At 55.2% G+C, this 57671-nt stretch carries 49 protein-coding genes and 1 tRNA gene (2 of these 50 running past the window's edge); 30 read left to right on the top strand and 20 right to left on the bottom strand.

The window, feature by feature from the left end:
• Positions 1 to 322: the 3' end of an ATP-binding protein gene (locus RA27_RS05465; RefSeq protein WP_039535646.1), read on the top strand. Its footprint begins 1970 nt before the window's first position; 322 of the gene's 2292 nt are visible here — the last part of the coding sequence; the start codon falls outside the window, past its left edge; the stop codon is at positions 320 to 322.
• 5 nt (positions 323 to 327) lie between these two features.
• Here the strand turns inward: RA27_RS05465 and RA27_RS05460 are convergent, their stop codons facing one another.
• Entirely contained in the window at positions 328 to 921 is a 594-nt protein-coding gene (locus RA27_RS05460; RefSeq protein WP_039535644.1) for a sulfotransferase family 2 domain-containing protein, read from the bottom strand.
• 190 nt (positions 922 to 1111) lie between these two features.
• On the opposite strand from RA27_RS05460, the gene recA reads away from it, so the two are divergent.
• From recA to RA27_RS05435, 4 genes are all read left to right on the top strand, one after another.
• On the top strand, positions 1112 to 2176 hold the full coding sequence (gene recA / locus RA27_RS05455) for a recombinase RecA (protein ID WP_010440218.1): 1065 nt from the start codon (positions 1112 to 1114) through the stop codon (positions 2174 to 2176).
• 221 nt (positions 2177 to 2397) lie between these two features.
• The gene (gene alaS, locus RA27_RS05450) at positions 2398 to 5070 is read left to right on the top strand and encodes an alanine--tRNA ligase (RefSeq protein WP_039535642.1); all 2673 of its coding nucleotides are present in this window, start codon (positions 2398 to 2400) and stop codon (positions 5068 to 5070) included.
• A gap of 1 nt (position 5071) precedes the next feature.
• A complete protein-coding gene (locus RA27_RS05445) occupies positions 5072 to 5359 on the top strand; it encodes a DUF1330 domain-containing protein (RefSeq protein ID WP_039535640.1) in 288 nt (95 codons plus the stop codon).
• Between the two features lie 364 nt (positions 5360 to 5723).
• On the top strand, positions 5724 to 6344 hold the full coding sequence (locus RA27_RS05435) for a transglutaminase-like cysteine peptidase (RefSeq protein ID WP_039535636.1): 621 nt from the start codon (positions 5724 to 5726) through the stop codon (positions 6342 to 6344).
• Between the two features lie 60 nt (positions 6345 to 6404).
• Here the strand turns inward: RA27_RS05435 and RA27_RS24350 are convergent, their stop codons facing one another.
• The 5 genes from RA27_RS24350 to RA27_RS05410 all read right to left on the bottom strand — a co-directional run bounded on the left by RA27_RS24350 (position 6405) and on the right by RA27_RS05410 (position 10864).
• The gene (locus RA27_RS24350; protein WP_193746469.1) at positions 6405 to 7064 is read right to left on the bottom strand and encodes a hypothetical protein; all 660 of its coding nucleotides are present in this window, start codon (positions 7062 to 7064) and stop codon (positions 6405 to 6407) included.
• A 276-nt stretch (positions 7065 to 7340) separates the two neighbouring features.
• A complete protein-coding gene (gene typA, locus RA27_RS05425) occupies positions 7341 to 9158 on the bottom strand; it encodes a translational GTPase TypA (protein ID WP_039535633.1) in 1818 nt (605 codons plus the stop codon).
• Positions 9159 to 9235: 77 nt separating this feature from the next.
• On the bottom strand, positions 9236 to 9571 hold the full coding sequence (locus RA27_RS05420) for an SMR family transporter (protein WP_039535631.1): 336 nt from the start codon (positions 9569 to 9571) through the stop codon (positions 9236 to 9238).
• A gap of 391 nt (positions 9572 to 9962) precedes the next feature.
• A complete protein-coding gene (locus RA27_RS05415; RefSeq protein ID WP_039535629.1) occupies positions 9963 to 10211 on the bottom strand; it encodes a hypothetical protein in 249 nt (82 codons plus the stop codon).
• Positions 10211 to 10864: an alpha/beta hydrolase gene (locus RA27_RS05410; RefSeq protein ID WP_039535626.1), complete on the bottom strand. Its 654-nt coding sequence runs from the start codon at positions 10862 to 10864 to the stop codon at positions 10211 to 10213. The genes RA27_RS05415 and RA27_RS05410 overlap by 1 nt, the downstream gene beginning before the upstream one ends.
• Positions 10865 to 11042: 178 nt before the next feature.
• Here RA27_RS05410 and RA27_RS05405 point away from each other — a divergent pair, with 178 nt between their 5' ends.
• The 11 genes from RA27_RS05405 to RA27_RS05355 all read left to right on the top strand — a co-directional run bounded on the left by RA27_RS05405 (position 11043) and on the right by RA27_RS05355 (position 20365).
• Positions 11043 to 11501 carry an Rrf2 family transcriptional regulator gene (locus RA27_RS05405; RefSeq protein WP_039535625.1) on the top strand — a complete coding sequence of 153 codons (459 nt, stop codon included), beginning with the start codon at positions 11043 to 11045 and terminating at the stop codon, positions 11499 to 11501.
• A 54-nt stretch (positions 11502 to 11555) separates the two neighbouring features.
• Positions 11556 to 12599, top strand: a complete 1044-nt coding sequence (locus RA27_RS05400; protein ID WP_039535624.1) for an aminotransferase class V-fold PLP-dependent enzyme — start codon at positions 11556 to 11558, stop codon at positions 12597 to 12599.
• A gap of 18 nt (positions 12600 to 12617) precedes the next feature.
• On the top strand, positions 12618 to 14138 hold the full coding sequence (gene sufB, locus RA27_RS05395; RefSeq protein WP_039535623.1) for a Fe-S cluster assembly protein SufB: 1521 nt from the start codon (positions 12618 to 12620) through the stop codon (positions 14136 to 14138).
• On the top strand, positions 14138 to 14344 hold the full coding sequence (locus tag RA27_RS05390) for a hypothetical protein (protein ID WP_039535621.1): 207 nt from the start codon (positions 14138 to 14140) through the stop codon (positions 14342 to 14344). Before sufB ends, RA27_RS05390 begins: the two co-directional genes overlap by 1 nt.
• Positions 14345 to 14395: 51 nt before the next feature.
• Complete coding sequence (sufC, locus tag RA27_RS05385; protein WP_039535618.1) at positions 14396 to 15151, top strand: Fe-S cluster assembly ATPase SufC; 756 nt, start codon at positions 14396 to 14398, stop codon at positions 15149 to 15151.
• Positions 15151 to 16431, top strand: coding sequence for a Fe-S cluster assembly protein SufD (sufD, locus tag RA27_RS05380; protein ID WP_039535616.1), 1281 nt, complete (start codon positions 15151 to 15153; stop codon positions 16429 to 16431). Before sufC ends, sufD begins: the two co-directional genes overlap by 1 nt.
• Positions 16431 to 16916 (top strand): YIP1 family protein, encoded by a 486-nt coding sequence (locus RA27_RS05375; RefSeq protein WP_039535614.1) that lies wholly within the window; start codon positions 16431 to 16433, stop codon positions 16914 to 16916. The genes sufD and RA27_RS05375 overlap by 1 nt, the downstream gene beginning before the upstream one ends.
• The gene (locus tag RA27_RS05370) at positions 16913 to 17506 is read left to right on the top strand and encodes a Yip1 family protein (RefSeq protein ID WP_039535612.1); all 594 of its coding nucleotides are present in this window, start codon (positions 16913 to 16915) and stop codon (positions 17504 to 17506) included. The genes RA27_RS05375 and RA27_RS05370 overlap by 4 nt, the downstream gene beginning before the upstream one ends.
• Positions 17499 to 18719, top strand: a complete 1221-nt coding sequence (locus tag RA27_RS05365; RefSeq protein ID WP_039535611.1) for a cysteine desulfurase — start codon at positions 17499 to 17501, stop codon at positions 18717 to 18719. The genes RA27_RS05370 and RA27_RS05365 overlap by 8 nt, the downstream gene beginning before the upstream one ends.
• A gap of 55 nt (positions 18720 to 18774) precedes the next feature.
• Positions 18775 to 18851: transfer RNA gene (locus RA27_RS05360), tRNA-Arg, on the top strand.
• A gap of 626 nt (positions 18852 to 19477) precedes the next feature.
• Complete coding sequence (locus tag RA27_RS05355; RefSeq protein ID WP_052265179.1) at positions 19478 to 20365, top strand: tyrosine-type recombinase/integrase; 888 nt, start codon at positions 19478 to 19480, stop codon at positions 20363 to 20365.
• 554 nt (positions 20366 to 20919) lie between these two features.
• Here the strand turns inward: RA27_RS05355 and RA27_RS05350 are convergent.
• The 4 genes from RA27_RS05350 to RA27_RS05335 all read right to left on the bottom strand — a co-directional run bounded on the left by RA27_RS05350 (position 20920) and on the right by RA27_RS05335 (position 32551).
• The gene (locus RA27_RS05350) at positions 20920 to 21219 is read right to left on the bottom strand and encodes a hypothetical protein (RefSeq protein WP_152610645.1); all 300 of its coding nucleotides are present in this window, start codon (positions 21217 to 21219) and stop codon (positions 20920 to 20922) included.
• Positions 21220 to 21502: 283 nt separating this feature from the next.
• Positions 21503 to 29098, bottom strand: a complete 7596-nt coding sequence (locus RA27_RS05345; protein WP_241484006.1) for an FG-GAP-like repeat-containing protein — start codon at positions 29096 to 29098, stop codon at positions 21503 to 21505.
• A gap of 1612 nt (positions 29099 to 30710) precedes the next feature.
• Complete coding sequence (locus tag RA27_RS05340) at positions 30711 to 31139, bottom strand: hypothetical protein (protein WP_152610644.1); 429 nt, start codon at positions 31137 to 31139, stop codon at positions 30711 to 30713.
• A 668-nt stretch (positions 31140 to 31807) separates the two neighbouring features.
• On the bottom strand, positions 31808 to 32551 hold the full coding sequence (locus RA27_RS05335; RefSeq protein WP_082025031.1) for a helix-turn-helix transcriptional regulator: 744 nt from the start codon (positions 32549 to 32551) through the stop codon (positions 31808 to 31810).
• A gap of 146 nt (positions 32552 to 32697) precedes the next feature.
• On the opposite strand from RA27_RS05335, the gene RA27_RS05330 reads away from it, so the two are divergent.
• The 7 genes from RA27_RS05330 (at position 32698) to RA27_RS23515 (ending at position 40003) form a co-directional block, all read left to right on the top strand.
• On the top strand, positions 32698 to 32901 hold the full coding sequence (locus tag RA27_RS05330; protein WP_241484005.1) for a helix-turn-helix domain-containing protein: 204 nt from the start codon (positions 32698 to 32700) through the stop codon (positions 32899 to 32901).
• A 160-nt stretch (positions 32902 to 33061) separates the two neighbouring features.
• Positions 33062 to 34651 (top strand): IS21 family transposase, encoded by a 1590-nt coding sequence (gene istA, locus RA27_RS23090; RefSeq protein ID WP_052265178.1) that lies wholly within the window; start codon positions 33062 to 33064, stop codon positions 34649 to 34651.
• Positions 34644 to 35360 carry an IS21-like element helper ATPase IstB gene (istB, locus tag RA27_RS05320; protein WP_039537013.1) on the top strand — a complete coding sequence of 239 codons (717 nt, stop codon included), beginning with the start codon at positions 34644 to 34646 and terminating at the stop codon, positions 35358 to 35360. Before istA ends, istB begins: the two co-directional genes overlap by 8 nt.
• 961 nt (positions 35361 to 36321) lie before the next feature.
• Positions 36322 to 36648: a hypothetical protein gene (locus RA27_RS05310; RefSeq protein WP_039535599.1), complete on the top strand. Its 327-nt coding sequence runs from the start codon at positions 36322 to 36324 to the stop codon at positions 36646 to 36648.
• 1376 nt (positions 36649 to 38024) lie between these two features.
• Positions 38025 to 38255, top strand: a complete 231-nt coding sequence (locus tag RA27_RS05305) for a helix-turn-helix domain-containing protein (protein ID WP_052265177.1) — start codon at positions 38025 to 38027, stop codon at positions 38253 to 38255.
• Between the two features lie 197 nt (positions 38256 to 38452).
• Positions 38453 to 39181, top strand: a complete 729-nt coding sequence (locus tag RA27_RS23085) for an IS66 family transposase zinc-finger binding domain-containing protein (protein ID WP_052265176.1) — start codon at positions 38453 to 38455, stop codon at positions 39179 to 39181.
• Between the two features lie 90 nt (positions 39182 to 39271).
• Positions 39272 to 40003 (top strand): IS66 family transposase, encoded by a 732-nt coding sequence (locus RA27_RS23515; protein ID WP_082025028.1) that lies wholly within the window; start codon positions 39272 to 39274, stop codon positions 40001 to 40003.
• 94 nt (positions 40004 to 40097) lie between these two features.
• Here the strand turns inward: RA27_RS23515 and RA27_RS05295 are convergent, their stop codons facing one another.
• Positions 40098 to 40667: a DUF882 domain-containing protein gene (locus tag RA27_RS05295; RefSeq protein WP_039535597.1), complete on the bottom strand. Its 570-nt coding sequence runs from the start codon at positions 40665 to 40667 to the stop codon at positions 40098 to 40100.
• 345 nt (positions 40668 to 41012) lie between these two features.
• Between RA27_RS05295 and RA27_RS05290 the strand changes: the two genes are divergently transcribed.
• From RA27_RS05290 to RA27_RS05275, 4 genes are read left to right on the top strand one after another with little or no spacing between them, the layout of a single operon-like run.
• On the top strand, positions 41013 to 42614 hold the full coding sequence (locus RA27_RS05290) for a L,D-transpeptidase family protein (protein WP_039535595.1): 1602 nt from the start codon (positions 41013 to 41015) through the stop codon (positions 42612 to 42614).
• A 34-nt stretch (positions 42615 to 42648) separates the two neighbouring features.
• Positions 42649 to 43740 (top strand): UDP-3-O-(3-hydroxymyristoyl)glucosamine N-acyltransferase, encoded by a 1092-nt coding sequence (gene lpxD, locus RA27_RS05285; RefSeq protein ID WP_039535593.1) that lies wholly within the window; start codon positions 42649 to 42651, stop codon positions 43738 to 43740.
• A 32-nt stretch (positions 43741 to 43772) separates the two neighbouring features.
• Positions 43773 to 44030, top strand: coding sequence for an acyl carrier protein (locus RA27_RS05280; RefSeq protein WP_039535591.1), 258 nt, complete (start codon positions 43773 to 43775; stop codon positions 44028 to 44030).
• A gap of 8 nt (positions 44031 to 44038) precedes the next feature.
• A complete protein-coding gene (locus RA27_RS05275) occupies positions 44039 to 45247 on the top strand; it encodes a beta-ketoacyl-[acyl-carrier-protein] synthase family protein (protein ID WP_039535588.1) in 1209 nt (402 codons plus the stop codon).
• Between the two features lie 55 nt (positions 45248 to 45302).
• On the opposite strand, the gene RA27_RS05270 is transcribed toward RA27_RS05275, so the two are convergent.
• Positions 45303 to 45902 carry an invasion associated locus B family protein gene (locus RA27_RS05270; protein ID WP_039535586.1) on the bottom strand — a complete coding sequence of 200 codons (600 nt, stop codon included), beginning with the start codon at positions 45900 to 45902 and terminating at the stop codon, positions 45303 to 45305.
• 441 nt (positions 45903 to 46343) lie between these two features.
• Here RA27_RS05270 and RA27_RS05265 point away from each other — a divergent pair, with 441 nt between their 5' ends.
• Positions 46344 to 47891, top strand: a complete 1548-nt coding sequence (locus RA27_RS05265; protein ID WP_039535584.1) for a helicase HerA-like domain-containing protein — start codon at positions 46344 to 46346, stop codon at positions 47889 to 47891.
• A 41-nt stretch (positions 47892 to 47932) separates the two neighbouring features.
• Here the strand turns inward: RA27_RS05265 and RA27_RS05260 are convergent, their stop codons facing one another.
• The 7 genes from RA27_RS05260 to RA27_RS05230 form a co-directional block, all read right to left on the bottom strand.
• Positions 47933 to 48145 carry a hypothetical protein gene (locus RA27_RS05260; RefSeq protein ID WP_241484004.1) on the bottom strand — a complete coding sequence of 71 codons (213 nt, stop codon included), beginning with the start codon at positions 48143 to 48145 and terminating at the stop codon, positions 47933 to 47935.
• A gap of 229 nt (positions 48146 to 48374) precedes the next feature.
• Entirely contained in the window at positions 48375 to 49688 is a 1314-nt protein-coding gene (locus RA27_RS05255) for a branched-chain amino acid ABC transporter permease (RefSeq protein WP_039535581.1), read from the bottom strand.
• Complete coding sequence (locus RA27_RS05250; protein ID WP_039535579.1) at positions 49685 to 50695, bottom strand: branched-chain amino acid ABC transporter permease; 1011 nt, start codon at positions 50693 to 50695, stop codon at positions 49685 to 49687. The genes RA27_RS05255 and RA27_RS05250 overlap by 4 nt, the downstream gene beginning before the upstream one ends.
• Positions 50695 to 51129, bottom strand: coding sequence for a hypothetical protein (locus RA27_RS05245; protein ID WP_039535577.1), 435 nt, complete (start codon positions 51127 to 51129; stop codon positions 50695 to 50697). Before RA27_RS05245 ends, RA27_RS05250 begins: the two co-directional genes overlap by 1 nt.
• Before the next feature lies 1 nt (position 51130).
• Complete coding sequence (locus RA27_RS05240; RefSeq protein WP_082025027.1) at positions 51131 to 51961, bottom strand: ABC transporter ATP-binding protein; 831 nt, start codon at positions 51959 to 51961, stop codon at positions 51131 to 51133.
• Positions 51958 to 52746: an ABC transporter ATP-binding protein gene (locus RA27_RS05235; protein ID WP_039535575.1), complete on the bottom strand. Its 789-nt coding sequence runs from the start codon at positions 52744 to 52746 to the stop codon at positions 51958 to 51960. Before RA27_RS05235 ends, RA27_RS05240 begins: the two co-directional genes overlap by 4 nt.
• Before the next feature lie 129 nt (positions 52747 to 52875).
• Entirely contained in the window at positions 52876 to 54057 is a 1182-nt protein-coding gene (locus tag RA27_RS05230) for an ABC transporter substrate-binding protein (RefSeq protein WP_039535573.1), read from the bottom strand.
• Between the two features lie 170 nt (positions 54058 to 54227).
• Between RA27_RS05230 and RA27_RS05225 the strand changes: the two genes are divergently transcribed.
• Positions 54228 to 55325: a PQQ-dependent sugar dehydrogenase gene (locus tag RA27_RS05225; protein WP_039537006.1), complete on the top strand. Its 1098-nt coding sequence runs from the start codon at positions 54228 to 54230 to the stop codon at positions 55323 to 55325.
• A 130-nt stretch (positions 55326 to 55455) separates the two neighbouring features.
• Here the strand turns inward: RA27_RS05225 and RA27_RS05220 are convergent, their stop codons facing one another.
• Entirely contained in the window at positions 55456 to 56460 is a 1005-nt protein-coding gene (locus tag RA27_RS05220; protein WP_039535571.1) for a GlxA family transcriptional regulator, read from the bottom strand.
• A 169-nt stretch (positions 56461 to 56629) separates the two neighbouring features.
• Between RA27_RS05220 and RA27_RS05215 the strand changes: the two genes are divergently transcribed.
• On the top strand, positions 56630 to 57671 hold the 5' portion of the coding sequence (locus tag RA27_RS05215; RefSeq protein ID WP_039535569.1) for a 3-deoxy-7-phosphoheptulonate synthase class II. Its footprint extends 329 nt past the window's final position; only the first 1042 of its 1371 coding nucleotides appear in the window; the start codon lies at positions 56630 to 56632; its stop codon lies beyond the right edge, outside the window.

Here is a 57671-nt window from a genome sequence, read left to right as displayed (position 1 = left end):
CGCATTTGCGACGCGGGCATTGCGGCTCAAGGGGTATACCGTGCTCGAGGCGGAATCGGCCGAGGATGCGCTGAAACTGCTGGATGATCCGAATCTGTCGGTGGATGTTTTCGTAACCGACGTGGTCATGCCAGGGATGGATGGCCCAACCTGGGTGCGACAGGCCATGAAAGAACGCTCCGACGTGCGGGTGGTGTTCATGTCAGGATATACAGAAGGTGCATTTGGCGAGGCAGGTCCAGAGATTGAAAACTCCACCTTCCTGCCTAAACCCTTCTCGCTGACCCAATTGACCGAAGCAGTGTTTCAACAACTCAACTGAGAAAGCTATTCCGCGGACTGATGCAGGGCAAATTCGGCGGCGTGCAGCGAATGAAACCTTTGCTGGGTTTCCGTCGAGAGATCCATTGGACCGTCAGGGGAGACGTTTTCACGCGGAAGATCGATGCTGCACTCCAGTCGTTTCTGAAGGAATTCCAATATCTTATTCTGGTTCTCGTATTTGAAGATATGGGTCACACCGGCGCTGTTGCTGCGCGGGAGAAGGAACTCGGTCTGGCATCCGACATCTGCGAAAGCCGGACGTGGGTCCTGCATATAGGCGTTCAGAAATGCTTCGAAACTCAGGTTTCGTGTGGAATGCGGATGATTGGCCAATTCGGGACGTGAACGATAACGATACCAGCTTCCCAGCCAGTCGACAGGTTCGCGGACGATTGCCATCACGTCCATCTCCGTATCGAACATTTTACGAAACATGGTCTGAAAGAAGCGATCATACCGCCGCATGTTCGCGTGTTTCAGGTCCGTAGGCCCCGACACAACGATATCTGCCCGATCACGCAAGGCCGTCTGATAGGCGGTGCTGCCGGTTTTGGGAACGGACAAAAGCGCCAGCCGCTTTTCATAAAAAACAAGCATTTATCTTTTCTCTTCAACGCTTTTCGTGTCGCAGATTGTCGTAAACGACTCTTTAACACAATTGCTGAACAGTGAATTGCATAAGTTTTAGTTGAAATGTTCTCTTTTTGGTCCCATAAGGAACAAGAGGCGAACAAAGCAGTGATTGCCGCCCGATCAAGGGTGTGACAAAAGAGAAGGCGACAGGACAATGGCGGATCTTCTGACGATGAGCGATAAGAAAAACGCAGACAAGCAAAAGGCGCTCGACAGCGCATTGGCACAGATCGAACGGCAGTTTGGCAAAGGCTCGATCATGAAGCTGGGCGAGGATTCCAAGCAGGATATCGAGGCCAGCTCGACCGGATCTTTGGGGCTGGACATTGCGCTAGGGATCGGCGGTCTGCCGATGGGCCGGATCGTTGAGATTTATGGACCGGAAAGCTCGGGCAAAACCACGCTGACGCTGCATTGCATTGCAGAACAGCAGAAACGCGGCGGTGTCTGCGCGTTTGTTGATGCGGAACATGCCCTGGACCCGCAATATGCGCGCAAACTGGGTGTGGATCTGGATGAGTTGCTGATCTCGCAGCCCGATACCGGAGAGCAGGCGCTTGAGATCACCGATACGCTGGTACGCTCGGGTGCGGTGAACATGGTCGTTGTCGACTCGGTTGCGGCTTTGACACCCAAGTCCGAGCTGGAAGGAGACATGGGTGACAGCAGCGTAGGCGTACAGGCCCGATTGATGAGCCAGGCCATGCGGAAACTGACCGGTTCGATCAATCGCTCGAACTGCATGGTGATCTTCATCAACCAGATCCGGATGAAAATCGGGGTCATGTTTGGCAGCCCGGAAACCACCACTGGCGGTAACGCATTGAAATTCTATAGCTCGGTTCGTCTGGATATCCGCCGTATCGGTGCGATCAAGGACCGGGATGAAGTGGTTGGCAACCAGACCCGCGTCAAGGTCGTCAAGAACAAGGTGGCACCACCGTTCAAGCAGGTGGAATTCGACATCATGTATGGCGAAGGTATCTCAAAAATGGGTGAGTTGCTGGATCTTGGTGTAAAGGCCGGCGTGGTCGAGAAATCAGGGTCGTGGTTCAGTTATGGCGACGAACGGATTGGTCAGGGGCGCGAGAATGCCAAGCAGTATTTGCGCGACAACAGCCGGGCGGCGCTTGAGATCGAGGACAAGATTCGCGCCGCACACGGTCTGGATTTCGAGATGCCACCCGAAGCGGAAGAGGATGATATCCTCGAGGCTTAAGACCCGCTGACGGGAACAGCCGAAATTCCCGGCACCCCGATGGTGTCAGGAATACTAGCACAGGGCGGTCCATTGTGGCCGCCTTTTTTCGTTTCACACGCCCTCAACACGGCTGAGATAGCTGCTTATCCTTGGGGCTATCGGTCTATCCTGTGGACTATCGTTGGGGACGGGGATAAACCCATGAACGAATAAGATGATTGCGCGCTGAGAGAGCCCAAATGCCCACGCTGAACGAAATCCGATCGACCTTTTTGAACTACTTTGCCAAGCAGGGCCATGAAGTGGTTGCATCCAGCCCGCTTGTTCCCCGCAATGATCCGACATTGATGTTCGTGAACTCGGGCATGGTGCAGTTCAAGAATTTATTCACCGGCGTGGAAACCCGCGACTATCAGCGCGCCACAACAGCGCAAAAATGTGTGCGCGCCGGGGGCAAACACAACGATCTGGACAATGTCGGTTACACTGCGCGCCATCATACTTTCTTTGAAATGCTGGGGAATTTCTCGTTCGGAGATTACTTCAAGCCCGACGCGATCCCGTTTGCCTGGGAGTTGATCACCAAAGAATTCGGGATCGACAAAAACCGGCTGCTCACCACCGTTTATCATACAGATGACGAAGCATTCGAGATCTGGAAAAAGGTCGGCGTTCCCGAGGACCGGATTATCCGCATCGCCACCAATGATAACTTCTGGCAGATGGGGCCGACCGGTCCATGCGGTCCGTGCACCGAGATTTTCTATGATCACGGCGATCACATCTGGGGTGGCCCTCCGGGATCGCCCGAGGAAGACGGTGATCGTTTCATCGAAATCTGGAACATCGTTTTCATGCAGAACGAGCAGTTCGAGGACGGCTCGATGGTCGAGCTGGATATGCAGTCGATCGACACCGGCATGGGGCTTGAACGGATCGGGGCATTGCTGCAGGGCAGCCATGACAACTATGACACCGACCTGTTCAAAACGCTGATCGAGGCGTCTGCGGAGGCAACCGGTGTCGATCCTTATGGGGATCAGAACGTGCATCATCGGGTGATCGCGGATCACCTGCGTTCGACGTCGTTTCTGATTGCGGATGGGGTGATGCCGTCGAACGACGGCCGTGGATACGTTCTTCGCCGTATCATGCGCCGTGCGATGCGTCATGCGCATTTGTTGGGGGCCAAAGATCCGGTAATGTATCGTTTGGTGCCAACGCTGGTTCAGCTGATGGGGGCGCAATACACCGAACTCGGTCAGGCGCAGCCGCTGATTGAAGAGACCTTGTTGCTGGAGGAAACCCGGTTCAAACAGACATTGGATCGTGGTCTGAAACTGCTGGATGACGAAGTCTCTGCTCTGCCCGAAGGCGAACCGCTGCCCGGAAATGCGGCGTTCAAGCTCTATGATACGTACGGTTTCCCACTTGATCTGACGCAGGATGCACTGCGCGAGAAAGGCCGTACGGTAGACACCGATGGATTTGACGCGGCCATGGCCGAGCAGAAGGCCAAGGCGCGTGCCGCATGGGCCGGGTCCGGAGAGTCCGCAGATCAGGTTGTCTGGTTCGATGTCCTGGATACGGCAGGAGCCACCGATTTCCTGGGCTACGACACCGAAAAAGCGGAGGGGCAGGTTGCAGCTTTGGTGGTCGACGGTGCTTTGGTCGACAAGATCGAACAGGGTGGCAGCGGTTGGCTCGTGGTCAATCAGACACCGTTCTACGGCGAGGCGGGTGGTCAGGTTGGCGATACCGGCGAAATCCGCAGACTGGACGAGCGTGATGATGTTGCCCGCGTCGAGGACACAAGAAAATTTGCCGACGGCAAAGTTTATGCCCACAAGGTCACAGTTGATCATGGGGTGATTTCGAAAGGAGACGCGGTTGAGCTGGACGTTGATCACGCCCGCCGCACGGCCATTCGCGCGAACCACTCCGCGACGCACCTTCTGCACGAAGCTCTGCGTGAGACGCTGGGAGACCACGTGGCGCAGCGCGGTTCGTTAAACGCGTCGGATCGTTTGCGGTTTGATTTCAGCCACTCCAAAGCTCTGTCTCTGGAAGAAGTGCAGAAGGTCGAGCGTGAGGTGAACGCGTTCATCCGTCAGAATTCAACGGTCGAGACCCGCATCATGACTCCGGATGATGCACGCGAACTGGGCGCGCAAGCCCTGTTCGGTGAGAAATACGGGGATGAAGTGCGCGTGGTTTCGATGGGCAAGGCGCCCACTGGTAAAGGTCAGGATGGGGAGACCTGGTCGATCGAACTATGTGGCGGCACCCATGTGCGTCAGACCGGCGATATCGGAACTTTTGTCGTGCTTGGCGATAGCGCCAGCAGCGCAGGTGTGCGGCGGATCGAGGCTTTGACCGGCGAGGAAGCGTTCAGATACCTGTCAGCGCAGGATCACCGCCTTGGTGCTCTTGCATCCGAACTGAAGGCGCAGCCGGACGATGTCGTCGCGCGTGTGAGGTCGCTGTTGGATGAACGCAAGGCTCTGCAGAACGAAGTCGCTCAATTGCGCCGTGATCTGGCCATGGCCGGAGGTGCAGGGCAGGGCGGCGGATCTGAGGCGCGTAACGTGAATGGCGTAGCGTTTCTGGCTCAGTCGCTGACGGGTGTATCCGGAAAGGATTTGCCCACCCTGATTGATGAACACAAAAACCGTTTGGGATCGGGCGCTGTGTTGTTGATCGCGGATACGGGCGGCAAAGCGGCGGTGGCGGCGGGCGTCACCACGGACCTGACGGATAAGGTATCTGCCGTGGATCTGGTTCGTGCCGCTGTAGTGGAGCTTGGCGGCAAAGGCGGTGGCGGACGGCCCGACATGGCGCAAGGCGGGGGCAAAGATGCCTCGAACGCAGAAGCGGCGATAAAGGCCGCCGAACAGGTATTGGGAGGATAAGATGCCGGCACTTTGGATCGCACATGTAACGGTGACGGATGCTGAGGCCTACGGAAAGTACGCCGAACTTGCAGGGCCAGCGATTGCTGCACACGGGGGCGAATTCATCGCTCGGGCAGCGCGGTATGTGCAACTGGAGGGCAAGGAGCGTCCACGCAATGTGGTGGCACGCTTTCCATCCGTAGACGCCGCAGTCGAGTGCTACAACTCGCCCGCATACCAACAGGCGCTCGACCATGCCCGCGGGGCCAGTGAACGCGAGTTGGTTGTCGTCGAGATCACGGACTGAGAATCGGGTCGATTCGAATTTTCTGTGAGCGACGCAACATCGGTCCGCTAACAAGCCAATTGAGAACGCCATGACAATGAGCATGGCGTTTTTTTAGACGTTCTATCTGTATTAATATATTTGTTACAGCAAGTTATTGGGCATTTAGGCCGATGGCCGACGATACGCTAGGCCTCAATTATGGCTGCTTTCGCCACTTTCTTGCGCGGAAATGGTCATGAAAAGTGACGAATTTCCGCCGCTTTTGCCGCTCAGATTTGTAAGCGATTGCGTGCGACCCATGGTTTGAGGATATGTTCCGTTGAGCAGATAGGGTTCTGAACCACGCAAATCGCATGGGAAAAGCAGGACTCGAGGGATCGGCATGACAACTTTTGGCACTACCCTGGACGCCATCTATAAGCGCGCCGCCAAACTGGGCGGCCTGTTGAGTATGGCAGCGCTGGTCTCTGGATCACTTCTGATCGGAACAGAAGCGTCGGCCCGAGATGCCGCGTTCATTCAGACGGTCGCATCCTCCCCGCCGCCTTCGGGTGCGCGGCAACTTTGCCGGCAGTACTCGTGGGCCTGTGCGCAGAACGGTGCGGTTTCGCTCTCTAGCGCACAGGAACTGCAGTTGGTCAAACAGATCAATCGCCGTGTGAATGCCTCGACACGGAAAGTCACGGATCAATCCCAATACAAAACCCGTGAGCTTTGGGCCCTGCCCACATCACTGGGTGGTGACTGTGAAGATTTTGCCCTGTTGAAAAAACGCGACCTGATCAGGGCTGGGATCGACCCGCGGAAACTGTTGATAGCGACCGTTCTGGACACCCGCAGAAACGCTCATGCCGTGCTGGTTTACAGATCGAACCAAGGTGATCTGGTTCTGGACAATCTGACGAACCGAATAAAACCATGGTCCGACACGCGCTATCTGTTCCTGCGGATGCAAGACCCGAAACAGCCGCGAAATTGGGTCGGAGTTTACGGCAAAAGCTAAAAGCCTAACAATCAGAAAAAGGGCGTAGGTCGTAAGCAACGCCCTTTTTCAAGTTTCCTATCAATCAGGCTTTACCCTGTTCTTCGGCGCGCCTTTATCTTTAGATTTCTTGTTTTTTGAATTCTTATTCTTGGACTTTTTGTCTTTGGATTTTTTGTTCTTCGATTTCTTATTCTTTGACTTTTTATCTTTGGATTTCTTGTTTTTCGCCTTCTTGTCCTTGGACTTTTTGTCCTTCGACTTCTTATCTTTCGACTTTTTATCTTTCGACTTCTTATCTTTCGACTTTTTATCCTTGGATGTCTTGTCGTCGCCCTTGTCTTCACCACCAGGCGTAGAATCGCCGGGGTCACTGTCATTGCTGGCATTACGGGATGGGCCAGAGCTAGGCCGGTCCGGCCGCTCCTCCTGCGCAGGGCCATCACCGCGCCGCCGTTCGGCAAAGCCGAGCGATGCAGTTGGGAGGTCGGTGAGCACAGCTGCGAAGGCCGGGCAATCATTCGACGTCCTCTCAAGGATTTCTTCAAAGTCAGCGCGTCTCTGAATGTATTTCAGCATGAGCGAACTGACCGTGCCGCAGCCACACAATACGCTGGATGACACGGATTCCTTGGCTGTTTTCACCGTGCACATATCGGATGCCTGAGCAGGATTCGCAGAGATGAAGGGTAATATTGCGATCGCAAATGAGACAGATAACAGTTTGGATTTAATGCGCATAGCGCCACTCCTTAGGTACTCGTTAACTACATCGCCGTATACAAAACCGACGTCACACTTTGAACATAAAGTCCTCTTTATTCCGCCTATTTTCAAGCAAACATTTTGGCATAAATCTGTGATCTATCTCACTCATAGTACGATTTGTGCATAAAAAACAAAAAGAAGACCTGACGTTACGGCAGGTCTTCTCTTTTTTACGCTGTTTCTCGGTTGACGTAAAAATGTCACAAATGTGGCATTGTTTCCATCACGTGAACAAGTTCACAGGTCCGGTCAGGATGCCTTGGACATCCGTTTACGCTCGTGCGGATCCAGGTAGCGTTTGCGAAGGCGGATTGCGTTTGGTGTGACCTCGACCAGTTCGTCGTCATCGATGTATGCTATCGCCTCTTCCAGCGAGAACTGAACATGAGGAGTGAGCCGAACCGCATCGTCTGAGCCGCTGGCGCGTACGTTGGTCAGCTTCTTACCTTTGAGCGGGTTTACTTCCAGATCATTGTCCCGGGAATGCTCGCCGATCACCATGCCCTGATAGACATCTGTTTGCGGTCCGACGAACATGCGACCCCGCTCTTCCAGATTCCAAAGTGCATAGGCAACCGCTTGACCATTCTCCATCGAGATCAGAACGCCCGCGCGCCGGCCGGGAATTTGCCCTTTGTGGGAGGCCCAGCCGTGGAAAACGCGGTTTAGAACGCCAGTACCACGAGTGTCGGTCAGGAACTCGCCGTGATATCCGATCAAACCGCGCGATGGCACATGAGCGATGATCCGGGTCTTGCCTGCGCCGGCCGGGCGCATCTCGGCCAGTTCGCCTTTGCGTGCACCGGTGATCTTTTCGATGACGGCGCCCGAGTATTCATCATCGACGTCGATTGTGACTTCTTCGATAGGCTCGAGGCGTTGCCCTTCTTCTTCACGGAACAAAACTTGCGGGCGCGAGATGCTGAGCTCGAATCCTTCGCGGCGCATATTCTCGATCAGAACGCCCATCTGCAATTCGCCACGACCCGCGACCTCGAAAGCCTCGCCGCCGGGGGTGTCGGTGATGCGGATGGCGACGTTCGATTCGGCCTCTTTCATCAGGCGGTCACGGATGACACGCGATTGCACCTTTTTGCCGTCACGACCGGCCAGCGGTGAATCGTTGATGCCGAAGGTCACGGTGATGGTGGGCGGGTCGATAGGCTGCGCGGGCAGCGCTTCGTCCACCTGAGGGGACACAAGTGAATCAGCCACCGTCGCCTTGCTCATACCAGCAATCGTAACGATATCGCCGGCCTCGGCCACGTCGATCGGCTGTTGCGCAAGGCCGCGGAAGGCCAGGATTTTCGAGGCGCGGAAATTCTCGATCAGGGTACCATCGCGACTCAGCGCCTTGAGGCTGTCGCCCGCCTTCAACGTACCGCTTTCCACGCGACCGGTCAGGATGCGACCGATAAATGGGTCGCTACCCAGTGTCGTCGCCAGCATCCGGAAGGGTTCGTCCTTGCGCTCGGCCTGTTTTGGTGCCGGGACATGGTCGACGATCAGATCGAACAGGGCAGTCAGATCCTGACGCGGACCATCCAGTTCCATATCGGCCCAGCCGGACCGGCCCGAGGCGTACATGGCAGGGAAATCCAGCTGATCATCGTCAGCCCCAAGGTTGGCGAACAGATCAAAGCACTCATCCAGCGCGCGGTCGGGTTCCGCGTCCGGTTTGTCGACTTTGTTCAACACCACAATCGGGCGCAGCCCCAGCGCCAACGCCTTCGAGGTCACGAACTTGGTCTGCGGCATCGGGCCTTCGGCGGCATCCACCAGCAGGACAACCCCATCCACCATGCTGAGAATACGCTCGACCTCGCCGCCGAAATCGGCGTGGCCGGGGGTGTCGACGATGTTGATCCGCGTGCCTTTCCATTCGACCGAGGTCGCCTTGGCGAGGATGGTGATTCCGCGCTCGCGTTCCAGATCGTTGCTGTCCATGGCACGCTCTGCCACGGCCTGATTTTCCCGGAATGCGCCGGATTGTTTGAGCAGCTCATCCACCAGGGTCGTCTTGCCGTGGTCCACGTGAGCGATGATTGCGATATTGCGCAGGTCCATGAGAGGTCAGCCTTTGAACGGGAAGTTGGCCCGGCGCATAACGCGGCGCGACAAAATATACCAGCCCTAACCGGCGGTCAGTGGCCTGCTGTTGCCGAAAACAGGTGGATGATCAGGATGCCGCCCATAATCATGGCCAGGCCCAGAATCGCCGGCCAATCGAGTTTTTGGCCAAAAACCAGAAAGCCAATCAGTGCGATCAGGAAGATCCCCATGCCCGACCAGATCGCATAGACAATACCAACCGGCATGACCTTCAGCGTCAGCGCCATGAGGTAAAAGGCAAATCCATAACCAATGACAACCAACACCGATGGCCAGAAGCGCGTGAATTGATGGCTGGCCTGCAATGCCGTGGTGCCGATGGTTTCAGCTATGACTGCCAGCAGCAGGATCAGATAGGTTTTGGGCACGAGTGTCGTCTTTCCGAATTGTCGCGGAAGATTGAGCATACTTGCCATCGGCGGGGCAAGCGAATTCAGGCGAGGGTGGCGGCAGGCTTATCTTTACCAAAGGTCAGGTAAACCCGACTATTCAAGTTTTGGTAATTGTGTTAGGAGCATAGCTGTTTTTAGTGTGTTTTTAACGAGTTTGATAAAATGACTACTTTTGCAAAATCTGTCATTATCGTTTCGGTATTGATTGCGGCGCTGGGGTGGCTTGCAGACGGGGGGTCCGTCGACATTGATGCAGCCCAGAATGTTGAGCGGTTATCAGGTATTCCAGTTTAAGCGCCCACCGAACGATTTTTGTGAAAAGGAGCTTTCGGGCTCCTTTTCTTTTTTGACGCCAGTCGCTGGATATTCACTGCTGTTTTTCGATCGCTTTAAGCTTTGAGCGATGGTCAGAGAGCTTTTTGACAACGAACTGCCTTGCTTTGCGCTCAGCCATCCGGACGCGAATCTCGGTCAGAAACGCTTCTTCCAGTGATTGTGAGGCCGCGCCGAGGACCTCACCAACCTCAACAAAAAACCGGTCTTCGCCAGTCTCATCCATGACCTTCATCGTGTCCTCGGCCAGCCGGGCGGCGAGGGTGGTGATGGTGTCAGACATCAGCGCGTATTCTCGGTCAGGCGACGTTTCACGTAATCCGTCACATCGGTCATCAACGTGTCCATATGGCGGTCCTGGAAAAAGTGATCGGCCCCCTCCACTTCATTATGAGTGATGGTGATCCCTTTTTGCTCGTGCAGTTTGCTGACCAGCGAGGTGGTGTCTGCGGGCGGCGCAACGCGGTCGGCCGACCCGTTGATAATCAGACCAGAAGACGGGCAGGGCGCGAGGAACGAAAAGTCATACATGTTCGCAGGAGGTGAGACACTGATAAAGCCGGTGATCTCTGGGCGACGCATAAGAAGCTGCATCCCAATCCAGGCGCCGAACGAGAACCCCGCAACCCAGCAATGCTTTGAGTTGTTGTTCATCGACTGCAGATAGTCCAGCGCCGATGCTGCGTCGCTCAGTTCTCCTACGCCCTGATCATATTCACCCTGGCTGCGCCCGACACCGCGAAAGTTAAAGCGCAGAACGGTAAAGCCCATATTGTAAAAGGCGTAATGCAGGTTGTAGACCACCTTGTTGTTCATGGTCCCGCCAAACTGTGGATGCGGGTGAAGCACGATGGCGATCGGTGCGTCTTTTTCCTTTTGCGGGTGGTAGCGGCCTTCCAGGCGGCCTTCGGGTCCGGGAAAAATCACCTCGGGCATGTGTGCTTTAGTCCTGTTTTTTGACGCGTCGGCACTGAGACTATCTTGACGGTAATCATCAGGTACCTTAGAACGGTTCTAACTACATTTATGTCGCATATAGCGCTGCCAGAGGGAGATACGCATTGCCTGCGGCGGCGTCAATGTTTTCGCGCGGTTCTTGCCTAGAGGAAATGAAATGAAGCTGTCGACCAAAGGCCGGTATGCGATGGTTGCCCTTGCGGATATCGCGCTGCAATCCTCCGATAAGCTGGTCACTCTGGGTGAAATTTCAGAGCGTCAGGATATCTCGCTGCCGTATCTGGAGCAGCTCTTTGTCAAGCTGCGCCGTGCTGATCTGGTGAGTTCGGTCCGGGGGCCGGGTGGGGGATATCGCCTCGCACGCGCCGCGTCCGATATCCGCGTGGTTGAGATACTGGCAGCTGTCGACGAGACGGTAGATGCGATGCACAAAGGGGCAGGTGCCTCGGGCGCGTCTTCGGGCAGCCGGGCGCAATCGCTGACCAATCGGTTGTGGGAAAGCCTCAGCGCGAATGTGTATGTGTTCCTGCATCAGACACGGTTGTCTGACGTCATCAGGAATGATCTGGCACCGTGTCCGGCCGTTCCGAATTTGTTTGCGGTCGTGGACGACTGAGCCAATGAAGCGCTTTATTTTTACGCGAAAACCCACGCTGGAAAAGATACATCTATGAAACGGGTTTATCTCGATCATAACGCGACGGCCGCTCTGAGGCCCGAGGCCCGTACAGCCATGATTGCGGCGATGGATCTGGTCGGCAACCCGTCGTCGGTTCATGCCGAGGGGCGCGCGGCGAAGACGGTGGTCGAAAGGGCCAGAGGACAGATCGCATCGGCATTCGGCGCGGATGGGGCTGATATCGTGTTCACCTCTGGCGCGACCGAGGCGGCCGCACTGGCCATGGCGGGGCGCAATCTGCAGGGCGCCGCGATTGAACATGATGCGGTAAGAGCCTGGACTCAAGAGGTTTTGCCGGTGTCGCGGGATGGGCGGGTCGCGGTTTCGGCTGCCTCTCAATCGGTCCTGCAACTGGCCAACTCGGAAACTGGAATCGTTCAGGCCCTTCCTTCGGGTCTGGCGGTCACCGATGCGACTCAGGCGTTTGGAAAGTTACCGGTGGCTTTCAATTGGCTGGGTGCGGAAATGGCATTGATCTCGGCCCACAAGCTTGGCGGTCCCAAAGGGGTCGGCGCGCTGGTGATGAAGCGCGGCACCGATCTGGCGGCGCTGATTAAAGGTGGCGGACAAGAAATGGGACGCCGGTCAGGCACTGAAAATGTTATTGGAATCGCTGGGTTCGGGGCTGCAGCTCAGGCAGCATCTGCCGACTTGGCCAATGGCGTTTGGGAAAAAGTCAGGGAACTTAGAAATATTCTAGAAAACGCTCTTGAGGCTGGTTCGAAAGCTACTATTTTTGTCGGGAAAGATCAGGAGCGACTCCCTAACACGCTGTGCTTTGCCACACCGGGCTGGAAGGGAGAGACCCAGGTCATGCAGATGGATCTGTCGGGATTTGCGATCAGCGCGGGCTCGGCCTGTTCCAGCGGCAAGGTGCGCGCCAGTGCCGTGTTGACAGCCATGGGGTTTGATGAGCAGACGGCGGCCAGCGCAATCCGCGTTTCGCTGGGCCCTGAGACAATGGAAGACGATGTGCTGCGTTTCGCGGAAACGTGGCTTGAAAAAGAGAAAAAGCATCACGCGCGTGCCGCGTGATCTGACGGAGGTTGCCAGATGGCCGCTTTGGACCAGACCCAAGTAAAAGAAGGTGTCGATCAGGAGACCGTGGATGCGGTACGCGAGGTCGGGACCTATAAATACGGCTGGGAAACCGATATCGAGATGGAATACGCGCCCAAGGGCGTGAATCCGGACATCGTTCGTCTGATTTCGGGCAAGAATGACGAGCCTGAATGGATGACCGAATGGCGCCTGGCTGCGTTCGAGCGCTGGACCAAGATGGAAGAGCCCAAATGGGCGATGGTCAGCTATCCCGAGATCGATTTTCAGGACCAATATTACTATGCGCGTCCGAAATCGATGGAGGAGAAGCCCAAATCTTTGGATGAGGTCGACCCCAAGCTTTTGGCAACATACGAAAAGCTGGGTATCCCATTGAAAGAGCAGATGATTCTGGCCGGAGTGGAGGGCGCCGAAGACACGCCCGCCGAGGGGCGCAAGGTTGCAGTTGATGCTGTGTTCGACTCGGTTTCGGTTGGCACAACGTTCCAGGAAGAGCTGAAGAAAGCGGGGGTGATTTTCTGCTCCATTTCCGAAGCCATCAGAGAGCATCCCGAGCTGGTAAAGAAATATCTGGGAACCGTCGTCCCGGCCTCGGATAACTTTTACGCGACTCTGAACTCAGCGGTGTTTTCGGATGGTTCGTTCGTTTACGTGCCGCCCGGCGTCCGCTGCCCGATGGAACTGAGCACCTATTTCCGCATCAATGCTGAGAACACTGGTCAATTCGAACGCACCCTGATCATTGCGGATAAGGGGTCGTACGTGTCTTATCTTGAAGGCTGTACCGCACCGCAGCGTGACACGGCCCAGCTGCACGCCGCCGTCGTGGAGATCATCATCGAAGAAGATGCCGAGGTGAAATACTCAACCGTTCAGAACTGGTTCCCCGGGGATGAGAACGGCAAAGGCGGCATCTATAACTTCGTGACCAAACGCGCCGATTGTCGGGGGGATCGGTCCAAGGTGATGTGGACGCAGGTCGAGACCGGCTCGGCCGTGACCTGGAAATACCCGTCCTGCATTCTGCGTGGCGACGATAGTCAGGGTGAATTCTATTCTATCGCCATCGCCAACAACTATCAGCAGGCGGACACCGGCACCAAGATGGTTCATCTGGGCAAGAACACTAAGTCGCGGATCGTCTCGAAAGGGATCAGCGCTGGAAAGGCGCAGAACACGTATCGGGGCCTTGTGTCGATGCACCCCAAGGCCAAGGAAAGCCGAAACTACACCCAGTGTGACAGCTTGCTGATCGGCGACAAATGTGGGGCGCATACGGTGCCTTACATCGAGGTTCGCAATAACTCGTCCCGGGTGGAACATGAGGCAACCACATCCAAAGTGGATGACGATCAACTGTTCTACTGCCGCCAACGTGGCATGGACGAGGAAGAAGCCGTGGCGCTGGTTGTCAACGGATTCTGTAAGGACGTGCTGCAGGCCCTGCCAATGGAGTTCGCCATGGAGGCGCAGCAACTGGTGGCGATCAGCCTTGAGGGATCGGTCGGCTGATGACACCCAAACCCCATCATCAGCGCATCCGGAAGGATGATGTGCTGACAGTGCTTGGTTACGCGCTGCCGGTGCTTGGCGGTTTGTTGGGCGTTGCTTACGTCAACACCAAGTATATGGACTTCATCAACCCGGTTTGGGCGGTGGGCGCAGGCGCGCTGCTTGGCTGGATCATCGCTCGTGTGATCCGCAAAGCACTGGGATAGGAACTTATCGGGGATTCAACGTTCCCCTTGCGATACGCAAAAGGACAAAAAATGCTGGAAATCAAAAACCTGCACGTCAAACTTGAAGAAGAAGACAAGCAAATCCTCAAAGGTGTCGATCTCACGGTCGACGCGGGAAAAGTACATGCGATCATGGGGCCGAATGGTTCGGGTAAATCGACGCTCAGCTACGTGTTGTCGGGCCGTGACGGCTATGACGTGACTGAGGGTACCGCAACGCTCGACGGTGAAGACCTGCTTGAGATGGAGCCCGAAGAACGCGCCGCCGCAGGTGTATTTCTGGCGTTCCAGTACCCCGTGGAAATTCCCGGCGTGGGCAACATGATCTTTCTGCGCACTGCGGTGAACGCACAGCGCAAGGCGCGCGGGCAGGGTGAACTGTCGGCGACGGACTTCCTGAAAGAAGTGCGCGCCAAGGCCAAGGCGCTGAAGATCGATGCAGAAATGCTGAAGCGTCCGGTCAATGTGGGCTTTTCGGGCGGCGAGAAAAAGCGCAACGAAATCCTGCAGATGGCGATGCTGGAACCGAAAATGTGCATCCTGGACGAGACCGATTCGGGCCTTGATGTGGATGCAATGAAACTGGTCGCTGAGGGCGTGAACGCGCTGCGCGATGAAGGGCGTGGATTTCTTGTGATCACGCACTATCAGCGCCTGTTGGATCACATCAAGCCAGATGTGGTTCATATCATGGCCGAAGGGCGCATCGTGAAATCGGGTGGTCCCGAACTGGCCTTGGAAGTGGAACATAACGGTTATGCCGATATTCTGGCCGAGGTGAACTGATGGCGTTGCCCCAAGCAAAACAAACGGTGACCGAGGAACGGCTGGCTTCGCTGACGATGCCGGATGCGGGCTGTACGCGAAAGGCGCGCGAGGCCGCGCTTGAACGTTTGCGTCAGATGGGCCTGCCGAGCCGGCGCGATGAGTATTGGAAATACACCCGCCCCGATACTTTGGTTTCACCAGATGCTCCGCCTGCTGCGTTGTTCGTTACTGATGAACCGACAATGTTCCACGAATTCGACCGGTTGAAGGTTGTCTTCGTCGATGGCGTCTTTAGCCCGGAAGAGTCCGACGAACTGTCGCTTGAAGGTGTAACAATCGACCGACTGGAAGACATCTGCTGCAAAGATATCCATTGGGCCAAAGAGTTATACGGCGTCCTTGAAGCGAACGGGCAGAGCCCTGTTCAGCACCCCTTGGCTGCACTGAACACTGCCTTTGCATCGGATGGCGTGGCAATACATGTCACCGGCAAGCCGTCGAAGCCGATAAGCCTAATCTACCGTCATGCCTCGGAGACGTCGGACGCGATCCTACACCACGTGGTTCGTGTGGAAAGCGGTGCCGAAGTAACGATCCTTGAAAACGGCCCCGCCGCGTCGCGCTTCAACAAGTGCATGGAGATCGATATAGCCGATGGTGGTACGCTGCATCATGTGCGTGCGCAGGGCCGTGATCACCAGCGCCGTGCCGCCACACATATGTTCACCCGGATGGGGCAAGAGTCGGTCTATAAATCGTTCACCCTCACAGTAAACGGTGTTCTGACACGCAACGAACAGGTGGTTGAACTCACCGGTGATGATGCTGTGGCCCATGTTGCAGGCGCGTGTGTCGGCGATGGGGAATTCCATCACGACGACACCGTTTTCGTGACCCACGATGCGGTGAATTGTGAAAGCCGTCAGGTGTTCAAGAAGGTGCTGCGCAACGGGGCGACTGGCGTTTTCCAGGGAAAAATCCTTGTCAAGGAAGGCGCGCAGAAAACAGATGGATACCAGATCAGTCAGTCGCTGCTGCTGGATGATGACAGCCAGTTCCTCGCTAAACCCGAGCTTGAGATCTATGCCGATGACGTGGCCTGTTCGCACGGCTCGACATCGGGCGCGATTGACGAGACTGCGCTGTTCTATCTGCGCTCGCGCGGGGTCCCGACGCGCGAAGCAACGGATATGCTGACATTGGCCTTCCTTGCCGAAGCGGTCGAGGAGATCGAGGATGAAGCATTGGCCGAGGTGATTGTTTCACGACTGCAAGATTGGCTGGCACGCCGCCGCTGATGCCTGTCACCACAGATATCGTGGCCACGTATCGCGGACCGGGGCGCGTTGTACGCCGCCTGCTGGATATGGGCCCTCGTGAAGATCGCGCATTGGCGTTTGTGATGGCCTTCTGCGTCGTGGGCTTCATTGCGCAACTCCCAAGCCTCGCGCGCCGCGCACATCTTGAGGGGACGGATTTAAACATGCTGATGGGCGGAGCCCTATTGGGCTCTGTCTTCATTCTGCCGATGCTCTTCTACGGTCTCGCCTGGGTGTCTCATCTAGTCGCTCGGACTTTTGGCGGAAAAGGCACGAGTTATGGCGCGCGGCTGGCCCTGTTCTGGGCTTTGCTGGCCTCAGCACCCCTGGTGCTGTTGAACGGACTCGTCGCTGGCTTCATTGGCCCCGGGCCTGCGCAGTCACTGATCGGTCTATTGTGGGTTGCGATTTTTGTTTGGTTCTGGTTCTCGGGGCTGAGACAAACGCAAAGGGCGTCTGAATGAGCTCCGCAACACTGATGAATATGGTCGCTCTGACTGTGTCAAACCCGTCCGAGGCCGCGCGCCAACTGTTGGCCTTGAAGCTTAGTCGGGAAGCGCTTTGGATTGCGCTGGCGCTTGCTGTTGTGCTGAATGCCATTCTGCATGTGTTATCGAACACCTTGTTTTCTTTCCCCGACTCCGATCTGCAGGAACTGACCGACTCGTTGGTCGTATACGTGGCCATCGTCGGTGGCGGGCTGGTTATCAGTATTGCGGCCTTTTATCAGGTTGGCCGAAGGATGGGCGGCACGGGAAGTTTCAATGACATCATGACCGTAATGGTATGGTTGCAGTTCCTGAGGGTTCTGGCTCAGGCCCTCACTGTGGTGTTGCTGATGGTGGCGCCGGTGTTAGTGGCGATTCTCGCTTTCGGAGCGTTTCTGCTGGGTCTCTACATCACTGTACATTTCCTCGATCAGGCTCATCGTTTTGGTTCTCCATTGAAAGCACTGGGTGTGCTTGTCCTGTCGGCGCTGGCCATCGCCGTCATAATTAGTGTCCTGCTGACTCTTTTTGGCGGGCCGATGCTGGGAATTCCTGCGAATGTATGACGTTCAAAAAATCCGTGCTGACTTTCCCATTCTGTCGCGACAGGTGAACGGTAAACCGTTGACCTATCTGGATAACGGGGCATCTGCTCAGAAGCCGCAGGCGGTGATCAATGCCGTCACGCAGGCCTATGCGCATGAATATTCGAATGTACATCGTGGGCTTCATTACCTGTCGAACCTCGCGACCGAGAAATACGAGGCTGTTCGTGGTACCGTTGCGCGGTTTCTGGGCGTGCCGAATGAGAACGAAATTGTCCTGAATTCAGGCACGACAGAGGGGATCAATCTGGTCGCCTACGGCTGGGCTATGCCGCATTTGCAAGCGGGGGATGAAATTATCCTCAGCGTGATGGAGCATCATGCCAACATTGTACCTTGGCACTTTCTACGCGAACGGCAGGGTGTGATTTTGAAATGGGTTGATGTGGATGCGACCGGTCATCTAGATCCTCAGGCTGTGATAGACGCCATTGGCCCGAAGACAAAACTCGTGGCCGTTACCCATTGTTCGAACGTGCTGGGCACTGTGGTAGACGTCAAAGCGATCACCCAAGGCGCCCATGCCAAAGGTGTTCCGGTTCTCGTGGATGGAAGCCAGGGGGCGGTCCACATGCCGGTGAACGTTCAGGATATCGGCTGTGACTTCTATGCCATCACAGGCCACAAGTTATACGGACCATCTGGTTCTGGGGCGATCTTCATAAAATCGGAACGTATGGCCGAGATGCGCCCCTTTATTGGCGGCGGTGACATGATCAAAGAGGTCTCAAAGGATCAGGTGATCTACAACGATCCGCCAATGAAATTCGAGGCCGGCACCCCCGGCATCGTGCAGACCATCGGGATGGGCGTAGCACTGGACTACATGATGGATCTGGGCATGGAGAATATCGCGGCTCATGAGGCCGGGCTACGTAACTATGCCATGCAACGTCTGAACGGATTGAACTGGCTTCAGGTTCAAGGCACCACACCGGACAAGGCAGCGATCTTCAGTTTTACGCTGGACGGGGCAGGACATGCCCATGATGTTTCAACCATTCTGGACAAGAAAGGCGTAGCGGTACGCGCAGGTCACCATTGTGCAGGGCCACTGATGGATCATCTTGGTGTCACCGCCACCTGCCGCGCCAGCTTTGGGCTCTACAACACGACAGAAGAAATCGACACTCTGATCGATGCGTTGGAACTCGCCCACGATCTGTTTTCATGATCTGGACGTATTTGCAGTTGCACCCTGCTTGGAACGAGGGTAGCTAACGGCCAAGGCACCTGTAGCTCAGCTGGATAGAGCGCTGCCCTCCGAAGGCAGAGGCCAGAGGTTCGAATCCTCTCAGGTGCGCCATACAGTCCAAAAAAAGTATGTACTAACAATACCTTACTTGGTTATTGCGCTCCGATTGGTGACACATTAGGTGACACATGTCGAAGAACTGGTTCAGATTTGGCTGTATAAGAATGACGATTCAACATGTGCAATGGCGCAACGGCACCGCCTTCTATCGCCGCAGAATCCCAGCAGATGTTCAGTCGTATTATGGCGGAAAACCATACTGCATGGAGTCTCTAAAAACCAAAGACCCAGCAGAGGCCGCTAGGAAGGCTCAGCAGACAACCATAAGGCTGAACACTTTTAAGGTCCAGTGACCATGATGAGATAGCGTTACGTGAACAGGGGATGGCTATTCTTCGGAAATACGATCTGAAGCCGGGGCAGGCTGCCGAATACGCAAAGCACGACCTTGAACCAGACGCATTTGTCGATGAACTTCTGCAAGAGTCTCGTGACCAAGACGGACAATCGCGTCACGGGATTGTTCCAGAACGGCTTCGGCCTGACTTAAGAAAAGCCGCAGAACTATTCCATGCTGACCCTGCTGAACTTCAGGATTTAGGTGTGCCTTACTTCTCAGACGTTAAGGGTAAGCATTTGTATTTTAACCAAAAAAGAAAGGCGATAAACAATTCGACATGGCAGTCGCTAAGTTCATGGAGACCAACGGGGATTTGCCAATAAACCAGTACCGCAAGGAACACGGTAACGCTTTCGTTGAAGAACTGCATGAGACAGTTAAGCCCGCAACAATCAAACGCTATCTCGCTCAGGTCAGGCCCATTTTTTCCACAGCCATTAACGACCTAGAAATTGATATGAAGAACCCGTTGTCAATGATCACAATCCCTGAAACGGATGACGATGATTTCGAACCCAAGAAGCTTCCTTTTTCGCTTGAGGAATTATGGGCTATTCAGCAGCGGTGTATGGAAGTTGATGATGAATTCCGCTGGATGATTGCCGCCCTCAGTAATACTGGAGCGCGTCTGTCCGAAGTGGCCGGACTTCACCGGGACGAAGTTTTCCTTGGTGGAGACGTGCCATACATCCACATCAATTTCAGCAGCTTGCGCCGAATTAAGAACACCAATTCAATGCGTACTGTGCCGTTGGTAGGAGTTTCACTTTGGGCAGTTAAACGGGCTTATGAAGCTTCATCAGACAGTGAATATCTGTTCCCTAAGGTGGTTAGAGACGGGAGCTATGACCCCAAAACAACTTCAAATAGCCTGAACAAGTGGGTGACGAACCAGAAACTTCGGGGGCCTAAACAAAGTATCCATAGCTTGAGGCATTCCATGAGGGACCGACTTAGGAACTCATATTGCCCACCTGATATAGCGTACCGAATTGGTGGATGGAAAATGGGCGGTGTTGGGGAAGAGTATGGCTTGGGTCATCATCTGTCTGTTCTGCATGAGGCCATGCTTAGGACATTACGAACGGAGGCAGCTTCTGGGAAAGAAATGCCTGCATTGATCCCCAGAGTAGCTGAACAGGCATCTGATAAAAACCAAAGTTAAAACTCAAACCAGAAGGAACAGGACTGTGAAGTCTGAAGACCAGATAAACCAAGAAATGCTCGCCATGCTTGAAAACGTAATGGCAAAAGGGTGAATGTTGGACACGCCTGATTTGAACAACCTTTGATGGTTCCTCAGTGACATTGGTTCAGAATTGACTCAGGAGAGTCCTCAGGGGCCGAATTGCTTGAGTGCTATCCCGCCTAGGGAGACCGGCCTACCGACTCTCAGTGAGTCTCTCAGCGGCTCTGAGGGGTATTCAGAGAAGCTACTATGGCATTGGGGTTATCCCCTGCCAACATGTAAGCCCTTGGTAGCTTCCCTGAGACCGCCCCTAAGCCTGCCAAGGTCAGCCGCTTACTAAAGTAATATATTAACGGCGGCTAACCTTCTATATAAGGCCGAATATTGTCAGTCCTGTTTTTGGTGGCCCCGATCGGGGGACCAACAAGTCTAACCTGCTTTTTACTGGTCTAAAGGAAGATCGAGCAGTTAGACCACTATTCCCAGATCACCATTATTGTCAGCGGCACGAATACCGTCTTCAAGCCGTTCTAGATAATCGGCAGACATAGGTTTGCCTCATGCGACTTGCCGTCGATAATCTGCCAATGCGCCAACAGTTGCCTAGGCACTAGGGGCGCGGGCGATGGCTTTGGTTTGGAAGGGGCTTCGCTCATCCGTTTTCGTTTGGGGTTGGCATAATCCCACTCGCCCTTGGCTATCTTGTATTGTCTTTTGATAACGGATGGGTTGGCGGCCTTGAGTTCAACAAGGCCTTCTATCTCCAACACGTCCAACAGGTCGCCGTAGCCGTCAGAGCCGGGAACATGCAAAGCCCTGTAGAGCCACAAGCAGCTACTCCGTAAAGGCGCGTCCCAGTGTTTAGTCTTGGACAGTTCTTGGGCTGCGTATTCCCAGAGGATTGCCGCATGCATCCCGGTAGAACTGCCGCCCATTCTTATTGGGATTTGGCACTTGAGCACGAGAGGCCAAAGGCATCAAGCGCGGAGATATCCAAATTTCGCAGTGCTTGATGCCTTTGGTAGTAAATCTGGCCAACGTTGGAGTTGAGAGCCCTCTAAAGAAGGTAAATCCAGAATCCTAGTTTATTGCATCTAATGTCAGCGCACCATCCTACGCAAAATAGAAATCTCCTTCACTCAAGTCAAAATCAGTCCCGATCAGTCGTATCTCGAAGTCCTTGTCTGTAAGTGACACTACGGTCTCTTCGCCCTCGGTTGTGATTTCGAGGTCTCCAAAGCCTTCAAGTTCCAGGCCAGCGAGGTTGATATGATCCACCCCGGTTTCAAAATCCAAAATTGTATCATGTTCAGATGATGTGCTGTCTTTCAACGTGTTGAACACAAACACATCGCTGTTGAACCCGCCCTCAAGGATATCGCTACCAACCCCACCCTCGAGTCTATCATTTCCCGCACCACCTCTGAGTTCATCGTCCCCTTCACCACCAACCAGGACGTCATACCCACCGCCGTTGAACGAGAAGGCCGTCTGAATATGGAGACCGTCGGACAAACCATACTGCTCACCATCGAAAGCATAAGCATAATCCTGCTGTCCGTTACCATCAAAGTCACCGATCAATGCAGAGGCGAGCGAATTGTCAACTGCGCCGTACCCATTACTCTGTATAGGCGCTCTTCTAAATGCGTTTTCCTCATAGTAATAGACCAGATGCTTGATCTCACCGTCGGTATCCCTGAAGACAAACGAGATATCCGCATTCCCATCCCCGGTGTAGTCGCCCACATCCGGTCTCAGCGTGTTTAAAAGGGGTCTGGCGTCTCTTAAGTTGTAGTTGATGCTCGTGAACGTTCCGTCTTCCTGCCCGAAACGTACACGTGCCATCGTCGTCCCAGATTGATAAAAGATATAGGCAAAGTCGTCGCGCCCATCCCCATTGAAATCACCCACATGAGGATCGCCACGGGAGTAGATAACCGTGCCGTCTCCGAATGCTGAGCCTTTCAGTGAAAAGCTGCCATCCTCATTGCTGGTGTAATTGCGAATGAATATCTTTCGGTGCGTGGAGCTGTACCATTGAAAGGTAATGTCATCGCGACCGTCTCCATTGAAGTCGCCTATTAGTGGTGCGGTATACTTTACTAGGGCATTGTTATACGGGGTCAAAGTAACTCGGGAACCATAGGTGCCATCGCCATTCGACGCCAGAATGCCAAAATTGATTTTTCCGTTTGTGGCTTCTCGAATAACAGCGACATCATCCCGACCGTCCCCGTTGAAGTCGCCAATCAACGGATCTGTGTGCCTGAAGACGCTCGAGCTGTATGTGGTTGTATAAGTGGCGCCGCTGTAAGATCCATCCCCATCCGAGAACTTTGTGCGCAATTGCAGTTTGTTGTTGTAGTTCCACGCAAAGAGGATGTCATCCAAGCCGTCGCCATTAAAATCTCCAACCTGTGGCGCTGAGTCTCTGAATATGTTTGCTCCATCACCAGTATGGTGGCTAGTCGAGATATATTGGCCGTCACCTTCTGAAAGATGTGATCTGTACCATACCCCGTCAGGGCCCGACCCTTGTCTAAAGTAGCTGAACACAACATCGGTTTGTCCATCGCCGTCGACGTCTGAACTCAGAGCTTCTGCGGAATTAAAGATCGAGTTGTGATCACCAATGAAATCCAGCCCAACGCTAGTAAAGAAACCGGCCCCTGATGATGTCTCCTCATCTCCAATGAGAATGTCGTTTCCTGTGCCTCCAATCAGGAGATCATGGCCCTCGCCTCCGTTGAGCTGATCGTTACCCGTCTCACCATAAAGCCTGTCATTCTCATCGCTACCGGTGAGGGTGTCATTGCCAACACCTCCATAAATCGTAGTGTCGGAGCTAAGTCCTTCCGCTGAGATTACATCATTACCATCGCCTCCATAGGCGCTTTCCAGGCCGTGATCCTGCAGAACCAATGTGGTGTCATCCGAACCCATAATTTTTGCAATGTCGTAGCCAGAGCCGCCTTGAACGCTTCCGGAACTGATATCCTCGGCATCAATGAAGAGAACGTCATCGCCGCCATTGCCCTGGATGCTATCCGCCCCGCCATTGCCAATCAGCAGGTCCGCGTTGCTTCCGCCGGAGATCGTGTCATCTCCCAATCCACCTGAAAGCTGGTTCTGCAAGGCAGAAGCCGACGCATCTATAACATTGTTGCGATCATCGCCGAAAACGCCATCGATATCCTGTGCACCAACGATGAGATCGGGATTATCTGCGTTTGTGATTTGTACGAAGTTGCTGGATTGTTGGTTCGCCGTGCCAAAGGCGAGATATTCTGGAGATCGGGCGACTAAGGCCACAAATTCTCCTCGCGTCATGCGGCCGCCGGATAAATGTCCCACCCATTTTTCCAAATCAGCTTGTGGCGAGTCCTGCTCGAATGCATTGAACAATACGTGGGATACGAACTGCTCATCTGAGAGGTCGACAAGCTCAAGATCGGAATCCGGGTCCGGTATGGCGGTTTCCTCAACCAAGTTGGTTGCAAATTGTAGTAATGACTGTGTGCCGTCGATGACCTGTGCGGCTGCCAGTGTTAGCGCCGCATCCAGCAGGGTCTTGTTGTACAAGATATCGATGATGCGCGTGGCGGTTGATTTGATGTACGCGCGATCCGTGGAGCGTTCCGCTTGCGCCGGGCTAAGAAGGACGTTGAAATTGTTGGTCGACATATGGCCATTGCCAACCACGAGATGTTCCGAGCTTTCGGACAGTTGCGCAGCAAACTGCGCTTGCGAGGTATTCCCTGCGCTCAGCGCCGTCAGCCCAGCGTCGAACTCAGCCAGGCTGGCACCGCGGCCAAGCGCATTGGAGTATATCTGATCAATGAAGGCCCCATTGGTCAGCCCCGGGAAGCGCGCCTTGAACTCATCAGATGCAATGAGGTCATCAGCCAGGCTTGCGATATCCAACTCGCCATTCTGAACATGCGCAATCAGCGTCTCATATTCATGCGTGTCGAGATCGCGATCCAGCAGTGTGTCATAGAGCCGTTCTGCTTCTGCAATCACGCGCGCTTTGGACGAAGCGTCCAGCCGTGCATCAAAGCTTTCCGAGATTCCCCCTTCGGTGCGTTCCATACTCCAGGTTTCAATTCCGGACCCATCCACGTGATGTGAGCTGGTGAAGGAGATATCATCGTCCAAGAAGCTGGTTTCATAGCTGCCATTGCCAATCGGCGAGCGTGTGATGGTAAAGCTGATCTCATCCGTTGTGATCGTAGTGAGCAAACCATCCGCAGACACTGATGTCGTCCGCGTGTTGTCTAAATCACCTTCTGCATCATAAGACTGTTCCGTCGTCGTGACGCGCCCGCCCGCACCCGTGACGGTTGTAGTGTCCAGGTCGATATTGCCGTCACCATCATAGTCACGGGTTTCATCGACCCTGCGTCCATCTGCACTGATGTCCCGCACCAGGGTGGATTTGGTCTCGCCATTCGCATAGGTGGCATCAATCCGCACCGTCTGACGTCCGTCATCATGCAAGGTCGTGGTTGTCTGGCTGGTGGCATCCGCCGTGCCGTCGCCATCGATATCGGTCTGTACCGTCTGTAACAGACCATCCGCTGAATCTGTGATCGTGTTTGTGAAGGACAGACGATCCCCGTGCCGCTCTTCGATCCCAGTGATGCGATTGCCCGCAGCGTCAAAGCTTATGTCCGAGTTGCGCGCGAACTCTGCAGATCCATCCCCATCCAGATTGAAGGTGTATTCGACCTCAGAGCCATTGGAGACCTCTGTTCCAATCACAATGCCGTTGACCGCCCCGTCATCTGCGAGATCGCGCCAGGTTGAGGTTGTGGTGCGGTTCAGATCGATCTGAACAACAAAGTCCCGATCAACGTTCCCGTCTCCGTCTTCATCGGTCTGCTTTGTGTGGGTCCGCCCATCTGCGCTTTGGACTGTAGTGACATCATGCACCAAAGAGGCGCCAGAGCCGAACTGCTGTTCGGTCTGAGCCCACGCCCCGTTGGCGTCAAGAGTGCGGGTGCGGGTCAGATCACTTGCACCATCCCCGTTCGCATCCACCTGTACCGAGGTGTTCAGCCCGTTTCCGGAAGTTGTCGTGGTGACGCTGGCAAGCGTGCTGCCTGCGCCATTCGTGGTCGTGGCGGTCTGGACCACATCGCCATCGGTCTCAAATGTAGTGGTGGCAGAGGTGACGAACTCGTTGGTGCCATCCCCGTCGAGATCCGCGCTCTGACTGGTCGAGAGGCCGTCGTCACTGGTGGTTGTTACGATTCTGGCCTGAAGTACACCGCTGCCGTCGGAATGCTGGGTTGTCCGGGTCCGGCTGCCGTCTGCGTCCAGCACGGTTGTGGTCGTTATAACCAGCTCATCCGTACCATCGCCATTTCGGTCTGTTCGGGATGTGGTTGTCAGGCCATCACCGCTTTCGGTCGTACTGGCTGTCGCCTCCAGACCGCCGCCTTCTGAGAAGTACTGCGTGGTGCTGGTGGTTGTTCCGTCATCGGCGATGGTGATTGTGGTCACGCCGTCATCGACGCCATTGCCATCGACATCCACTGAACGCGTTGTGCTGCGCTTGTCAGCGCTGACTGTAGTAGTATCGCTGCTGAGCGTCGAGCCATCGGCAGCGGTGCGGGTGATGGTTGTGGTCTCGACGCCTGCCGCGCTCAGGTCATAGACCTGTGTGGTGGTCAGATCATCATCGCCATCATTGTCCCGGTCTTCCCGCGTGGTGGTGGCCCAGCCATCGCGGGAGATCTCGGTGACAGTACGGCGATAGACCGTTCCATCTTCAGCTTTTTCTTCCACGGTCTGCGTTGTTGAGCCATCCGCATTGAGGACGGTTGCGCTGTCCATGCTGCGCTCATAGGTGCCATTTCCATCCGCATCGTACTGCGTAGTGCTTTCAAGCCCGGTGTCACTGGTCTCGGAGACCATCTGGCTTTGCAGGGTTCCGTCGCTGTTCAGCTCACTCTCAGTGACCGTGACATGGCCATCGTCGCCGACCACCCGATGCACGCGCATATCTACATCACCGTCACCGTCGATATCTGTGGTCTCCAGAACATCGCGGCCATTGTCGCTGGTGGTGGTAATCACCTGCGAGCGCAGAACATCGCTGGCACCGGTGACGTCCGTGACCTCTGTCGTGACAGTGGTGCTGCCATCATCGTTGAGGGTCGTCACACTAGTGGTGACGATATCCGCGCTCTGATCCCCATCCGTGTCGGCGCGCGTCTCAACCGTCAGCTCGTCATCGCTGACAATGGTTTCCGAGCGCGACAGCAGGCTGCCATCTCTGGAGTGTACATCGTCACTTGTTGTTCTGGACCCATCCGCGTTCAGCACAGTTGTCGAGGTCGCATCGCGCTCGGAAACACCGTCACCATCCGTGTCCTCACTTGTGGTGGTCACCAGCCCGTCATCGCTGACAGTCGTCACCATCTGGCTGCGCAGACTATTGTCGCCATTGCGCACCGTGTTCGTCGTCGTACGACCCCCATCGGCATTCAGAACCGTGGCCTGAACCGATGTCGTGTCGGCGTCCCCATCACCATCAAGGTCATTTGCCACCGTAACGGTCAGCCCATCCGCGCTGACATCGCTCTGCCGGGTGGAAAGCGTGGTCCCATCGGCGCTAAACCGGGTCTCCAGCTCGGTCATGCTACCATTCGCATGTTTCTCTGAGCGCAAGGTCATGTCCGTCGCGCCATCGCCATCGGCATCGCTGGTGGTGATCGTCAGGCGACGATCCGCGCTCTGCGAGACCGTGGTCTCGCCCAGCAGCGTGGTCTCATCCCCTGCATAGCTGGTTGTGGTGTGCAGCGTACTGCCATCCGCATTGGAGACTTGCGCCGAGACGGACTTGCCATCTGCAACACCATCCCCATCAACATCCGACAGGGTGGTCACCGTCAGACCATCCGCGCTGGTGGTCACCACCTGTTCGCTTTTGAGCGCACCATTCTGGGCGGTTTCCGTCACTGTCCGGGTCGAGCTGCCGTCTGCGTTCTCAATCGTCACATCCGAGACAGACAGGTCCGTATCACCGTCACCATCCGCATCGACATGTGTGGTCACCACAAGCCCGTCTTCGCTTGACGTCGAGACCGAGTGCGCGCTGAACGAGCCATCCGCATTGCGGGTCCAACTGGTGGTGGTGCGCTCGCCGGTCACAGCATCCACCGTGACACTGCGACTCAGATCTGTGGCCTGGAACATGCCATCCTGATTGTGGTCGATCCAGGTCTCGGAACTGACCTGATCGCTGCCCAGCGTGAGTTTTGTCTTGGCACGTACCGAGCCATCCGTGTTTGTCTGCGTCGTGTCGGTCTCGCGGCTGCCATCCGCGTGGATCACCGTGGCCTCAACCGTGGTCAGGTCGACATCACCATCGCCATCCTGATCCACGGCGGATGTTTTGGTCAACGCATCGTCCGACTGGCTGTGCGTCGTGGAGCTGCGCACACTGCCATTACCGTTCTTCACCGTCAGCGTGGAGTCTGTGGTGCCGTCAGCATTGACCGTGATGTCCAGCTCTTCCTGAACATCCACATCCCCATCGCCATCCAGATCGCGGGCAATGGTCTTGGTCTGGCCATCGGCCGAGACACTCTCGGTCACTGAACTGCGCAATGAGCCATCCTGATTGAAGTGCTCAATAGTTTCCGACCGGCTGCCGTCGGCGTTGATCACGATGGTATGGGTGATGGTCAGATCCACCAGCCCGTCACCATCTTCGTCAATCGCGTCCGCACGTGTCAGCCCGTCGGCCGAGACCGTCTCGGTCGAACTGCGGATCACCCCTCCGTTCGGATCGCGATCCGTGGTCACGATGGTCATGCTGTCATCACCATGGGTCGTGCGCACCTCGGTCTGATCGTACCAGCCACCCCCGGTGGAATCCCGTTCGATGGTCACCGTATTGCCATCAGCGCTGGTGGTGGTCCTGGTTTCGCTCAGCAGAATGCCTGTGGCCAGATCTGCACCCAGCACATTGGTGACCGTCTCGCTTTCGCTACCATCGGGGTTGGCAACCGTCACAATGGTCTGCAACTGGTCCACCACCCCGTCACCATTGCTGTCATAGCTGTTGGTGATTGAGGCCCCGTCCGCCGTGGTCACAGACGTAATGACAAAAGAAATGGCGCCATCGGCGCCATACCCGGTCTGAATGTGCGTGCGCACCCCCTCCGAGTCGATGACTTCGCTTTCTTCAATGCGATAGCTGGCGGTCTCGGAGACCAGCGTTGTATCGGCCACCGTGCCGGTGGAACCATCCGCATATGTAAAGGTCGTCTTGCCCGTGATCACCGAGCCATCGGGCAGTTCGATATTGGTCGCATCCGCCGTCAGATCGATCGAGGTGATCCCCAGTTCCGCGAGCGTCTTCGCCTCCAGCGAGCCATCCGCGTTGGTCACCAGAACCTTGAAGTCACCCCAGGCGTCATCATTGGCGTCAAAGACCCCATCGCCATTGCTGTCAAACACCGCCCGCAGCGCTTCAATGTCGCTCGTCGCCGTCGGGTCCCATTCCGTGAACACATATTCCCGCTTCTCGGAGATCGCCCCATCCCCATCCGCGTCATAAAACAGAACCCCATTTCCAGCCGCAGCCCACGCCGTCCGGTTCAACAGACCATCACCAGATGAGTCCACAAAAACCGTCGAGTTCTGAAGCTCAGTGAGCTCTACGCCGGTGCCGTCAAGGTCGAGGATCAAAGGGCGATCTTCACCGCGCAAACCACCCGCACGATCCCGGTCGGTTCTAGCCTCCGCGTCCGCCTTACCACTACCCCAACCACCGCCGCCAGAGTCGGTGTTTCCGTCTGGACTGGGTTTGGGAGGAGCCTTGCGCTTTGAAACTGGAGGTGGAAGGCCTAGTTTCTTGTCTGTGATGCCAAGCCAATCGCCGAGGGCTTTCAAATGACCCGCAAGAGTTGCTCGCGCAGTACCATCAGCGGTCACATGACCATAGTGATCCAAAAAAGACTCACTATAGTAGCTAGTGACATTGGTTGTTCCGCCGTTCCAAGTGTGCACCGCACCATCCTGTCGAAACGTCGTGGCCTCCACAGGTCGCACCTGCGGGCGAATTGACGTCAAAGGGGCAGAAGAAACATACGGCGTTGGGGCCGGTGCTACGGCACCCATATCCAACTGCATTGGTATATTGTGACCGGACCACGCCAAATAGGAAGGCACACCAGGAAGCGGCGTAGGTAAAGCGGGCAGCAAGTCCGGAATCGGCAAACCAACGCTTGGGGGTAATCCAGTTTGTGAAATGGATTGCAACGTGCCGGGAGGAGTCGTTTGTTGGGGTAGGTCTGGCCCAATGCCCCCAAAATTTGGTGGTGCAGCTAGAGCATCAGGGCCGTACGCGTCTACATGAGGCGCGCTGGAACCAATTGGGAAACCGGGATCACCAGGTTCGCCGCCAATCAAAGGACCATACCCGTCCGGGCTAACGGAGGGGTCAGGTGAGGGAGGCAAGGTCTCAAGTGACGTTGAAGGGATTTCTGTAAAGTCTTCGTAGCCCGCTACAGCTCTCAATACGCCGTCCTGGTATACACCTGGAACACGCATTGCAGCCGCAGCTATTTCTTGAGTGCCTCCCCAATCGACTGCCTGAACATAGTCATAGTGAGGATTACCCGGTAGCGCACCGACCGAAAGCTCCCTTGACCGTGCCAGCGACACCTCTGGGAAATCGGGATAAACCACTTCCATTTTGAATATTTCAATTGCAACAGTTGCTACCACCGGACCGAACACAGGGTTAACGAATGCCGATGCTCCAATAACACCAAGCTCAAGAATGTCGCTATTTGAAATAGGAGTTCCAGTTGAAGCGCCTTTAAGCGCTGCACTGTATCCGACTGAAAAAACTGCAGAAAGCCCACCAATCGCTTTGGCGGGACCATAGGGTACGTGTTTGGCCAATGCGGCATAAGATGTCGCGGTAGCAAGAGCGCCAGCAGAAACTACTGCGTACCCATAAACATTATCTATTTCGTGGGGTTGGTTTGGCTTAGGTGGCTTCGAGATACCAGGCTCAATCTTAAAATCTGAAACGCCCATGCTATAACCCTTGCTTTAGTCTTTTTTGTTTTTTTCGGAAAAGAACAGTGCAGCCAAACCGAAGATGCCCACTATGACGATGATCTCTGGCCCTCCGCCATTCACGTGTACGCGGAGGTAATATGCAACCAGCAAAAGAATGGAAAAACCTAGGAGCTTATATAACATTGCGTTGGTATCACTCTGTTTCTTAGTTGACGTGCATCGAAGTACTTGCAGGGTTAGAGCTCAACTCTATCTTAATCAGTTGTCCCTATTTAGAGTCTTCAGCTAGGATATAAGGAAATATCTTTATGTCCGCCCCCGACTGATCCTCGTCATCTGCCGTCCGAAAGGCAATCAGAGCCTCACCAACTTCGGCAAAGTACGCCACCGCACCATATGTCGGCTTTCTGCTCGAACTTCCGAGTTGGAACCGCCAAGACCCTTTGCTTGGGTCTATCAGACTCAACAATTCAACAATTTCCATAGCTTCTCGCTCGATCACACACTCAGCTTGATTGATACAAGTTCGTGCCTGGGAAACGAGTTCAACTATATCTTTTGGTAGCGAATTTGAGTGCTCAACTTCTCGCTGAGAAGTGGTTGTCTTTTCTCCAACCTTGAAGCCAAACGTAACTGTCCCGCTCTCGCTCTCCGTCACAATTTCCCTTCCCGGAAGACAGTCTGTTTTGAATTGCACGGCTCCTCCGGGCTCCCAGATTATTGCACAACGTGGGAGCTCTCGCTCAGAGTAATCCGGCATTTTGCCAGACGAGAAAGAGGTCTTAGTTGTTGAACCGTCAGCATTTGCATAGCAGGGAACCAGAAAGCCAAGCACAGCAATCGAAAGACAAGGAAATATACTACACAAAGAAGCTAAGATCCCAAAAGCATTGTTGCGAAGTGACACAACTATATTGAAAGACGAGCAGACTATTATCCCTTCGCCTCATAGCTGCACAACCGACACGATAAATCAAGACAACGAGGTATCAAACAACGCGACATGCCGACGCACAAGAATTCCTTCATAAATGCAGAAAAGCGTCTTCAAAACTACCACTGCATCCGATCTCGCACCTCATGATACCGCTTCGCCAAAGCTGCGCAGTCCATCCCCCCGGCCACTTTGGAATAGTTCCGACCCGTCGTCTAAATGACCTCGGCCAGTTCTCGATCAGTGCGATACGCCGACGGCCGACCTATGAAGGCCGAGTACCCAACCTGCACCGCTGCGCCTGTATCCACTTGGCGCTACCCCGATGCTTCCGCGCGATCTGAACGTCCGAATGCTCCAGATCAAAACCCTTCATCAGCAGCTTGTCAAAATCAAACCCAACCCGCTCATCTGCACATCTACCACAAGCCTCACAACCTCCCCCCGCGCTCTTTGCGGTGCCACATGACGAACCTCACTGCATCCACGAACTGAAGAGGTAACAGCAAGGCCGCCGTGCAAAAGGATATCACAAGGACCCAGTCGATGGGGCCGGAAGGCTCGCCAAACGGGATGTCATACTCTATCGCCAACACACGCAGGACGTATGTCAGCACCGCTCCAAAAAAGAACCCGCTGCGCGCCTCGTTCCAGCGGCGCGCAATCGTAGAATATACCTCGCGCTCAAAACGCTGCCTTGCCTCTACGAGCTTGCGTCTGGCTTCCATCAATCGGATTCGCCGAACAAGCCGCTGCAAGCGCAGTAGGACCTTTGGCGTGGCGTCGCGCTTTCTGACCGTTTGTAAACTGCCCTCAAGCGCCAGTGTCACGGGATCTTCCCCTGTCACGCTGCGAATTGCCAGGTAGGTCTTGATACGAAAGTTCCGGCGGCCAAGTTCGCATTGCCCAAGGGACTCGCGTGCAAGCCCAATCATCTCCGCAAATTCAGCTTGAGACCAACCGCGTGATCGACGGATCGCGCGAATCGCCTTGCCTATTTCTTTGAGGTCGTCCTGACCGTTTCCTCTGCGGTTTTGCTGCGGCATTGGGTGGTATCCTATGGTCTTCAATTCAAACCTGAAGAAAAAACACCGATTCAGCAAGCGTTTGAGTACCAACACAAAACTCTGAGAATGCGAATGATTGCTCTCATGAATGAGAGTAATTCGCCTCATCGGACTGGGGAAGTATTTGGGTCGGGCTGTTGCAGGCTCAAGATTAATTCCTTTAGCTCAATTCCATGGTTGATCGGTCGCCGATCATTGGAAAGAGATCAAAGCTGCTCATGTGCCAGACGGACAGATATTTTGCATCCCACCAGATGCTGAAGGCTGAACTTCAGATACGCGGCACGTCTTTGGCGCAGCTGTCCCGCGATCTTGGCGTCTCCGCAGCGGCACTGACGCTGGTCGGGCAAGGAAAGATGCGTTCAGCCACCATCGAAAAGGCCCTGGCAGAAGCCGCAGGCACCACGCCTGAGCAACTATGGCCGGGCCGCGACAAGAAAGGAAGCGAAATGGATTAGTAAAAAAGAAAACCGCCAAAAGCACTGCAATGCTCCGGCGGCTTCCCTGAATTAGGTATCGCTTCGATGACGATAGCTAATCCTCCCGAAACTCGCGCGTGAAGTCAAGGCAGTCTTTTGCTGCCCCCGATCGCGCTTTGCTTGATCGAAAGGACTTAGCATGCTGACTGATGCGCAGCGCCGTATTCGCCTCATTCTTGAGGCCAGACTGAACAACACTGAAATCGCAAAACTGACGAACTGCTCCCGAAACACCGTTGCCGGATGGCGGAAGAAAGCCGCTGCGATTGGAATAACCCTGGAAAAGCTTGACGGTCTAGATGAGCTGGAGGTCCGACAACTTGTGACACCCGGTTCATTTGCCCGAAAACAGAGTTTTGCCGCACCCGACGTGGGTCACATTCTTTCGGAAAATGCAGATCGGGGCGTCAAACTTCAGACGCTCTATCAAGAATATACCGATGGGCTGTCCCCCACAGAGCGTCCGATGGGGCGCAGCACCTTCTATCGCCTGCTCGAACAACACCGGGACCGTAACGGCATCATTCTCAGCTTCGAATACGAACCTGGAGAAATGATCCAAGCGGATTTTGTCGGGCGCAAGAAGAAGAAACAACCATTGCTGATTGACCTGGATGGTGAGGAGATTGACTATGATTTGTTCTGCGCGGCGAGTGCGAAAAGTCGAAAGATCTTCGCTATTGCAATCGAAAGTCAGGCGAAGCTGCCCGCTCTGCAGGCCTTTGTTGCCATGATGACTTTCTTCGGAGGCGTTCCTGTTATTGTCACCATCGACAACTTTGCGTCAGCGGTTACAACCCCACGGCGCGGAAACATTGATGCAGTACCCACGCCTGAATTTCAGGAACTGGCAGACCACTACGGGTTCGGATTAAAAGCCGCCCGCGTTCGCAAACCAAGAGATAAGGGCATTGTTGAGAACGCCGTAGGTATCGTGCAGAATGATGTCCTGGCCCCGTTGCGTGATCGGCGGTTCTTTTCTTTGGCAGAGATGAACCATGCCATTCAGGAACGATTGACCGTACTCAATGCCCGCCCGATGGCAGGTCACAACAACAAAAGCCGGAATGAACTGTTCGAAGAAACGGACGCGCATGGATACCGACCCTTACCATCCCGCGCATTTGAACCCGGTCAATGGCTTCTGCGTCTTCGGGTTGGCCGCGATTATCGCGTTCATGTTCAGGGCAATCGGTATTCAGTGCCGTCCCGACTTGCAGGGCAGATTGTCAATGCAAAAATCACAACGACAAGTGTCCATCTTTCCCATCTTGGGAAACTGATCGTGACTCACCCTCAAGCGACCGGTAAAGATCAGGATGTTGTTCATACGGATCACGCTCCGCCCGCACATCGCGCAGCGCGGCTTACAACTCTTGGCGGAATCAAAGCGCTTGTCAGGGACATCGGTCCCAATGCTGAGGTCTTTGTCGATAAGCATTTCAGGATCAACAAAAAGCCCGCGGCGACGGCGCAGGCAGCCCAAAAATTGTGCGCCCTGTCTGAACAGTTTTCCTGTGAGCGCTTGGATCGCGCATGTCAGAGGGCAAACCTCATCGGCAAACAAACGGTGCAAACCGTTGAGAACATACTTAGCGCCGGGTTGTACAATTTGTCTGTGGATTCATCAGAAGAACCCTCAACGCCAGCCGCGCAAGGCAATATTCGGGGCGCGGCGTATTTTGCGGACCTAATGAATGCTCAAGACGAGGGAGATGAAGATGTCTAACGCTCAGATTTTCAACCTCCTTCACGAACTGCGCCTAAATGGTGTGCGTGAAGAATACGATCATCAGCTGCAAAATCCTCAGTATGCTGATCTACCATTTTCCGACCGAGTGTTGCGATTATTGCAGGCCGAAACCGAGCGACGGTATCGCAATAAGATTGATCGCCTCATGAAGGCTGCCCAATTCAAGTATCTGGCGGAACCGGACGACATCGAATTCCGCAACGGCAGGAATCTCGACAAGGCCGAGGTGCTTGGGCTTCTGAAAGGGGATTGGATCGACCGAAAACACAATCTGATCCTGTCTGGAGCATCTGGCACCGGTAAAACCTGGCTCGCCTGTGCGTTGGGGATAGCGGCTGTCCGTCAGGAATACAGCGTGCGCTATGTGCGGGCGGGTCGTCTTGTTGAAGAAGTCACATATGCCCGGCTGGAGGGAACAATTGCCAAGCTTCGGACTAAGATGTCCCGGCATAAACTGCTGATCATCGACGACTTCGCACTCAGCCCGATAAGAAAGCAAGAGTTGATTGACCTGTTCGAAGTCATCGAAGACCGATCCACCCAAAGTTCAACCCTTATGATTGCACAGCGGGCGCCGGACGAGTGGTATGATTACATCGGTGATCCGCTTTTGGCCGACGCATTCATGGACCGCATCCGCAGTAGGGCACATTTTCTGCGCCTCGAAGGAAAGTCCATGCGGTGAAGCTGCGCGCCCAGTCCCAATAGGATTGGGCGCTCAATCAAGCAGGATTCATACGCTCAGAGCTTTGGGATTTTGCATTGGGCTATGAATTGGCCGTATTTCGTTGGGGATTTGAAGTATTGCCAAGCGGTGTGCATGAACAAACCGACATTCAAGTAATCGTCTAATATGTCGTTGAGCTTTACGTGTCTGGCGTCAGTCAAGGCCGTGGAAGATGTCAAAGCCTTCTTGGTTATGGATTGATCAATGGTAATTTGTTGGGGGGTCATATGTCCTCCAGAATATTTTAGACCCAAAAAAATAATATCCGTAGGTTTCCATCCTCTCTGTGGGTCGTTCAGAGAAGGGACGGTTCTCTGCCTTCTTAGTCGGGCCGAAAAACTTGATACCGAAGGTCAGTTCGGCTGTTTGCGATGAAGGCGGATGGTGCCTTCTACATAAGGTCGAATATCGCTCTCGCTAGACTGACCAAGGAGATGCGTCAGGAGGCCAGCTTGCTAGGTTTTTATTCTCCGCCCTAAAGGGAATACACATCGACTCTCTGTGGCTCGGAGGGGCATTCAGGGAAGCTGCTATGGCATTGGACCTAGACAATAAGTAAGCCCTTGGTGGCTCCCCTGAGACATAACCAAAGACTGCCAAGGCTGGCGCTAACTAAGGTATATATATTAACGGAGGCTACCCTTCTATATATGGTCACATAATGTCAGTCTTATGCGTAGCGCCGGAAGGTGTACGTTTCGCTCAGGCGGCATCGCTTAGCGTGGCTTCGGAAACGACGTATTAACAAGAATAAGCCCCCCAGCTTCTTTTGAAATCGGCTTGCCAAACCAAGATCAAACGGAACCGATATTTAGCAACGCAACATACGACAATTTGAAGTCGAAGGCTTTTTGTATGCTCCGTACATACCCACATAAAGTATACCGCGAAGAGTTCGCCACGACATGAAGGGGGATCAATGGAAGGTTTGGGTATCGGGGAAACGCTCAGTATCGGGTTTGATGCCGTCGCCCTTGTCGTTGCAGTCGTTGCAATTGTCATTTCGTTAAACGCACAGAAGGTATCTCGTAGAAACGCGGAAGCAGCCCAAGAAGCTGAGCTAGCCGCTATGAGGTTGCGAGCTAAAGAAGCGCTTGGGGAAGTAAAAAAGTGCCACCTCGAAGTGAAATCAGCTTGCGCCCAATGCCGAACATCATGGGAGCGGCATAACGACAGACATATGCCTGCTCTTGGTTCTATGAGCGAAGAAATTTATTTGGAGAACCAGATCATCCACATGAGATGAAAGAAACATGGAACATTGAACGTAAAGCTCAATCCATGCTCAGCAGTTTAGAAGAACGATTTGATAACCTTGGCCAAATGCGTTCACACGAACTTGAATCACTCATTGACTCATCTTCTATGGTTGCAGTTAGCATCCGGTCACTCGCCTTAAGCCTTAAGGAGCCAAAACCACTTCGGCATTGGTGATCATCCAGAGAAGCACTTCAGTTCAATGGACGCCGAAAATAAAACAATAATAATAACAACAATAAACCCCCCGATTTTTTAAGTCGGTTTTCAAAACCTCCGCCCCCTCTTCAGCCAGTGAAAAAATGGTTGGGTTGTCAGTCTCTGTCACGTCAGCTTGTACTGCGTGTAACAACCACAACCAACGTTGGCCGAAAGGACGCTTTCAGGTAAATCCAGTCCGATGAGTCGGGGAGGTTTAAATTTCGGTTTAATATTGAAGCCAGGCTCGTAGTTTTTTGCGATCATCTTCACTGATCTGATATCTCGATAGTCAGTCAAAAAGCGGACTTCTTGAAGTGACAAATCATCTCGTAAGTACCGTCGAACGGCCACTTGACGGAGCACATGCCAGTCGAAGTGAATAGCGCAATCCACTTTAGTTTGCAGGTACTTCAGAATTTTGTGCGCATCTCATGGCGTGATAGATGCGTTATGATTCGGGCGATCGCTTTTGCGAATTACAGGAAACAGAAAGCTGTCACGATCTTTCAGGCCCGCAAAGCTTGCGAGGTAGTACCTGAGAACCCTAAGCAAGGAGCGCGGGAGTGGTATTATTTGTGAGAATGTGCTGTCGGCATAGACACCGATAGATGTGTACGGCTTTGGGCTAACGCCAACGTGATCAGAGCGCATTGGGTATGGATAGGCATCGTTGCTGTCGACCGTAAAACAGTAGGTCAATTGCCAGAGCCTGCGTCCTTTTAAGAAGCCCAGAGACAAGCCGCTTTCGGATGCCATACGAAGCAACAGCCGATCTCGACGCCCCGATAGCCTTCTTGCATCGCACGCTTGCGCGAGTCTTGTCAGGTCAACGATCTGATCGCCTAATTTTTTGCCAACCTGAGAACCTTGTATGTACTAATAGTGGTCTGGGGTATCCAGCGAGTGAAAAAGATAATGCGTTCTAAATCCGCGCTGCGCCATGCTGCGGGGAGCCGATTGTGCTCGTATTTATCTGGCAATCAAAAAATCCTTTGTAGTGAGAGATGTAGGGAAAGGCTTCCACCCGGATTGCGGCGTTTGTGTATGTGTATACCTGTAGCCTGCTAGGTATATATTTGATATCAATAGCTTAGGCTGTTCTGTCATTGATTGCGAATCTCTGACGTGCTTTAGATAGCGCGAATCACGGAAAGCGATCTACAAGTGCAGACGGCCAAAGAGAGACATCTGAAAATCAAATACGAACTGCAAAAGGCGGGCAGTTCGTTCATCCGGGTCGCCCGCGATCTAGGAATTTCTCACAGCACAGTACTTGCGGTCAGCAACTCGCGCGGCGTCTCGGCAAGGGTCCAGGATTCGATAGCAGAAAAGCTAGGTGTATCGCCTTCTGAGCTCTGGCCAGAGCGCTATCAAGAAGAGAACAAGAACCCATGACTTAGATCTACTGGGCTCTGAAATAAGCAAGGCCCCGACGATTTTAGCGATCCTCAAGGGCCTCAAAGTCGTTTAGTAGCACGATCTCGCTTGGGTCATCCCACCTCCGTCACGAAAAATCTAGCGAAAACGCGTCCGAGACCTAGGGCGCGACCAAGACAGCTGTGTTCACAGTTTGCCTGGGATGAACCTAAACAATGATGGAAATCCAAACGGCATGTGCTGACCTCGGCAGGCACCGAGAAAGTTATGTTGCAAGGCTGGGGCGTCTGATCGCGGAACTAGACGCGAGACGTGACCTCGAACACGAGAACCAAATCGTGAAGAAGGACGCTCAAATATCAACGCAGTCCGCCGAGATGAAAGTCGTAAAGGCCGACAATCTTTTGCTCAGAGCGAGACTCAGCAAGTTGCAGGACATGCAATTCGCTCAAAAGAGTGAAAAGACAAGCCGGGCAGCTGAGCCAATTGAACCGGTTGATGCATTTGACGTCAAACCTGAGGTAGATACCGCGGTACCGGACTACCCAAAAACGACTGCAACAAAGCCTCGCGGTATGCGAGGTCGTCAAAAAATCTTGATCCCCTACAACGTGCCGCGCGATGTTCGTATTATTGAACCAGAAGCAGGCACGACCTGCAGCTGCGGATGCAATATGCGACCGTTCGGAGAACAAGTCATTGAACGGCTTACCTTCGTGCCAGCGCAGTTGCGCGTTATCGAAGAACATTATCCAAAGTATGTATGCCGCACGTGTGACAAGTTAGTTCAGGCCCCCGTCCCAAAACGTGCGTTTGAACAAACGCGGTTTGATGATCAGCTTATAGTTGGTTTGGCCGTTAGAAAGTTCGCAGACTTCATTCCAAACTATCGGCAAGAGCAGATTTTCAAGCGGTCGGGGGGCAGTTGCATCGATCGTCGATGACGAGGATGATGAACAGTGCAACGGATGCTCTTTGGCCGGTCTTTGAAGCGCTAGAACGCGATCTAAAAACCAGCTCGAAACTCTACATGGATGAAACTGTTCTGGCGCGACTTGATCCGGGCAGCGGCAACACCAAAACCTAACTATGTATGGGCGCTATGCCGGGATGATCGCCGCTGGAAAGGAAACTCCAACCCCGGAGTGGTTTTTCATTTTAAGCAATCTAGACACGGTAAACGCGCTGAAGAGATTCTGGAGGGCTTTTCCGGCACGCTGCAAGTTAATGGATATTCTGGTTGCAATCGACTGGCCAGTAAAGACCGCGACGGCGGCCCAATCACACTGGCTTATTGCTGGGCACATGTCCGTAGAAAGTTTTTGGACGTAGTTAAAGCGACAAAATCCGAGGAAGCGCAGCGGATATTAGATCTTATTGGTCAGATCTACGGTATCGAACAGGAGATGCAGAAGCCTTCCCCGATTTCGGCTGCGGCGCGTAGATCCATTCGTCAAAATGAAAGCCTGCCTTTGATTGACCGGCTGTTTCGAATACTGCGAGATCTATCAAGAAAAATATCGATGAAGTCCACTTTGGGCAGCGCCATCAGGTATACAATGAAACTTATGGATGGCTTGCAGGTGTTCTTGAGCGACGGGCGCGTTGAGTTCGACAGTAATGCCGTCGAAAACACCATTAGGCCCATTGCCGTGCTTCGCAAGAATGCGCTATTTTCTGGTTCTGAAATCGGTGGACGCAACTGGGCCGTTATGGCCAGCATCATCGGCACGTGTCGTGTGAACGGTGTAGAACCATATGCGTAGATGCCTGTACCAGAAGACGCAAATTGAGGGTCAGATACTACGCTTACGAAACATCTGAGGGGGGTAGAGCAACAGCGCGGAAAGAAACGCTTGGCTAGCCGCGCCAAGAACGGATGACGCCGCAGTCCATGTGGACGAAATTTGAGCGGTAGTACTGTCCAACGCCACCGGCACGGCAGGACATAGCCGCTTTGGCCATCTGCGAGACCGAGCGCGACGACAGTCGCAGATCGGCGGCCTGACCCTTCATGTGAAGCGAGTTCTTGGCAACGCCTCGCGAGCGGCGACGCAGCATTGCATTGGTTTGCGGCGAGCGATAGCCCGACAGAAGCATATAAGGTTCACTTACATCCAGCATGTTGTGCGCGGCAGCCATGATGTCGATGGTGCGCAGGTCCATGGACTTGACCTGATCGCTGCGCCAGTCACGCATGAAATGATTGACCTCTTTCACCGCGTCTTTGATGTATTTGCCATCGACCCAGTAGACCATGTCGATGCGCTCACCAGTGCGGCCAGAGTACATGCGGATACGGCGAATGTCGCCTCCGCCGCGTAGAAAACCAGCTGCTTTGGAATAGGTCGGTGCCGCAACTACCGCTGTTGCCGCGAATGCGCCCAATAGGGCACGCCGGGTCAGGCCCGATGTACTGCTCTTGGTCATTTTCTGTTTCGTCCCGTACTGTTCCTGCCTGCGCACGATGTTACGCGCGCCGTCTTAATTTTTTCCCATCCCAGATGCGGGTTTTATGACACAGTCGGATTCAACAGCCAAGAAATCTTTGGTCGCAGTCAAATCAAGGGGGAATTTTCGGCAGTTTTTTGCGCAACTGATGCAAGTATGCTTGCTTTTGGCGCAGTTAGCGTTGCGGCGATGCAATCGCGCACCACGGGCGAAAGAAGCGGTCCGGTGATGAATTTGTGAATAGACATCGGAAGCGCAGCAAAACATTATTTTCAGACGCCGCTTATACAGCGGAGCAAGTCATTGAATAGTCAAGGCCATCCCATGTCGTTTGTTACCCGTGCCCGTTCAAGTATTTTTATCGCCGCGTTTCTTGCCGTTTCCGCGTCAGGAGTTCAGGCGGGAACAGGTGGGACGGCATTTCAGATGGCGGTCGCTGAAAGCGCGTCACCCAGCCCGGCAATCGCCGAGTTCTATCGTACAAACGGATTCGATCCGGTTTGGGTGGGCAATACGCCCGAACATGCGGCCAGGCGCACGGCTTTGATCCGTGCCTTGTCGACAACCGACCTGCATGGCCTGCCGGGGGCGCGCTACGATGTTCAGGCGCTGATGACGCAGATGCAGAACGCACGGACCACCCGTGATCTGGGCCTGCTCGAGGCAGAGCTTACCCGGGTTTTTGTCAAATACGCGAGCGACCTGCAGTCTGGCGCTGTACGGCCGTCACAGATTGACGCCGGGCTGGTGCGTTCGGTTGAACGCCGCACCGCCGGAGAGCATCTTGAACTGCTCGTATCCGGTGAGGGCGATGCCTATTTCAAGAAGCTGATGCCGCAGTCGAGGCAATACCGTTCGTTGCTGAAGCAGAAGAAAGCTCTGGAGGCGCTGATCGCGCAAGGCGGTTGGGGCGAAACCGTCCCCGTTTCCAAGCTCGAACTTGGCGACTCGGGTGCGAATGTCATCAAGCTGCGCAACCGGCTGGTTGCGATGGGTTACCTGAAGCCCACAGCCAGCCCGATCTACGACGATGTGCTGCTTGCGGCAGTCCAGTCCTTTCAAACCGCACATGGGCTCGAGCCTGATGGTGTTGCCGGGAAGGGGACCATAACCGAGATCAACCGCCCTGTGTCGGACCGCCTGAAAGCTGTTCACGTTGCGCTTGAGCGGGAGCGCTGGCTGCCCGAAGAACGGGGAGAGCGGCACATTCTGGTTAATCAGGCCGATTTCTCGGCGAAGATTGTCGACGATGGACAGGTAACCTTCGAAACCCGCGCCGTAATCGGCAAGAATACTGATGATCGCCGCAGCCCTGAATTCTCGGACGAGATGGAGCATATGGTGATCAATCCCAGCTGGTATGTGCCGCGCTCGATCATCACCAAGGAATACCTGCCGAAACTGCGGGCCAATCCGAATGCGGTCGGGCATATCCAGATCACGGATCGCCGGGGCAGGCAGGTAAATCGCGGTGCCGTCGACTTTAACCAGTTCACTGCGCGTAACTTCCCGTTTTCCATGCGTCAGCCGCCCAGCAAAAGCAACGCATTGGGGTTGGTGAAGTTCATGTTCCCCAATAAGCACAACATCTATCTACATGATACGCCTCAGAAATCTCTGTTTTCGCGCGAGGTTCGTGCGTTCTCTCATGGGTGTATCCGGTTGGCGCAGCCCTTCGAATTTGCCTATGCGCTTTTGGCCAAACAACAGGAAGACCCAAAGGCGTTTTTCCACCGTGTGCTGAACACGGGCAAAGAGACCAAGGTGAATCTCGACGAACCCGTTCCGGTCCATCTGATCTATCGAACAGCGTATATCGGTCCCATGGGCGACGTTCAGTACCGCCGCGACGTCTATGACCGGGATCGCAAGATTTGGGAGGCGCTGCAAAAGGCAGGGGTGGCCCTGCCGGACGTTCAAGGGTAATCACGGGGCAAATCCCGTCACGAGGACGCCCGACATGCAGTTTACCATTCAGCAGATCGCCGAAGCGATAGGTGCCGAGGCTGAGGGCCAGATCGGCCTGACAATCCTGCGCGCCGCCGAGCCCGGCGACGCCGGGCCAACTGACCTCGCCATGGCGATGTCGCCGAAATACGCCGAGGCCTTGGCGAACGGTGCGGCACGGGCTGCGGTTCTTTGGGACGGGGCGGATTGGAAGGCGCTGGGTCTTGACGCCGCCATTTTTGTACAGCGCCCTCGTATGGCGATGGCGGGGATCACATCTATGTTGGATCGGGGGCAGGGGATTGCACCGGGAATTCATCCCTCTGCCATAGTAGATGAAACGGCCGAAATTGGACCTGATATCTCGATTGGCCCCCTGGCGGTCATTGGCGCGCGGGCAAGGATCGGCTCGGGATCGGTTATCGGCGCGCATTGCGTGATCGGCATGGATGCCACGTTGGGTGAACGTGCCCTTTTACGCGAGATGGTGAGCATCGGTGCACGGGCGCAGATCGGAGATCGGTTCATCGCCCAACCCGGGGCGCGTATCGGTGGCGATGGGTTCAGCTATGTCACACCCGAGGTATCAGGGGCCGAGAACGCCCGGAAGACATTGGGAGATCAGGGGGATGCCAAGGCCCAAAGCTGGATGCGCATCCACTCGTTGGGGGCAGTCGAGATCGGTGACGATGTCGAGGTCGGCTCAAACTGCACGGTCGACAACGGAACGATCCGCAACACGGTGATTGGCAGCGGATCAAAACTGGATAACCTAGTGCATGTTGGTCACAACACCCGTGTTGGGCAGGATTGTCTGTTATGTGGCCAGACCGGTGTGTCTGGTTCGGTGGAAATCGGCAACAACGTCGTGTTGGGCGGCCAGACCGGTGTCGTTGACAATATCTTTATCGGGGACGGGGTGATATCCGGCGGTGGAACCAAAATCCTGTCCAATGTCCCTGCTGGCCGCGTGATTATGGGCTATCCGGGGATCAAAATGGAAAGCCATACAGATATTTACAAAGCGCAACGTCGACTTCCCAGATTGGCCCGTGACGTCGAGGCGTTGAAAAAGGCTGTTTTCAAACAGCCCCCAAGCGATTAAATCATCCCCAATGCGATAATCAGGGGATCGAGATGAGCATCAGCGACCGCGTCATTGCAATCATTGCCGAACAGGCCGTGCTTGAGCCTTCGGATGTGACGCCCGACAGCACGCTCGAAGATTTGGGCATCGACAGTCTGGGTCTGGTCGAAAGTATTTTTGCTATCGAAGAGGAATTCGATATCACGGTGCCCTTCAACGCGAACGAGCCCACCGCCAGCGATTTCGATATTTCGAACGTGGCTGCGATCATTTCGGGTATCGAAAAACTCGTGTCGGAAAAGGTCTGACCGCCGGTATGAAACGCGTCGTCATTACGGGTGCAGGCACCATCAACTCGTTGGGCCATTCGGTTCCTGATACTCTGGAGGCCATGCGCGAGGGACGTTGCGGCATCTCCGATCTGGAGTTCCGCGATGTCGATCGGCTGTCGATTAAGATCGGCGGCCAGGTGCGTGGGTTCGAGGCTGAGGGTCGTTTCAACCGCCAGCAGATGACATTGTATGACCGGTTCACCCAATTCACATTGACCGCTGCGAAAGAAGCGATTGATCAATCCGGCATCGTGTTCTCGGGCGATACGGCTGCCCGGTCGGGCGTTGTCCTGGGAACCGCCGGTGGCGGCGTTTCGACATGGGACGACAATTACCGCTCGGTCTACGAAGACGGCAAAAACCGGGTGCATCCGTTTGTCGTTCCCAAACTGATGAACAACGCGGCAGCCAGCCACGTCTCCATGGAACACAACCTCAAAGGTCCCAGCTTCACGGTTTCGACCGCGTGTGCCTCGTCGAACCACGCGATGGCACAGGCGTTTCAGCTGGTGCGAAGCGGGGCGGCTCCGGCCATGGTCACCGGTGGTTCAGAGTCGATGCTGTGCTTTGGTGGTGTCAAGGCCTGGGAAGGCTTGCGGGTCATGTCCAAAGATGCGTGCCGCCCGTTCAGCGCCAACCGAAATGGCATGGTGCAGGGCGAAGGTGCAGGTGTCTTTGTGTTCGAGGATTACGAACACGCCCGCGCGCGTGGGGCTGATATTCTGTGCGAGGTCGTGGGCTTTGCCATGTCATCGGATGCGGCGGACATCGTGATGCCCAGCAAACAGGGCGCATCGCGCGCCATGGCGGGGGCATTGTCGGATGCGCGGCTGAATGCGAGTGATGTTGGCTATATCAACGCGCACGGGACCGGCACGGCGGCCAATGACAAAACCGAATGCGCTGCGGTCGCCGATGTGTTCGGCCCACATGCGGATGATCTGATGATTTCGTCGACCAAATCGATGCACGGCCATCTGATTGGCGGTACCGGTGCGGTGGAATTGTTGGCCTGTATCATGGCGTTGCGTGACGGCGTCATTGCTCCGACCATTGGATACGAAGAACCCGACCCGGAATGTGCGTTGGATGTCGTGCCGAACGAGGCGCGCGAGGCGAGTGTTGATGTCGCTCTCAGCAATGCCTTTGCGTTTGGCGGGCTGAACGCAGTTCTGGCGTTGAAGCGGATTTGAAATGAATAAAGCCGCCGCTATCTCGCGGCGGCTTTATTATTGGATATTTCGTCTCTTAGTTTGCGGAAGCGGTCAGCCCGTCAAAGCCAGCCGTAAAGCCACCCAGTGACATGTCCATGTTCAGAATTTGATCTGGCAAGCGCGCGGGAACCAGAGACATCACCGCTTTTTGGCCTGATTTCATCGCGTCGACATCGCCTTGCGTCAAACCCAGTTGCGCCACACACCCGACCGGAATGCAGTGGTGATAGTTGTACAACTTGCGAGGCGCACCGTCGATTGACATAGCCAGCTGCGCTTGCAGCAGTGTTTCAAGCGGAACAATGACATTCGCCCAGGCAACCGCGGCACCGCCTTCGGGCAGCTTCCCGATCGAGATTTCGGCAATCGGATCACCTTGCGGGTTGCTCAGGACCTGAACCATCGCGCAAGGGTCTTCGCCACCCTCGGTCTTGATGCAGGAAATGTTCCAGTCGCCGGTTTGTTCTTTAACGTATTGCTCGCCAACCCGAGGACCTGACTGACCGAGATCCAGGTCACTGCCGACTTCGGCCTCAGCGCCGGTTTCTGGTTCTTCTGTGGCCTCTTGCGCAATGGCCGTGCCGCACAACAGTGCTGCGGCCACCATATTAAGGGGGACAAGTTTCCTGATCATGAATGCCTCATATAGCTGATCCAGTTTTTTGTTTCATCTATCACTGCAAATCGGTGGTGTCAGGGTAAAACCGAATACCAGTCCGGGAATTGATCAATTTTTGCCGAAATGTGCAGAGCACACTACCATCTGCAACGAAAAAGGGAGCCGGTGGAGCGGCTCCCTTAATGAATTTTTTCTCCCCGTCGGACTGGCCGACTTAGTTATGCGCAGACGTTACGAAAGGGGAACCTTGTGGTCAACTCCTAACCCGAAAAAATTGAACTGGGCCTTTTAGGTTTTTATCGTATTGCGAAAAAAGCCGTGCCCGAAGGCACGGCCAGTCGACAGGGAGGAAGATTGCCACCGCAGCCAGACCGCGATGGGCAACATTTACTCTCGCAGCGAAAGGTTAACTTTGTATGCTTGCAGCAGATCGGTAGAATTTGGGACAGATTTTCAATGAACAACAAGATCTTCATAGGCGGCGGTGGCGAAGACTACTCGGTGGCGCAGGGGCTGTCGCTGAAATATGCTAACCGTCACGGCCTGATTGCGGGCGCGACCGGCACGGGCAAAACGGTAACGCTGCAAATACTGGCCGAAGGGTTCTCGCAAGCCGGTGTTCCCGTGTTTCTGGCGGATGTCAAAGGCGATCTGTCCGGTTTGGCGATGCCCGGAAGCGAAGCACACAAATTGCATCAGGCCTTTACTGAACGCGCGGCGAAGATCGGCTTCGATGCTTTTTCGTACGCTGCGTGTCCGGTCACGTTCTGGGATCTGTTCGGTGATCAGGGTCATCCCGTTCGCACAACCGTAACCGAGATGGGGCCGTTGCTGCTTTCGCGTCTGATGGAGTTAAGCGAGGCACAGGAAGGCATTCTGAACATTGCCTTCCGGGTGGCCGATGAAGAGGGGATGCCGCTGCTTGACCTGAAGGACCTGCAGGCGTTGCTGGTCTGGATCGGCGAGAATCGAGCGCAGTTGTCGCTCCGCTACGGCAATGTCTCGACGTCATCGATCGGTGCGATTCAACGGCGTTTGCTGGTGTTGGAGAACCAGGGCGGTACCAACCTGTTTGGTGAGCCTGCGCTGGACCTGGTCGATCTGATGCGGACGGATGCGAACGGGCAGGGTGTGGTGAACATTCTGGCTTCGGACAAGCTGATGGGGTCTCCGCGTCTTTATGCAACCTTCCTGCTTTGGCTGCTCAGTGAACTGTTCGAGGAATTGCCCGAGGTCGGTGACCCTGAGAAGCCCAAACTGGTGTTCTTCTTTGATGAGGCGCATTTGCTGTTCGACGACGCGCCCAAAGTGTTGGTGGATAAGGTCGAACAGGTGGCGCGGCTTATCCGGTCGAAAGGTGTGGGAGTTTACTTCATTACCCAGAACCCGGCAGACATCCCCGAGGATATCCTTGGTCAGTTGGGCAATCGGGTCCAACATGCGCTGCGGGCGTTTACGGCGCGCGACCGCAAGAACCTTCGCCTCGCCGCCGAGACTTACCGGGAAAACCCTGCCTTCGAGACGGAGACCGCCATTCGAGAAGTGGGTGTGGGTGAAGCCGTGACCTCGATGCTGCAAAAGAAGGGTATGCCGGGCATCGTAGAGCGTACACTAATCCGGCCACCGGGTTCGCAACTCGGCCCGATCACAAAGTCTGAGCGTCAGGCTGTTATCGCCGCCTCGCCGATGGATACCAAGTATGGTACCCGAATTGACCGTAAGTCCGCCTTTGAAATCCTGCAGGCCCGCGCCGATGCGGCTGCCAGTGCCGCAGAACAGGTCGAATCCGATGAGGCGATGGAGCAGCAGAGCCCGATGGAGCGTGAATACGCCTCTGCCCGCAGATACTCGGGCAGCCGCGTTGGGCGCTCATCCTCTCGGATCTCGCGTAAAAAGGACACCTTTGCCACCGCCATGAGCGAGGCCGTGATCAAAGAGTTAAAGGGAACAACCGGCCGCCGCATCGTGCGCGGCATTTTGGGCGGATTGTTCCGTAATCGCTGAAACAAGACGCGGCGCGCGCCCGGAAGCGTGCGCCGCTCCGATCACTTGTTCAGACGGCGCAAACCTTCCTGCTTGCAATAGTTGTCCGCCTCGGCGACCGACATCTTGGTTGCCGGGAAGTCAATTGCCCGATCCCAGTACACGCGGTTCTGAGTGTACAGTTGGCAGGTTACGACACCCTTGGGCGTTTGCACCTTAACAGGGGTGGTTTCCAGTTCCTCGGGCGTTGGAATGCACGCGGATAGTGTCACCATCAGCGGAACTGCGACTGCAAAAAATCTGAGTGGTTTTTTCATTGCGATTACGATGCTCTCATCCTGATAAACTGTAAGATCGTTAAAAACCCCGCACCGAACTTGCGCGGGGCCAGACACGGTCGCGATGTGGTGGATCGCGGTACACCGGTTTAGACCCTTCTGACCTTCCGCACAATAAACCGCACCGATTAACGGCGGGTTAGGGGAATTTCTTACGAAAATCTGCTTATTTCTCGGGGATCAGCCCTCTTGGACTGAATCTGAGAACAATCAGCAGAATCAGCCCCATGGTAAACAGCCGCATATGGGCCGCACTTTCGATCAGATGCACTTTGAGCGCGCTGCCATCCGGCATCCCCGAGGTGATCAGGTTCATCAGCCACAGGCCCATGGGTTCAACCTGGACCCAAAGGAACCAGATCAGGAACGCGCCCAGAACGGCCCCGAAATTGTTGCCCGACCCGCCAACAATCACCATCACCCAGACAAGGAAGGTGAAGCGCAAGGGATTGTACGTGCCCGGCGTCAGCTGTCCGTCCAAAGTGGTCATCATTGCGCCCGCAATACCGCAGACAGCCGAACCCAGCACGAAGATCTGCAGGTGACGGCGAGTGACATCCTTGCCCATTGCCTCTGCGGCCACTTCGTTGTCACGGATGGCCCGCATCATGCGGCCCCACGGGCTTTTCAAAGCCATCTGCGCCATCCACAGAAGTACCAACAGCACGATCAGGAACAGCAGCGAGTAGCCCAGCTTGACCGACAATGTCGACGCCGTGACCGGGTCCAGCCCAAACCACTCGGCCCGAGCGAGGAATGAGGGGTCTTGCTGCAGCTCTACTTCGTACCCGACCACTGGGGACGGGCGCGGAAGGCCGTAGACATTCTTGACCCCACGGGCGAGCCAGTCTTCGTTTTTCATGACCGCAATAATGATCTCGGCGATCCCCAGCGTTGCAATCGCCAGATAATCTGACCGTAGGCCCAATGCGGTCTTGCCGATCAACCAGGCGGCACCGGCTGCCAGCAATCCGCCCGCTGGCCAGGCGAACAGAACCGGCAGGTTCAGGCCACCTATATTGCCTGCGACAGCGGGATCAATCGCTTCAATTGCAGCAATATTGGGATCGAAGATCGCGCGGTAAACAAAAAAGCCGATGACCAAAATGGCAATAATCGTCAGCGTCCGCGCACGTCCCTTGGGCATTTTCTGCGCGACCATAACAGCCGCTACAACCGTCGCGGCCCCCAAAAGCAGCGCGAGTACGACGCCATAGCCGCCAGCCGACCATGCTCCGGGGGTTGGCGGGGTTGAAACAAGCACAACTGCAAGCCCACCCAGCGCAACAAAGCCCATGACACCCACGTTAAACAGGCCCGCAAAGCCCCATTGCAGGTTCACCCCAATGGACATGATGGCCGAGATCAGCCCCATGTTCAGGATCAGGATCGCCGCGTTCCAACTTTGCGTGAACCCGGTCAGCAGGATGAGGGCGCCGACGACTACGAATAGCAGAGTGTTTTTGAGGGGCTCGCTCATATCACTTTTCCTTTGAACAAGCCTGTGGGCTTAAACAGCAGCACGATCAGCAAGATGGCAAAACTGACGGCGAATTTGTAATCGGTGGACAGGAACTGCACCAATCCTGACGGTTCAAGGCTTTCTGGTGCCAGATAGGTCAGCACCTTCTTCCACGCATACGTGATCGTCACTTCGGAGAAGGCGATGATGAACCCACCCGCGATGGCACCCAGAGGATTGCCCAGACCGCCTACGATGGCCGAGGCAAAGATTGGCAGCAGAAGCTGGAAATAGACGAACGGTTTAAAGCTTTTGTCGAGGCCGTAAAGTACACCCGCAGTGGTCGCCAAGGCGGCAACGATGATCCAAGTGATCATCACCACCCGTTCGGGGTTGATGCCGGACAGCAGCGCCAGGTCCTCGTTATCTGAATAGGCGCGCATCGACTTTCCGGTACGGGTCTTGTTGAGGAACCAGAACAGGGCGGCAACGGCTACCACAGCGACAACAACTGTAATGGCTTGCGAGGTCTTGATCGCAAGCCCCTCATTCAGCCCAGTCCAAGCCTTGAAATCCCTCGCTTTGATCAGGAACCGCGCGCCGTCCGAAAACCTCTGGTCATCCGGTCCGATAATGAAGCGCACCAGCCCGTTCATGATGAACATTACGCCCATCGACACGATCACCAGAATGACCGGTTTGGCCTTTTGTTCCCGGTAAAACCTGTAAACCAGCCGGTCGGTGATCAGCACCAGCACAATACAGCCCAGAATGGCAAAGGGCAGGGCGAGCAAGGCGGTCGGCAGCGGCCCGAAACTGACCCCGGCGGCCTGCATGGCCCACGTGACCAGCACGGCAATCATCGCGCCAAAGGCCATCGTATCACCATGCGCAAAGTTCGAGAACCGCAGGATGCCATAGATCAGCGTCACCCCCAAAGCGCCCAGCGCCAACTGGCTGCCATAGGCGATTGCGGGAACAAGGACGAAGTTGGAGAGCGCCACAAGGGCGTTGAGGAAGTCCATTAAAACTCCTGCTCGCAATCACCTTCAAATACGCGACGCGCATTGAAGGTCTCTGAGTAATCGACATATTTCTGCGGAACGACGACGAGCGTAGCCGTCAGCGTTGATGGTGGTGTTCGTACGAAGTATACAATCGAGTTGCTATTCTCTTTCTTTTGAGACGCAATCATCAATGAGTTGTTAGATGTAACAACATACTCTGTTCCCGTCGAAAGGCGTAACTTGGAAGTCGTTTCACCGGCCGCAGAGGTGCCATCAATTGTAAATTCCCCGAAATTACTTCGAACTTGATTGGGTGGATTGCCATCGAACTCGATATCGAATGTTGGACCCACGCACTCTTCTTCGCGCTCACAGACTTCACTTAGAAAGCAAACTTCGGCATCAGCGGCACCGGTTAGCGAGGCAATAATCAGTGGTACAGATACCTTCACGCTATCCCCCCAAGAAACTCTTGCGCACTTCGGGGTCGGCCAGCAGTTCCTTGCCCGTGCCAGTATAGGCGTTCCGCCCCTGCACCAGCACATATCCCTTGTCCGCTATCTCCAGCGCCTGACGGGCGTTTTGTTCGACCATCAGGATCGGCAACCCGGTGCGCGACACCTCGATGATCCGGTCGAACAACTCATCCATCACGATGGGTGAGACACCAGCGGTGGGCTCATCCAGCATCAGCACCTTGGGCTGGGTCATCAGCGCGCGGCCCACGGCGACCTGTTGGCGTTGTCCACCCGACAGCTCTCCGGCGGCCTGATTGCGTTTGTCGCGCAGGATCGGGAACAGGTCATAGACCTGCTCCATCGTGTCCGAGAAATCGTCGCGGCGGATGAAGGCGCCCATCTCGAGATTTTCTTCGACAGTCATCGACGTGAAGATGTTCGAGGTTTGCGGCACAAAGCCCATGCCGCGCACCACGCGGTCTTGCGGGCTGAGATTGGTGATGTCTTCGCCATCCAGTCGAACAGACCCTTGGCGCACGTCCAGCATACCGAACACTGCCTTCATGGCGGTCGATTTCCCCGCGCCGTTGGGGCCGACGATGACCGCAATCTCACCTTTGTCGACGGCAATGGTGCAGTCGTGCAGAATGTCTGGTCCTTTGCCGTACCCACCGGTCATGGTGTCGCCGATCAGGAAGGGGCCGCCGCCGACATAGTGTGTCTCACCGCTGACGCGATGCGCCGGGGACATGCTTCCCTGACCATCGGGGTTGCCGATCGAGGCATCGTTGTTGCCGTGATCGTCCTGGTAGGGGTTGTCGCTCATGCGCCCGCCTCCAGCTTGTCTTTGTTTTTCAGGCCGGTGCCCAGATAGGCTTCGATCACGTGCTCATTGGCCTTGATCTCGTCCAGAGTACCTTCGGCCAGCACCTTGCCCTCGGCCATACAGATGACCGGGTCGCAGATCTTGCCGATGAAATCCATGTCGTGCTCGATGACCACAAACGTATATCCGCGTTCCTTGTTCAGGCGCAGGATTGTGTCTGCGATGGTCATCAGCAAGGTCCGGTTCACGCCCGCACCGACCTCGTCCAGAAACACGATCTTGGCGTCGACCATCATGGTGCGGCCAAGTTCCAGCAGTTTCTTCTGCCCGCCGGAAACCTGGCCCGCTTTGTGGTCGGCCAGATGCTCGATGGTCAGGAACTCCAGCACCTCATCGGCCTTGGCGCGCAGGGCGCGTTCTTCATCTGCGATGCGTTTGCGCCCGAACCATGTGTTCCACAGCGCTTCACCCGATTGCGCGCCGGGCACCATCATCAGGTTCTCGCGGCAGGACATCGAGGAAAACTCATGCGCGATCTGGAAAGTGCGCAGCAGGCCCTTGTGAAACAGCTCATGCGGAGGCAGGCCGGTGATATCCTCACCATCCATGAACACCTTGCCGCTGGTCGGTGGAAGAACACCCGCGATCACATTGAACAGAGTGGTTTTTCCGGCCCCGTTGGGACCGATCAGGCCGGTGATGGACCCTTTTTGGATTTCCAGCGATGCCCCGTCCACCGCATGAAACCCGCCGAAATGCTTGTGCACGTCTTCGACGACGATCATCTTTTCCCCTTGCCGCCCTGTTCGGCGTTCTTGTTGTCACATCCCCTTAAGGGAGGTGCGGCCTTTTGTCATTGAAACAGCCCGGACACAAGGCCCGGGCTGCTTGATTTTGTGGCTGTTAAGTCCGGATCAACGGAAGTTGACGGTCTTGTTCTCGCCGTCGGTGACTTCAATCTCGCGATACGAGCCCGCGCTTTCGCCGGGGCCGATCAGTTCAACGCCCGAGGCGCCGACATAGTCGATGTCCTGACCAGCGGCCAGCAGTTCCAGACCCTTGGCGAGTTCTCCGGGATAGATTTTCTCACCCGGGGCGTTGGCGACGTCCATGATCTTGGCGCCGTACTCTGCCGGAGCGGTCGAACCAGCGGCCTGCATGGCCAGCATGAACAGCGCTGCGGCGTCGTAGGATTCAGGCGAATAGGGTGACGAGCCGTCGAAACCGGCGGCTTCGGCCATGGCAAAGTACTTCTCGGCACCTTCTCCACCCGAACCGGCGATCTGACCGAACGAGCCATTCAGGTCAGGGCCGACATTTTCGGGCAGCGAGTCACCGATCATACCGCCGGGCAGACCGAACGTGTCAAACGCTCCGCTGTCCAAAGCCGACTGGATGATGCCGAGACCGCCCTGGTCCAGATAGCCTGCAACGACCAGAATGTCGCCACCGGCCGAGGCCAGCGCGCCAACTTCGGCCGAATAGTCGGCTTTGCCGTCTTCGTGTGCGGCAACGATGGTCACTTCGCCGCCGGCTGCCTCAAACGAGGACTGGATCGCATCCGCCAGACCCTTGCCGTAGTCGTTGTTTGTGTATGTCAGAGCGATAGAATTGATACCGCGATCTTTCAGGATGTCTGCCATCACCTGACCTTCACGTGCATCCGACGGCGCGGTGCGGAAGAACAGGCCGTTATCTTCCATGGTCGACAGGCCGGGCGACGTGGCTGACGGTGAAATCATAACCATGCCGTTCGGGATCGCAACGTTCTGCAGGATCGCGCCGGTCACGCCCGAGCAATCCCCGCCGACAATGCCTGCAACGCCATCCGCGATCATGCGCTCGCCGTTCGACGTGGCCAGACCGTTGTCGATGCAGCCGGTGTCGGCGCGTGTTCCGGTGACAGCTACACCATCCAGCAACTTGCCGGATTCAGTGACCTCGGCCATCGCCATCTCGGCACCCGATCCCATCGCCGGTGCCAATGATTCAATCGGGCCGGTAAAGCCGAACAGAACACCAAGCTTGACATCGTCGGCCATCGCGGTGCCGGCCAGCAAAGCGGTTGCTGCGGTTGCGGTAAGCAGCTTTTTCATTAGGTTACTCCCTATTATTGTATGAACGTCTTTGTTCTGCGCACGACCCTAGGCAAGCTGTTCGGAAAAGAAAAGTCCTAACAAAAGTGCTTTTGCGCGCAGCGGAACTATCTGATCTGTTGGACATATTGCGTTCCGGGGCGGCATTACATCGGGAGGTGCTGATAGTTATGGTCAGAGTTTTTGCGATTCTCATCCTGTCCTGCTTGCCGATCGTAAGCTGGGCGGATGTGCTCGAGACGTCGGCAGGTCCGGTTCAGGTCACTCAGATGGTTAAAGGTCTGGATACGCCATGGGCCGTCGGCATCCTTCCAGACGGAAATTTTGTCGTGACGGAACGCGATGGTGAGCTTTTGTTCATCGACGGCAATGACGCGGAACGCGTCAGGGGTGTGCCAAAAGTGGCTGCAAACGGGCAGGGTGGGTTGCTTGATGTGACCATCGCACGGGATTTCAACCAAACCCGAGAGCTTTTTCTGACCTTCGCCAAACCGCAAAGGGGTGGGGCAGGTACGGCGGTAGCTGTTGCGCGCCTGTCGGAAAACGGAGATCGCCTGACCAACCTGCGTGTGATCTTCGAGGCTGTGCCGGGCGGGTCCGGCGGGCGGCATTTTGGGTCTCGGGTCGTTGAGGCCAATGATGGCACATTATTTGTCACCATTGGTGATCGGGGAGACCGGCCAGCGGCGCAGGATCGGTCGAACCACATGGGAACGGTGCTTAGGATCAACCGTGACGGCTCGGTCCCGACGGATAATCCTTTCATCGGAAAGGGTGATATTCGACCCGAGATCTGGTCATTCGGCCACCGCAACCCGCAAGGGGCCGGTTTGGACCCGCAAGGTCGGTTATGGGTGTCCGAACATGGGGCCAAAGGTGGGGATGAGGTCAACCTGATCCGCCCTGGTGCCAACTATGGCTGGCCGGTGATTTCCTATGGCGTGCATTATTCGGGTCAGAAAATCGGCGAAGGCACCACGAAGCCCGGAATGGAACAGCCTATGCACTATTGGGACCCGTCTATCGCGCCCTCGGGGCTGATGGTCTACTCGGGCAAGCTGTGGCCAGAATGGAAAGGAAACCTGTTCGTTGGCTCGCTGAAGTTCGACTATATCGCGCGACTGTCCGGTAGGCCGCTGCGCGAGGTTGAACAGATCAAAGGCCCCGAGACCGAACGCGTTCGCGATATTGTCGAAGCACCGGACGGGTCAATCTGGTTCATTTCTGTCGGGCAGGGGGCGGTTTACCGGATGTCACCGCTGAAATAGCGCCGCGTTGCGCCGGGTTAAAATGGGGCCTCGCTGATATGTAGACGCCGATTTCAGAGGCGCGCATTCTCAATCCCGGGTTCCGGCTCGTTGAATGCGATGACCTGATCGAGCCTCGGCAGATCTGGTCCTAAACCGATAGCCGTCCGCTCTGCGCTCCTCGTTCGCGATAAGGTGTCGTGTTGTAATGGGCCCGGTAACATTTCGAGAAATGAGAAGGGCTGGCAAAGCCACAGGCCAGCGCCACATTGATCACGCTCATGTCAGTCTGCATCAGCAGGTTGCGTGCTTTGTGCAGGCGCAACTCCATGTAATAGCGCTTGGGCGAGCGGCTGAGATAGCGGCGGAACAATCGCTCCAACTGGCGCGTGGACATGCCCACATCCTTGGCCAGAATAGAAGGCGAGATCGGCTCTTCTATGTTCTTTTCCATCATCAGGATGACCTGGCTGAGCTTGGGATGCCGCACACCGATCCGCGTCGGGGTCGACAGGCGCTGCGTATCCTGATCGGTGCGAATCGAGGAATAGATCATCTGATCCGCAACCGCGTTGGCGAGGTCTTCCCCATAATCCTCGGCAATGATCTTGAGCATCAGGTCGATCGACGATGTTCCACCTGCCGTGGTCATCCGGTTGCCGTCGACCTGAAACACCGATTTGGTCAGTTCGACCGTGTCAAACTCTTCCGCGAAACTGTCCGAGTTTTCCCAATGGATAGTTGCGCGCTTGCCTTCCAGCAATCCGGCCTTGGCCAACGTATAGGCAGCAGTGCACAACCCACCAATCCTGACCCCCTTGCGGGCTTCGCGGCGCAGCCAGTTCAGGATGCGTTTGGTGGTCGCCGCCTGAACGTCGACACCACCGCAGACCAGAATGACCTCGTCGCGTTGCAGTTCGGAAAGATCGCTATCCAGATTGAAGCTGGTTCCGGCTGAACAGGTCACCGTTTCGCCGCCCTCGCCCGACAGGGTCCAGGTATAGAGGTCCCGGTTGGCCATACGGTTGGCGATGCGCAGGCTGTCCAGCGCCGAAGCGAAAGACAACAACGAGAACTTGTCCAGTAGCACAAATACAAAATTGAGCGGCTTGCCCGTGCTATTATCCACGGTGACAACTTGGCGTTGCTCTTGCATGGCGAACTGTCCTTGATTCGGTGCACACCGGGTTTTCTACGGTGGCGGGTATGCTAGTCAACATGCTCAAAGCTTGTTTGCGGCGTCAAGGGGCGCAAAAGGGATATGGCCTCTCATCCATGCATTTTGTATAGAGACCACCTGAAATACCTCAGCGGAGATCAAAGCTATGACCGAATGGCAAAAAACGAACTGGCGCAACAAGCCCCGGGTTCAGATGCCAGACTATACCGACGCGGCCGCGCTGGCCAAAGTCGAGGCGCAGCTTTCGCAGTATCCACCGCTGGTCTTTGCGGGCGAAGCGCGACGGCTGAAACACCATCTTGGGGCCGCAGGCCGGGGCGAGGCGTTCCTGTTGCAAGGCGGGGATTGTGCTGAAAGCTTTGAACAATTCAGCGCGGATGCGATCCGTGACACGTTCAAGGTGATGCTGCAGATGGCGATGGTCCTGACCTATGGCGCCAAGGTGCCGGTGGTCAAAGTCGGCCGCATGGCTGGCCAGTTCGCCAAACCGCGCAGCGCGCCGACCGAAATGGTGGATGGCGTGGAACTGCCCAGCTACCGTGGTGACATCATCAACGAGCTGGACTTCACCCCCGAGGCACGCATCCCGAATCCCGGAAAGATGCTCCAGGCATATACACAGGCGGCGGCAACGTTGAACCTGTTGCGCGCCTTCTCGACCGGCGGTTTCGCGGATATGAGCCACGTGCATTCCTGGACTCTGGGTTTTGCCGATGGGCAGGACGTTCAGAAGTATTCGGAGATTGCAGACCGCATTCAAGACTCGATCGATTTCATGGGGGCCGCCGGGATCACGGCGGATACCACCCACGAATTCTCATCGGTCGAGTTCTACACCAGCCACGAGGGCCTGCTGCTTGAATATGAAGAGGCGCTGACGCGTCTTGATTCGACCTCGGGCAACTGGCTGGCAGGTTCCGGGCACATGATCTGGATCGGCGATCGCACCCGCCAGCCGGACGGTGCGCATGTCGAGTTCTGTCGTGGTGTTCTGAACCCTATCGGTCTGAAATGCGGTCCGACAACCAGCGCCGAAGACCTCAAGGTTCTGATGTCCAAGTTGAACCCCGAAAACGAAGAGGGGCGCTTGACCCTGATCGCGCGCTTTGGTGCGGGCAAGGCGGGAGAGCATCTGCCGCGTCTGGTGAAAGCCGTGAAAGAAGAAGGTGCCAAAGTCACCTGGGTCT

The organism is Ruegeria sp. ANG-R, assembly GCF_000813985.1.
Classification (GTDB): domain Bacteria; phylum Pseudomonadota; class Alphaproteobacteria; order Rhodobacterales; family Rhodobacteraceae; genus Ruegeria.
This window is presented reverse-complemented; position numbering and strand designations above follow the sequence as displayed.

Bases quoted from the DNA above. Each gene is read 5' to 3' on its own strand.
- RA27_RS05460 (WP_039535644.1), bottom strand. From the start codon at position 921: ATGCTTGTTTTTTATGAAAAGCGGCTGGCGCTTTTGTCCGTTCCCAAA.
- recA (WP_010440218.1), top strand. From the start codon at position 1,112: ATGGCGGATCTTCTGACGATGAGCGATAAGAAAAACGCAGACAAGCAA.
- alaS (WP_039535642.1), top strand. From the start codon at position 2,398: ATGCCCACGCTGAACGAAATCCGATCGACCTTTTTGAACTACTTTGCC.
- RA27_RS05445 (WP_039535640.1), top strand. From the start codon at position 5,072: ATGCCGGCACTTTGGATCGCACATGTAACGGTGACGGATGCTGAGGCC.
- RA27_RS05435 (WP_039535636.1), top strand. From the start codon at position 5,724: ATGACAACTTTTGGCACTACCCTGGACGCCATCTATAAGCGCGCCGCC.
- RA27_RS24350 (WP_193746469.1), bottom strand. From the start codon at position 7,064: ATGCGCATTAAATCCAAACTGTTATCTGTCTCATTTGCGATCGCAATA.
- typA (WP_039535633.1), bottom strand. From the start codon at position 9,158: ATGGACCTGCGCAATATCGCAATCATCGCTCACGTGGACCACGGCAAG.
- RA27_RS05415 (WP_039535629.1), bottom strand. From the start codon at position 10,211: ATGTCTGACACCATCACCACCCTCGCCGCCCGGCTGGCCGAGGACACG.
- RA27_RS05410 (WP_039535626.1), bottom strand. From the start codon at position 10,864: ATGCCCGAGGTGATTTTTCCCGGACCCGAAGGCCGCCTGGAAGGCCGC.
- RA27_RS05405 (WP_039535625.1), top strand. From the start codon at position 11,043: ATGAAGCTGTCGACCAAAGGCCGGTATGCGATGGTTGCCCTTGCGGAT.
- RA27_RS05400 (WP_039535624.1), top strand. From the start codon at position 11,556: ATGAAACGGGTTTATCTCGATCATAACGCGACGGCCGCTCTGAGGCCC.
- sufB (WP_039535623.1), top strand. From the start codon at position 12,618: ATGGCCGCTTTGGACCAGACCCAAGTAAAAGAAGGTGTCGATCAGGAG.
- RA27_RS05390 (WP_039535621.1), top strand. From the start codon at position 14,138: ATGACACCCAAACCCCATCATCAGCGCATCCGGAAGGATGATGTGCTG.
- sufC (WP_039535618.1), top strand. From the start codon at position 14,396: ATGCTGGAAATCAAAAACCTGCACGTCAAACTTGAAGAAGAAGACAAG.
- sufD (WP_039535616.1), top strand. From the start codon at position 15,151: ATGGCGTTGCCCCAAGCAAAACAAACGGTGACCGAGGAACGGCTGGCT.
- RA27_RS05375 (WP_039535614.1), top strand. From the start codon at position 16,431: ATGCCTGTCACCACAGATATCGTGGCCACGTATCGCGGACCGGGGCGC.
- RA27_RS05370 (WP_039535612.1), top strand. From the start codon at position 16,913: ATGAGCTCCGCAACACTGATGAATATGGTCGCTCTGACTGTGTCAAAC.
- RA27_RS05365 (WP_039535611.1), top strand. From the start codon at position 17,499: ATGTATGACGTTCAAAAAATCCGTGCTGACTTTCCCATTCTGTCGCGA.
- RA27_RS05355 (WP_052265179.1), top strand. From the start codon at position 19,478: ATGGCAGTCGCTAAGTTCATGGAGACCAACGGGGATTTGCCAATAAAC.
- RA27_RS05335 (WP_082025031.1), bottom strand. From the start codon at position 32,551: ATGAGGCGAATTACTCTCATTCATGAGAGCAATCATTCGCATTCTCAG.
- RA27_RS05330 (WP_241484005.1), top strand. From the start codon at position 32,698: ATGCTGAAGGCTGAACTTCAGATACGCGGCACGTCTTTGGCGCAGCTG.
- istA (WP_052265178.1), top strand. From the start codon at position 33,062: ATGCTGACTGATGCGCAGCGCCGTATTCGCCTCATTCTTGAGGCCAGA.
- istB (WP_039537013.1), top strand. From the start codon at position 34,644: ATGTCTAACGCTCAGATTTTCAACCTCCTTCACGAACTGCGCCTAAAT.
- RA27_RS05310 (WP_039535599.1), top strand. From the start codon at position 36,322: ATGGAAGGTTTGGGTATCGGGGAAACGCTCAGTATCGGGTTTGATGCC.
- RA27_RS23085 (WP_052265176.1), top strand. From the start codon at position 38,453: ATGATGGAAATCCAAACGGCATGTGCTGACCTCGGCAGGCACCGAGAA.
- RA27_RS23515 (WP_082025028.1), top strand. From the start codon at position 39,272: ATGAAACTGTTCTGGCGCGACTTGATCCGGGCAGCGGCAACACCAAAA.
- RA27_RS05295 (WP_039535597.1), bottom strand. From the start codon at position 40,667: ATGACCAAGAGCAGTACATCGGGCCTGACCCGGCGTGCCCTATTGGGC.
- RA27_RS05290 (WP_039535595.1), top strand. From the start codon at position 41,013: ATGTCGTTTGTTACCCGTGCCCGTTCAAGTATTTTTATCGCCGCGTTT.
- lpxD (WP_039535593.1), top strand. From the start codon at position 42,649: ATGCAGTTTACCATTCAGCAGATCGCCGAAGCGATAGGTGCCGAGGCT.
- RA27_RS05280 (WP_039535591.1), top strand. From the start codon at position 43,773: ATGAGCATCAGCGACCGCGTCATTGCAATCATTGCCGAACAGGCCGTG.
- RA27_RS05275 (WP_039535588.1), top strand. From the start codon at position 44,039: ATGAAACGCGTCGTCATTACGGGTGCAGGCACCATCAACTCGTTGGGC.
- RA27_RS05270 (WP_039535586.1), bottom strand. From the start codon at position 45,902: ATGATCAGGAAACTTGTCCCCCTTAATATGGTGGCCGCAGCACTGTTG.
- RA27_RS05265 (WP_039535584.1), top strand. From the start codon at position 46,344: ATGAACAACAAGATCTTCATAGGCGGCGGTGGCGAAGACTACTCGGTG.
- RA27_RS05260 (WP_241484004.1), bottom strand. From the start codon at position 48,145: ATGGTGACACTATCCGCGTGCATTCCAACGCCCGAGGAACTGGAAACC.
- RA27_RS05255 (WP_039535581.1), bottom strand. From the start codon at position 49,688: ATGAGCGAGCCCCTCAAAAACACTCTGCTATTCGTAGTCGTCGGCGCC.
- RA27_RS05250 (WP_039535579.1), bottom strand. From the start codon at position 50,695: ATGGACTTCCTCAACGCCCTTGTGGCGCTCTCCAACTTCGTCCTTGTT.
- RA27_RS05240 (WP_082025027.1), bottom strand. From the start codon at position 51,961: ATGAGCGACAACCCCTACCAGGACGATCACGGCAACAACGATGCCTCG.
- RA27_RS05235 (WP_039535575.1), bottom strand. From the start codon at position 52,746: ATGATCGTCGTCGAAGACGTGCACAAGCATTTCGGCGGGTTTCATGCG.
- RA27_RS05230 (WP_039535573.1), bottom strand. From the start codon at position 54,057: ATGAAAAAGCTGCTTACCGCAACCGCAGCAACCGCTTTGCTGGCCGGC.
- RA27_RS05225 (WP_039537006.1), top strand. From the start codon at position 54,228: ATGGTCAGAGTTTTTGCGATTCTCATCCTGTCCTGCTTGCCGATCGTA.
- RA27_RS05220 (WP_039535571.1), bottom strand. From the start codon at position 56,460: ATGCAAGAGCAACGCCAAGTTGTCACCGTGGATAATAGCACGGGCAAG.